Genomic DNA, 41,016 nt, shown 5'->3' with positions numbered 1-41,016 from the left:
CGCCACGGCGGCCCATAGCCCCTTGCGGGAACGGTTGGAGGCCGCGCCCGACCTGCTCAAGCGCGGCAGCGACTACGTGGCGTCCGAGGTGCTGGACTGGCTGGTCGACCGCTATGTGGCCGCTGCGGGAAAGATCGAAAGCGTGGTCGAAGGGGCCGAGCAGAAACTGCTGATCCGAGGCGCCAAAGATTCCGATATCCGCAGGCTGTATCGCCAGCGGCGTGACCTGCTGCGCATCCACACCGTGGTGTCGCCGTTGGCCGAGATCTGCCGCCGTCTGGCCCGGGTCGAGATGTCGGCCGTGGACGAACATGCGCGTCCTTATTTTGGCGAAGTCGCCGACCGCGTGCTGCGTGTGGACGAACTGTTCAACGCCTTGCGCGAGTCGCTGGCCTTCGCGTTTGAAGCCAGCCTGATGATCGGCCAGGCCGCGCAGAATGACACCACCCGCAAACTGGCCTCCTGGGCCGCCATCCTGGCCGTGCCCACGGCCATCGCCGGCATCTACGGCATGAACTTCGAGTTCATGCCCGAACTGAAGTCGCCCTGGGGTTATCCGGTCACCCTGGGCGTCATCGTGTCGATCTGTTCCGTCTTGTATTGGCGCTTTCGCAGATCGGGTTGGCTGTAAGGCGATAAGGCGATCGCGCCGGGCGGTCGTTTTCCGCACGGCAGGCGGCCGGAGCCGCCCCGGGTATGGCACACTTCCTGCGTTTCCAATCCGGAGCCTGGCCAGTGCGTGGCAAACCTTCCTTTCGCGGCGGCAGCAAGCTGACCGCCCTGATCGTCGCTGTGATCCTCGCGGCGGCTGGCGCCATCGTCAACTGGCTGCAACCGTCCGGGCGTGACGAGGCTCGGCCGCCCGCGTCCGGCGCATCGACCCCGGCGCCGACCCGCACGCCGTCGGGCCCTGCGCTGGCGGGCGGGGTGCCCCAAGGCAGCTACACGCTGACCGGCACCGTCGTCAACGTGGCCGACGGCGATACCGTCACGTTGCGCGCCCCGGACGGCCAGCGGCGCATCCGCATGGATAGCATCGATGCGCCGGAAGAGGGCCATGGCGCCGACCAGCCGGGGCAGCCCTATGCCGAGGCATCGCGCAAGAACCTGGCCAGCCTGGTGGCAGGCAAAACCCTGACGGCCCAGTGCTACGAGAGCGACCAGTACGGCCGCGACGTGTGCGCCCTGATCCTGGAAGACGGCCGTTCGGCCAATCGCGTGCAAGTGGAATCCGGCTATGCCTGGGCCTACACGGCCAGAAAAGGCGACTACCTGCGCGACAAGGCCATGCCCGACCTGCAACGCCAGGCCAAGGCCGCCGGGCGCGGCCTGTGGGTGCAGCAAGGCGCCATGCAACCCTGGAAATGGCGCTACGACTGCTGGCGCCAGCGCCAGTGCGGCTGAGTCGGGCGGCGTTCCGTCGGGCGGCGAACCGTCGGGCGGCGATCCGTCGGGCGCCGCTAGGGGGATGCCTGGGTATTGGCTCCGTCCCGCGTTTGCTATCCTCTGTCGCAACGATTTGAAGGGAAGGTTTCCATGCGTGCATTCAAGCGGCTCTGGGCGACGGCCACGCTGCTGTTGCTGGCAGTGGCGGGCTGCTCGCAAGAAAGCCCCATCAACAGCCCGTATCCATCCGGCGCGGAAGGCCAGAATACGTTCTACTCCGCATTCACGCAGCGTTCGCCGAAGTATCTGGACCCGGCCAGCTCTTATTCCGTCGACGAAACGCCTTATACCTACAACATCTATGAGACGTTGTACGGCTATCACTACTTGAAGCGTCCCTACGAGCTGGTGCCGCGCTCGGCCGAATCCATCGCGCCGCCGGTCTACCTCGACGCCCAGGGCAATACGCTGCCCGCCGATGCGCCCGGCGCACAGATCGCTGAAAGCATCTACGACATCAAGATCCGTCCTGGCGTGCGCTTTCAGCCGCACCCGGCCTTTGCCCGCAAGACCGACGGCAGCTACGACTATTTCCCGCTGGCCGACGGCGAGCTCGACGACAAGTTCTATATTCCCGATTTTCCGCGCACCGGCACGCGCGAACTTACCGCCGACGATTACGTTTACGCGTTCCGCCGGCTGGCCAGCCCGCGGGTGGTGTCGCCGGTCTATTCGGTGATGGCGGACCACATCCAGGGCATGAAGGACTACGGCGACCGCCTGCGCCAGCGCGACCGCGACATGCGGCGCGACCTGCCCGGCGGCAGCACGCCACCCTGGCTGGACTTGCGCGAAGCGGACGGCTTCACTGGCGTCCAGGCGCTTGACCCGCACACGCTGCGCATCCGCGTCAACGGCAAGTATCCCCAGTTCAAGTATTGGCTGGCCATGACGTTCACGGCGCCCATCCCCTGGGAGGCCGACCGTTTCTACAATCAGCCGGGCATGGCCTCGCACGACCTGTCGCTAAACACCTGGCCGGTAGGCACCGGCCCCTACATGCTGGCCGAATCGCTGCCAAACCGCCGCCACGTGCTGGTGCGTAATCCCAATTTCCATGGCGAACCCTATCCTTGCGACGGCGAGGCGGGGGACAAGGCGGCCGGCTTGCTGGCCGACTGCGGCAAGCCCACGCCCTTCATCGACCGGGTCGTGTTCAGCCTGGAAAAGGAAGCCATCCCGCTGATTGGCAAATTCATGCAAGGCTATTACGACGCCCCGCAGATCGAGCGCGGCGAGTACGGCGTGGCGATGCTGGTCGCGGCCGGAGACAGCCAGGACAAGGCCAGGCAGTACCGCGAGCGCGGCATCCGGCTGCCCACCACTGTCGAAACCGCCAACTGGTACATGGGTTTCAACTGGATGGACCCGGTGGTGGGCAAGGGCGATACGCCCGAGCAGGCGGAGAAGAACCGCAAATTGCGCCAAGCCATCAGCATCGTGTTCGATTGGGAAGAATACGTGGCGGTGTTCGAGAACAGCCAGGCATCCGTGGCGCAAGGGCCGGTGCCGCCGGGCGTGCTGGGTTACCGCGAACTGCCCGAAGGCGTGAACCCCGTCGTGTATGACCTGGTCGACGGCAAGCCCGTGCGCAAGTCCGTCGACGTTGCCCGCCGCCTGCTGGCCGAAGCCGGCTACCCCGATGGCCGAAACGCCAAGACCGGGGCGCCGCTGGTGCTGTACTACGACGCGATGCAGGGCGGCGGGTCGAATCCGCAGTTCGACTGGATGCGCCGCCAGATGAGCAAGATCGGCGTGCAACTGGACCTGCGCTCGACCGATTACAACCGCTTCCAGGACAAGATGACGCGCGGCGCGGCGCAGATTTTCTATTGGGGGTGGAACGCCGACTATCCCGACGCCGAGAATTTCCTGTTCCTGCTGTACGGCCCCAATGCCAAGGCCAAAGGCGGCGGCGAAAACGCGGCCAACTACGACAGCCCCGAATTCAACAAGCTGTTCGAGCAAATGAAATTCCTGGACGACGGCCCGGAAAAAGAAAAGCTGATCGCCAGGATGGTCGACATCGTGCAGCGCGACGCGCCCTGGATGTTCGGCTTCTTCCCGATGTCGGGCGGTGCCTACCAGCAATGGGTCGGTAACGCCAAGCCCACGCAGATGGTGCGCAACACGCTTCAATACCTGAAGCTCGATCCCGCCTTGCGGCAGCAGAAGATCGACGAATGGAACTTCCCCCGCTGGTGGCCCATCGGCTTGTTGGTGCTGCTGCTGGCGTTGGCGATCTGGCCGTCCTACGTCGCGCTCAAGCGCCGCGAGCGCCAGACGGCCTTCGGACCGGGCGTACGCAAGGAGCATCAATCATGATCGGCTATGTAATCCGCCGGCTGCTGTATGGCGTGCTGATTCTGATCGGCGTGAACCTCTTTACCTTCATCCTGTTCTTCGCGGTCAACACGCCCGACGACATGGCGCGCCTGGCCATCGGCGGGCAGCGCGCCAGCCAGGACGCGGTGGAAAAATGGAAGGTCGAGCGCGGCTACGACAAGCCGCTGTTCTTCAACGCCCGGGCGCAAGGGGCGGCCCAACTGACCGATACCGTCTTCTACCAGCGTTCCGTGCCCTTGCTGGTGATGGAGTTTGGCGCGTCCGACAGCGGCCGCGATATCGGCCGCGAGATCAAGACCCGGATGGGGCCCAGCCTGGCGCTGGCGGTGCCCACCTTCATTCTGGGACTTTTCGTCAGCATCGTCTTCTCGTTGACGCTGGTGTATTTCCGGGCGACACGGCTGGATTTCTGGGGCGTGGTGGCGTGCGTGCTGCTGCTGTCGATTTCCAGCCTGTTCTACATCATCGCGGGCCAATGGGTCTTCGCCAAGCTCATGCGCCTTGTGCCGTTCTCGGGCTTTGCGGGGGGGCTCGACGTCGTCAAGTTCCTGGCGCTGCCGGTGCTGGTCGCGATCGTCTCCCGCCTGGGGCCCGAAGCGCGCTTCTACCGCACCTTGTTCCTGGAAGAAATCGGCAAGGACTACGTGCGCACCGCACGCGCCAAGGGGCTGGCGGAACGCGTGGTGCTGTTCCGGCACGTGCTGCGCAACGCCATGCTGCCCATCCTGACCAGCACGGTCGCCGCCTTGCCGCTGCTGTTCATGGGCAGCCTGATCGCGGAATCGTTCTTCGGCATTCCGGGCCTGGGCAGCTACACCATCGACGCCATCAACGCACAGGACTTTTCCGTCGTGCGCGCCATGGTGTTCCTGGGCGCCGCCCTCTACATCGTGGGGCTGATCCTGGCCGATATTTCCTACACGCTGGCTGATCCCCGCGTCCGTTTCGAGTAGCCGCCATGCCAAAGATCGTCTTCTTGTGGACCGATGTCGCGCTGTGGCTGATGGCGCTTAGCGCGCTGGCCTACGTATGGCGCGTGCGCCGCAGTCCCAACTTGCGCGCGACCTGGGGGCGCGTGGCCCGCGATACGCCGGCCATGTGTTCGGCCGTGGTACTGGTCGCGTTCACCCTGGTGGGCCTGCTGGACTCCGTGCATTACCGTCCGCTGCTTCCGCCCGTGCCGGGCGCTGCCGCCGGGGCGCCGCCGGTCTACGCGCCCGTCGTCAAATCGGCATTGGACGGCCTGCTGTCGGACACGGTACTGACCCGCCCCGAGAAGAATTATTCGCAGCCGCTGGCGGCGAACCTGTTCCTCAAGGAAACCATGGTGGTGGACGGCAAGCCGGTGCGCGACTACCCGCGCTTGCGCGGCGCCGCCACGCATCTGGCCGACGTCGAAAAAGAACACACGGGCGATGTCCTCAGGCGTCTGGCGATCGGCCTGGCCGCCGGACTCGGCGTGGCGCTGCTGGCGGCGGCCATTTTGTACGCGTGCCTGGCGCGGCACGCCGGATCGGCATCCGAGGCGGCCAGCCAATTGCTGGGCGGCCAATCGGATATCCCCTGGCGCGCGATGACGGTCACGTTCACGTTGCTGTGTCTGGCGGCCGGCGCGCTGGCCGGGCTGTCCAGCGGTTATCACGCGCTGGGTACCGACCGCATCGGTAACGACGTGCTGTGGCAAGCGCTTAAAAGCATCCGCACCGCGTTGGTGATCGGTAGCCTGACCACCATTGCCATGCTGCCGCCCGCCATCATTTTCGGCATCGCGGCGGGTTACTTCAAGGGCAAGGTCGACGATGCGATCCAATACCTGTACACCACCATCACCTCGATTCCCGGCGTGTTGCTGGTGGCGGCCTGCGCGCTGATGATGCAGGTCTACATCGATAACCATTCCGATCTGTTCGACACGTCGGTGGCTCGCGCGGATCTACGACTGTTCCTGCTTTGCATGATCCTCGGCCTGACCGGCTGGGCCGGTTTGTGCCGCCTGTTGCGCGCGGAAACGCTCAAGCTGCGCGAACTGGAATACGTGCAGGCGGCGCGCGCGTTCGGCGTATCGCACTGGCGCATCATGACGCGCCACCTGCTGCCCAACGTGGCGCACCTGGTGCTGATCACCGTGGTGCTGGAATTTTCGGGTCTGGTGCTCTATGAGGCCGTGCTGTCCTACCTGGGCATCGGTGTGGATCCCAGCATGAATTCCTTTGGCTCCATGATCAATGGCGCCCGGCTGGAAATGTCGCGCGATCCCATGATCTGGTGGAGCCTGATGACCGCTTTCATTTTCATGCTGGCGCTGGTGCTGGCGGCCAACCTGTTCGCCGATGCCGTGCGCGACGCGTTCGATCCGCGCACGCGCCGCTACAAGCCTAGCCGCCTGGCGCGCCTGGGCGGTTTTCTGGGCCGCCGTCCGGCGCTGGCCGCCGGCCCGCGTCCGTCCAAATCCGGAGAAGCGCCATGAGCCGCGACACGCCTTTGCTCGAGGTGCACGGTCTTGACGTGGACATCGCCGGCGAAAGCGGCATGACGCACGCGGTCAAGCGTCTGCAGCTGGCCATCTCCCAACGGCAGACCTTTGCGCTGGTCGGTGAATCCGGATGCGGCAAGAGCATGACGGCGCTGGCGTTGCTGCGCCTGTTGCCCGACGCCGGCCGTATCGTCGGCGGGCAGATTGCGCTGGACGGCGAAGACCTCAACCGCCTGCCGGAAAGCGCCATGCGCGGCGTGCGTGGCGGGCGGATCGGCATCATTTTCCAGGAACCGTCCACCAGCCTGAATCCGGTCATGCGGGTGGGCGACCAGATCATCGAAACGTTGACGGCGCACACGCCCTTGCGCGGTGCTGCCGCCCGCGCCCGCGCGGTGGATTGGCTGCGGCGGGTGGGCATTCCCGAACCCGAGCGGCGGGTGGACGACTACCCGTTCCAATTCTCGGGCGGGCAGAAGCAGCGCGTCATGATCGCCATCGCGTTGGCGGCCGAGCCGCTGCTGCTGATCGCGGACGAACCCACCACCGCGCTTGACGTCACGGTGCAGGCGCAAGTCCTGGATCTGCTGGCGGACATCCAGCGCGAGATGGGCATGGCCGTGCTGCTCATCACGCACGATCTTGCGGTGGTGAAGAACGTGGCGCATCACGTGGCGCTCATGCGCGGCGGAGAAATCGTTGAAAGCGCCAGCGCCGACGCGTTCTTTCACGCGCCCAAGCATCCCTATGCCCGTCAATTGTTCGAGGCCATTCCTACATTCGAAAAGCGCGGCATTCCGCTGACCGCACAGCGCCGGCAAGCGATCGCGCGCGAAGCCGGCATCCCGGCAGGCCCGCGCGCGGCGCGCCAGGCCGGCGAGGTCGTGCTGGACGTTCAAGACCTGAAAGTGCATTACCCCGTCCGCAAAGGCCCGTTGCGCCGGATCGTGTCCTGGGTCAAGGCCGTCGACGGCGTGACGTTCTCTCTGCGTGCGGGCGAAACGCTGGCGCTGCTGGGCGAATCCGGTTGCGGCAAAACGACGACAGGCAAGGCGCTGCTGCGCCTGATCGAGGGCGCGCGAATTTCCGGCCGGGCGATGTTGCAGGGCAAGGATGCGCTGTCGGCCGACCGCCGCACGTTACGCAACTTGCGTCAGGACCTCCAGATCGTGTTCCAGGATCCCTATGCGTCGCTGGATCCGCGCATGCGCGTGGGCGACATCCTGGACGAGGGCTTGGCCTCTCTGCGCCGAGGCATGGGCAGAGAAGCGCGCGCGGCGCACGCGGCGCAACTGATCGAGCGGGTGGGCCTGCCTGTCGATACGCTGACGCGCTATCCGCACGAATTTTCCGGCGGCCAACGCCAGCGCATTGCGATTGCCCGGGCGTTGGCGGTTGAACCCAAAGTGCTGATCTGCGACGAACCCACGTCGGCGCTCGACGTTTCCGTCCAGGCCCAGATTCTGGACCTGCTGCGCGAACTTCAGGACGAACTCGGTATCGCCTACCTGTTCATTACGCACAATTTCGGCGTGGTCGAATACCTGGCAGACCGGATCGCCGTCATGGATGGCGGACGCATCATCGAACTGGGGCAGGCCGACGCCGTGCTGCATGCGCCGCGCCAGGACCTCACGCGCCGGTTGCTGGCAGCAGTTCCGCGCTTGCAGTTCGGCACGTTGCCTGACCAGGAGCCATGAAAAACACGCCCTGATCCGGGTGGATCAGGGCGTGCGGGGCAGTCTGCGTACCGCGCGAGGTTCGGGGTCAGTGATCCTCGTGATGCGCGCTGCGCGTTTCCAGCCAAACCAGCGTGTCGTGTCTCAAGGTGCGGACGCATTGGGCCAGGAAGGCATGTACCGTTTCCAGTTCGGTGGTGTCGTAGCGGCGCGCCATCAGCATCACCGCGTCGGCGATCCACTGCCGTTCCTGGGATAGATGCTGGCATTGTTCCTCGACCGGCCGGATCACGATCATCCGGCGATCCAGCGGGTGGCGGCCGCGCTGCACATAGCCTGCCGCCTCCAGCCGGTTGATCAAGGCGGTCGCGCCGCCGGAGCTGATGCCCATCAACTGGGCGAGCTGCCCGGTGGGCAGGGCATCGAACTCCATCACCAGTTCCAGCGCCTTCAGATCCGCCAGGGGAATACCCAGCTTTTCCGCCAACGCCGACTGGCACGCGGCGTTGTACACCGAAAACTGCCGACCCAGCATCAGGGCGATATCGTCAAGCATTCCCGGGCGCAGGTCACTCGTGCGAGATTCAGGCATCACGGTCACATGCTCATGGTGAACGATGGTTTCTTGTTGCAGCATGATGTCGCTCCCTTGCGAATGTGGTGGTTTACTTCTTGGCCGACAGGCCGCCCAGCAGGCCACCCAACAGGCCGCCGTTCGTCGTGCCGCCGGTGGTCGTCGACGATCCCGTCACGCCGCTCGTCACGCCGCCCAGCAACCCGCCCAGCAAGCCGCCGTTGGTCGTGCCCGCACCGGCTGCGCCGCCCGCGCTGGCGCCCGCGCTAGCGCCCGTGCCCGTGGTCGCGCCGACCGAGACACCGCCAACCACGCCGCCCAGCAAGCCACCCAGCAAGCCGCCGTTGGTCGCGCCGCCCGACGTTCCGCCGGTTGCGCCACCGGTCGCCCCTCCCGTCGTTGCGCCCGTCACGCCAGCCAGCAGGCCACCCAGCAGGCCCCCGTTGGCAGTGCCGCCGGTGGTGCCGCCGGTGGCGCCACCGACTGCGCCGGTCACCCCGCCCAGCAAGCCCGTCACCGGCGCCAGCAGACCGCCCACGCCGCCCGCGGCCGGGGTGCCGCCCACGCCGCCCACACCACCGAGAATGCCGGTGATCGGGCTCAGCAAACCGCCCGTGCCGCCGGCGCCACCCGTCAGGCCGCCGGTCACGCCGCCCAGACCCAGGCCTGCGGTCAATGAAGCGACTGCGCCCGTGGCGTTCGCCAGCGTCGCGCCCAGCGGGTTCGGATTGGCCGGCGAGGCGTTCAGCAAGCCGCCCGCGCTGGCGACGGCGCCACCCAGGCCTTGCAGCACGCCGTTCAGCCCGGCCGTATTGCCCGGCAGCGAAGTGCCGGCCGAAGCCAGCGTGCCACCCAGATTCGACAACAGGCCGGCGACGGGTGCGCCCAGCTTGGTGGTCGCGCCCAGTTGTTGCGTCAGGCCGGTGACCGTGCCAGCCAGCGGGCTGGCCGTGGGGTCAAGCGCGGCGCCAATGCCGGCCAGCGTCGGCTGCAATCCCAGGGGTAAAACGTTATCCACGGTCTTGCCTACGTTGCCCAACGCCGGCTCCAGGAGCGGCGTGGAGGGGCCACCCAGCACGCCGCCCGTGATGCCGCCAACGGCTTGGGTGACGGGATTCAACAGACCGCCCTGGCCGGAAAGGCCGGCGGTCAAGGCGCCCACGGCACCCGTGGCGTTACCGAGGATTGTCGTGAGTGGTTGCGGATTCGCGGGGTCGGCGTTCAGCAGGCCGCCGGTGCTGGCGACCGTCTTGCCCAAACCATCGACCAGGCCACCCAGGCCGGTACTCAGCCCGCCTGGCAGGCCGGTGCCCTTGACGGTGGTGCCCAAGTCGCTGACCAGGCCGCCCACTTGCTTGGTGACGCCGTCCACGGGTTGGCCCAAGCCGGTCGTGGCGCCCACTTCCTGGGTCAGTCCCACCACGGTATTGACGACGGGCGCCAAGGTGGGGTCCAGCGCTTTGCCCACGCCGCCCAGCGTCGTGTCCAGATTCAGGGGCAAGGTGTTGTCCACGGCACCGCCGGTATTGCCCAACGTGGTTTGCAACAGGCCGGCCGTCACGGGATTGACGGGTGTGTTGGGATCGGTGCCGCCAGGATTCGTCGGATCCGTACCGCCCGGGTTGGTACCGCCGGGATTGGTGCCGCCAGGATTAGTGCCGCCAGGATTGGTCGGAATATCGGTGCCCGGCAGGCCGGCGGACTTCTTGCCGCCTCCGCCGCCTCCGCAAGCCGCCAACGCGCTCATCAGCGCTGCGGCCATGACGGTGGAGGTCAAAATACGTTGAATGCGCTTTGCGTCGACTTTGGTATACATGGCGAGCTCCAGGGTTGGAAGGTCAGGCAATGAAACTGCCCGATACGTCTCTACATGCATAAACCGTGCCAATATTTTGCAATGGCGCTGTCGCGTCGCTTGCGTTCGCGATTTATCGCCAGGAAAAGCCTTGAATATCAGCGAGATAGCAGGGCGTTAAAGGGTTTGTACCAATATTGGGAAACCCTCATTTTTGCGACGGCGAAAACCCTGCGAATGTTACGAATGACGGGTTATTGCCCGTTACGTTACGGGCAACGTTACGTAACGTCAGGGGTGGAATAGGCGAAAAAAAGCGCCTGTGAAAACAGGCGCGGGTCAGTCCGGCAGGGCGGCCGTCAGGTCAGAACGCGTCGTAGAACAAGGAATAGTTGGCGTTGAAGCGCACGTTCCGATCATCGCTGACGGGGGCCGAGCCGATGGGCTTGGCCACGTTGAAATCGAATAGATAGTATTTATCGTCCGTGAACCGCAGGCCCAGGGCGACTGAAGACAAATGCCGCTGGTTCAGTTCCTGCAAGCCCTTGTTGTTGTACCAGGTGCGCGCGTAGTCCACCAAGGCATACGGCTGTACGCTCGACAGGTATTCCCAGCCCGTGCCAAAACGGCGGTTCACTTCGGCCGATACGCCGACGCCTTTGTCGCCGCTTTGCTCGCCTTGCGCGTAGCCCATGGCATATCTCCAGCTGCCGAAAGAAACCTGCTCTGACGAAGGCAGGATATTGCTGGAGTATTGGGCGGCTCCTGAAAACGTCAATCCGAACTGCGCCGGCAACGCAAACGTCTGTTTCGCGTTGAGGTTGTATCGGGTGAAATCCAGGTCAAGGATCGGCGTGGCCGAATACCCGTAATTGGTCGAGATGTCTTTTTTGGCGCCGGCTGCGTCAAACCCCTTGGAAACGCTTGCGGTAACGTCCGTGGTCTTGCTTTCCGACACCTGGATATATCGCAGCTCCATGTTCGCGGCACGGACCCTTGCGTCCTGCTGCAGCCACAGGTCCGAGGTCCGGGAATCGTACCGGTCCTTGGAATTGGCCGCGTAGACGCCCAGCGTGCCGGTCAAGGACCGCGTGTTGTTCAGCAGAAACGGATAACTGACGCCGACGCCGATGCGGTCGTTTTTCACCCGCCGCTCGAATCCCAGATATTCGATGGCATCGTCCTGGGGTTTGGCGTCGTAGTGATAACCGTCGACCTTGATCGCCAGGCCGTCCGGGCCGATCGGCACGCGGACCTCGCCCATGACGTATTTAACGTCGTCGGTGTTGAACGGCACGGACGCGGTCAGTTTCACCTGTTCGCCCAGCGGTGTCAGGCTATTGGTGCCCATATTGACCAGCGGTTGCATGCCGGTGCCAAGATCGGCAATACCGGCCGTGACGCTAACCGGCTGGCGAGTGGCGCTCAGCACCAGTTCCGTCGCACCATCCGCGCGGCGTGGCAGGTCCAGGTTCGGCGTGAACTTCACGCCGGGCACGGTACGCATCAGATTCAACTGGCGTTCCAGCGTGGCCTGCTGCAAAGGCCGGTCTTCTGTCAACGGGCCGGCCAGTGTTTCCAGACGGTCCAGCGCGTTGCCGATATCGCCTTCGATCCGCACGTTTGCGATATAGCCTTCAACGACCGTCACCACCACCAGCCCATTGGCGAACGTCTGGTTTTGCACCAGCGCGAACGACAGCGGGTATCCCTTGTCGCGGTATAGCTGGGTGATTTTGTCGACCTGTTGCACCAGTTCGCCCAGGCTGATTTCTTTCCCTGACAACGGTGCAAGGATGCCGGACACCTCGTCAAACGGAATGGCGTGTACGCCGCTTACGTCGAAGTTCAGGGGCACGATGCGTTGCGCCAGCCTGGCTTGCAGCGCCAACTGCTCGGGAGTGGCCGTTTCCACCACGGGGGGCGGTTGCTTGGCGCCGGGCGGTGTTTCCAGCCGCGGAAGCGAGTCTACGGGGTTGCCTCGTAGCGGCCCGTCCGCGCGCACATTCGCACTGAAGGCAAGGGCGCAGATTAGGGTGAGGGTAAGCGGACTTGCCGGGTACGTACGTCTCATGCCTTTTATATCTCTCGTTTCTGCGGGCGCCGTTCTGTCGTGCTCCGATATTAGTTAAATATCGAAAATATTCAGGGACATAACATTAGTAAAAGTGCTTCCGTGCGCCGTAGGCGGTATGGTGCCAGCCGCTCCAGATAATGACAATTTATTTCATTGTGACCAATCGGACACGACCAGATAACAACATTGCGAAATGCTTAGCAACCGATGCGTAATCGAAATATCAGGGTTAACTAGCGGTTTTTAATACGATCGATATGAATTTGGGGATATCCGTTACATGTCTGTTGCCTGAGTATCGCGAATATCGGTGTAAACCCTGATGTGTATTAAATGTTAATAGATAAGACTATATAAACGTATCAAAACACATCGATTTTTCAGGCTATCGGGAGTCCACAAGATGGGCGCGTGTGACTGCAGTACTTCTCGGAAAAGCCTGCCGGCGCAACGCCACGATTGCGGACTATTTCACTGGGGCCATGCATGAGCCCGGGTGATGTCGTTCCCCTGTCGTTCCATGCCGGTCTGGTCGCGCTGTCGTTCCTGACCGCGGTATTGGGCTCGTACGTGGCACTGCTCGCCGCGGCGGGCATTCGCACCGAAACGCAGGACGGTGAAATACGGATCGGTTACATCCTCATTGGCGCTGTCGCCATGGGCGGGGTGGGTATCTGGAGCATGCATTTCATTGGCATGCAGGCGCAGAACCTGCCTTTCGAAGTGGGCTACCAGGTTGGCCTGACCATACTCAGTTTCATCGTGGCCGCCGGTTTTTCCGGCTGGGCATTCTGGTATGTCGGCCGCGACCGTTTCACTTTTGGGCGCTGCCTGGTGGGCGGTCTTGCCGCCGGCTTGGGCGTCGCGGCGATGCATTATCTGGGCATGGGCGCCATGCGCATGCCGGCGGTATTGCTTTGGAATTTGCCGATGGTTGTTTTATCGGTGCTTATCGCGGTAATCGCGGCGTCAGCCGCGCTGTGGCTGGCTTTCAATACGCAGAATGAGTTTCAGCGCGGCGGAGCCGCCATTTTGATGGCGATAGCCGTGTGCGGCATGCATTACACCGGCGCTGCCGCCGGTACGGTCATTTGCACAACGCCTCGTGACTATTCCAGTCTGCAAATCGGCGGGCTCATGTTGCCGTATATCGCTTTCGTGCTGTCCGCCGTCACGCTGCTGATCATGCGTTGGCAGTTGCAGCGGGCATCGACTCGCTTTCGCGCCCGCATGGCGCAACGGATCGACTCGTTTATTGAATCGGCGCCGGTGTCGGAGCCTGGCAAGGTGCCAGGGTCCACGCTAGGGCCGGGTTAGCAGGGCCCCGGTTTGCACGCGGGCAAGGAATGCTCCCGCAACGCAGGCAGTTCCGGGCATAGGGGGCTGGTGTCGCATAACGGCGCAGCTCAATTATCAATCGAGTGTCAGGAGCTCGACATGAAAGCGAAACTTGCGCAGTTCTGGAATGACGAAGATGGCATCACTGCCCTGGAATATGGGCTGATTGCTGGGCTGATGGCGGTAGCGATCATCGCTGCAATAGGCTTCTTTACCGGAGGCCTGACCAGTCTGTTCACCGACTTGGGCGCCAAGCTTACCTCCCAAGGCGGGGCCGTTTAACGCCCGGCAAGCCGGTCCATGTCGCGATGGCCCTTTGGGCCATCCGACAGGCAGGCTGCTTGACCCGTTCATGGGTTTTCAGCTGAAACGCTGAAGCCCGGTTTTTGAATTATCGGAAGGTCCCGCCTTGTATCCAGGGGAAGTGTTGTGGTGGCTGCTATTCGCAAGCTGGAGTCTGGTGCTGATCTACAACGATCTGCGCTATCGCCGTGTTCCCAACGCGTTAATCGTTGCCGGGTTCGTGGCACAGCTGCTTTGGTTGGCGGCCGCGTGGGTCATCCCTGGCTGGCTCTACCCGCCCAGATGGACTGGCGGACTCATGGCGCTTGCCGGATTCCTGGCGGCGATTCCATTCCTGTTCTTGTGGAGCCGGCGCCTGATGGGCGCGGGCGACGTCAAAGCCATCGCCATCATCGGGCTGCTTCTGGGGATCGCGCCGCTGATCCTGGTGCTGGTACTGGCGAGCCTGCTGGCCGGCTTGCACAGCTTGCTGGCGCTGATCGCTTCGCGGTACCGGGCGCTGCCTCTCCGCATTCGCCAAGTTCCCTATGCCGCCTACCTGGGAGCCGCCGCGCTCAGCGTGGCGTGTATGCCGTTGAATTCGGCTTGGTATTCGTGGTGTTCTTCCTGGTGTTCTACGCCATTCTGACGTACTCGCTGGTGGCGGCCGCACAACAATCCGTGACGCTTGCCGCGCAAGAAGGCGCGCGCAAGATCTTGCAGTGGCAAGAGGGCGTGCCTTCCTCATTGACCACGCGTGCCAATGCCGGGCGCGATGCCGCCCTGTATCAGGCGCAATGGATTAGTTCCATGTCGGCTGCCGGCGTCCAGGTGGCGGTCTGCGGCAGTACGGGCGCGCTGAGCAGCTCGGCAGGCGGAGCCTGTAGCGGCCGCGCGCTTGCAGAAGGGCAGGTGGAAGTCACGGTGTCTTACGCCTACGGCGCCCATCCGCTGATTCCGGCGCTGCCGCTGCTGCAGGCGGTGCTGATGCCGGCCTCCGGCGTATTGAGCGCCCGCGCCACGGTGCATCTGAATGGGGAACGCTGATATGGACGCCCACGCCCGGCACCGCGAAGGCGGCCCTCGACGCTCCCGTCAGCGCGGTATCGCGGCGCTGGAATTTTCGTTGACCTTGATCATGCTGCTGATGTTCATCTGCGGCGTGCTCAGCTTCGCGGTGCTGTTCTGGATGCAACAGCAATTGGCGTCGGCCGCCACTGATGGCGCCCGCGCGGCGGTGTTCGCCCGCTTCAACGGTCAGCCGAATGTGTCGGCGGCAGCGTGCTCGGCCGCGATGAGCGCATTTTCTTCGGGTTCGGCCGTCGTCTGCGCGACGACCAGTGCGCCATGCGCCTGGAGCGGCTCCGGGGGGCAGCAAGCCAATTGCGCCACCGTCGGGCTGACCTACAACACCCAATCCTGGCCGCTGCTGGCCACCCTGCAGCGCCTGATCACCACGTTGCCCGGAATGGGGCCGAACTGGATTCCTACCCGATTGCATTCGCAAGCCGTTGTTCAGATATCGCAAGGGACACCATGAGCAGTTTGAGCAAGATCGTCGCAGGGTTTTTGTTGGTGGCGGGCCTGGTGCTGGCCTTCGTCGCTTGGCGGCTCGCGTCCGCACCCACCCGTCCGCCGGCAAGCGTCGCGCCCACGGCGTCCGCGCCGGCAGCTGCAGCACCGGTCAAGCTCTATCCGGTCGTCGTGGCCAAAGCGGCGATCCCGGCAGGCTCCAGCATCAACAGCGAGAGCATGCTGAGGGTGGACGAATGGCAGGCGCCGCTATCCGGCGGATACAACGCCGTCGCCGCATTGGAAGGCGCGGTGACGAAGGTCGATATCGCCGCGGGCGATCCGATCCTGCCCAGCTTGCTGGCGCAGGGGCTGGCGCGCCAGTTGAAGGCGGGCGAGCGCGCCGTGGCGATCGCGGTGGATGAAGTGATCGGTGGCGGCAACCGCGTCGCGCCCGGCGACTGGGTGGACGTGTTCTTCATGATCGAAAAGGGTCAGGAAGTGCCTGGCGGCCAGTCGCGGCTGCTGCAATCCCAGGTGCGCGTGTTGGCGTATGGCAAGGATTCCGTGGATGGGCCCGAGAAGGGCTCGGTGGCGCAGCCGGGCGTGCCCGCCCAGTCGGCGCAGCCCGCCAAGACCGCCGTGCTGGCCGTGCCGGTGGAGCGCGTGAATGAACTGATACTGGCCAGCCGTTCCGGCCGCCTGCAATTGGCGCTGCGCCCGTTGAACGACGACAGCGTGCCCGATACGCAATTGTTCGCTCAGCGCGGCACGGTGTTGCCGACGCGCGCGGATTTGACGCCGGAGCAGCGCGAAGCGCTCAAGCAGGGACCGAACCGCGCGTTCGCCGGTGAAAGCCTGGTGCAGCTTGACGGGACGACGACTGCCGCGCGAGTTCCCGCGGCGCCGGTGCGTGGCGCGAATTCCGGCGGGGGCGGCGGCAGGACGGTAGAGATCTTGCGCGGAGACAAATCCGAACGTGTCCGTTATTGAACGTGGCTCCGCGCGGCTTGGCGCCGCGTGTGGCCGGACTCTCTCTTATGACTAGATTCAGCACCATGAAGAACACTCAGCGCACCACCTTGATCTGCGTCCTGTCGGCGGCAGCGGCGATGTCCTGCGGGGGCCTCGCCACCGCGCAGACCGCGGCGTCATCGCCGGGCTCGAATGCGCCGGCGCCGGCCCGCGATCTTGCGTTGTCGGTGAAGGGGCAGCAGACGCTGTTGCTGGACGGCGCGGCTCCGTCCCGCATCGCCATCGGCGACCCTGACGTCGCTGACGTGAAAGTCCTGCCCGCTTCGGGCAAGCGCGCAGGCTCGATACTGGTCTATGGCAAGAAGGCGGGTACGACACAGGTGCAGATATGGAGCGGCAACAATGCGGCGCCGCAGGTGTGGAACGTGCGGGTGGGCGGCAGCGTCCAGGGCGCGCTGGCCACGCGCGGCATCGCCGGCGGCGCCAATGTGGACATCGCCGGAGACCGGGCCGTCGTGTCCGGCCATGCCGAGACCCCGATGGGGCAGGTGGCCTCGGCGGCCATCGCGGCCTCCGCGGTGGGCGGGGAAAAGAACGTCGTCGACGTGTCTTCCGCCGGCACCAGCGGCATTGTGCAGGTCGAGGTCAAGGTCGTCGAGGTGTCGCGCTCGGTGATGAAAGAGGCGGGCATCAACTGGAGCGCCGGCGGCAGCGGCCCGTGGAGCGCATCAGCCAGCCTGGTTCCGACCAACTTCGCGGCGGCGGCATCCGGATTCTCGTTGTTCTACGACACCAATAATTTCAGCGCCAGACTGCGTCTGCTGCAGACCAATGGCATGGCGCGCGTGCTGGCCGAGCCCACGCTGGTGGCCATGACCGGGCAGAGCGCCAGCTTTCTGGCAGGCGGTGAATTGCCTATTCCTGAAGCCGGCGGGCTGGGGACGGTGTCGGTCACGTTCAAGCCGTTCGGTATCGGCTTGACGGTCACGCCCACGGTGCTGTCGCGCGACCGCATTTCGCTGAAAGTGGCGCCCGAGGCCAGCGAGCTGGACTACAACAACGGCGTTACGCTGCACAGCGGCACCGATGGCACCACCTCGACCATACCGGCGTTGCGCACCCGCCGCGCCGACACGACCGTTGAATTGGGCGATGGCGAAAGCTTCGTGATCAGCGGCCTGGTTTCGCGCCAGACCAAAGCCATGGTCAGCAAGGTGCCCTTGCTGGGCGACTTGCCGATCATCGGCTCGTTCTTCCGCAGTCTCGACTACTCGCAAGAGGAAACGGAATTGGTCATCGTCGTGACGCCGCGCCTGGTTCGCCCCATTGCACGCGGGGTGAATCTGCCCTTGCCGGGCGACAAGCAAGAGCGTGCCGATAACGGCTTCAACGCCTGGGGCTACTACCTGACGGGGCCCATGGGCGGCCAGCAAATGCCGGGCTTTTCGCGGTGAACAATATGAAGACACATGCAAGCGAGTGGGTGGGCCTGCAAAACAGCAAGCGATTTTTATTCTGCTCCAAGGGGGCGGATGTCGCGGTGCAATTGGGGCAGGCGCTGGGCGAAATGGGGATGCTGACCCAGGAGTCGCCCAGTACGGAAGAACTGGCGCGGCGTCTGGCGGAAATTTCGCCGCAGGTGGTGTTCCTGGATTTCACGCTAAGCGAAGACGAACCCGGCAAGCTGTTCAAGTCCGCTGAATTGGCGCGTCTGCTGGCGCGCATCGCACCTACACTGCCGCGCGTCGCGGTCGGCCTTTTGAGTCAGCCCGAGGGCGCCATTGCCGCGCTTCGCGCTGGGGTCAGCGATTTTGTCGACCCCACGATCGCACCCCAGGAAATCAAGGACATCGTGCTGCGGCTGCTGGACGCCCAGGCAGACGGCGGACGTGCGGACGGGTCGCGGCGCAGTGTCTTGCTGCTGGGCGCGCGCCCCGGGGTGGGCGCCAGCACCTTGGCCGTGCACCTGGCCCACATGGCCCAAGACCGTCTCAAGCAGGCACACGGGGCACGCGCCATGGCCAGTGGCGGCAAAGGCGCCAAGGCGGCAGCGGCCGAGCCGGGCGCTTCGCTGCCCCTGTCCAGCCGCGTCGCGCTGATGGACCTGGGCTGGCCGGTGGGCGATTGCCAGCTTTATCTGAACATCGGCGGTGAGTTCGATTTCTCGGAGGCGGCGCGCAACCTGCGCCGTCTGGATCCCACGTTGCTGGCTTCGGCCATGCCGCATACGGCCAACGGCCTCAGCGTGTTGTCGCTGCCGCGTGATCTGGGCCTGATGCGCGATGTTTCGCAATCTGATTCGCTGCTGGTGTTCGAACGCATGCGCCAGCATTTCGGTGTGGTGGTCGCCGATTCGGGCGGCTTCACGAATCCGGAGTTCGTGGCCGGCCTGGCGCGCGCGTCGGAACAGAACTGGATCGTGACCGACCAAAGCGTCGGCGCCCTGGTTTCGCTGGCCGGGTTGCTGCAAGAGCTTGAGCACATGCATGTGGACCGCCGCAGCCTGGGCCTGATCGTCAACCGGTATGACGAACGCTACGGCATGACCGCGCAGCAGATCGCCGAGCGCTTCCAGCTGGAACTGGTGGGCACGTTGCCGGACCGCACGCTGGCCTTGATGGTCTGCACCAACCAGGGCCATCTGCTGCATGAGGACGCCGAGCGCGATATCTACGTGCGCGCGGTGCAGACGCTGGTGGAAAAGCTGGGGGCGGAAGAAAGCACGCCCGGTGGGCGGGCAAGCTGGCTGGCCACCTGGCTGCCCGGCGTGCATCGCCGTATGGTCGTCGGTTAACGGAACGACGCAAGGACTGCAACGGAAGCCGACATGATCATGACAGCGACGATAGAGTTTGGCGGTGATGGCGATAAGGGGTTCTCGGCGTCGAACCGCTTCCAGGAAGTGAAGACGGCGGCGTACGAGCACCTGCTCTCGCGTATCGAGGAATTGGGCGCGGAGTTCGGCCGGTGGGCACGGTCCGCGATCCAGGAATTCGTCGACATCGAGGTCGCGAGTTTCGTGCGCCTGCGCCGGGTGCCGATCAACGAAAGCGAAATGCGGCAGATCGCGGAGGCCCTGACCAAGGAATTGGCAGGCCTGGGGCCGCTGGAAGACTTGCTGGCCGATCCGGCGGTCGAAGACATCCTGATCAACGGCTACGACAACGTGTTCGTGTCGCGCCGTGGCGTGCTGGCCCGCGAAACGTTACGGTTCACCGATAACCAGCATGTGCTGCGCATCGTGCGGCGCATCCTGGCGCCGATCGGCCGCCGCCTGGACGAATCCAGTCCCATGGTGGATGCGCGGCTGCCCGACGGTGGCCGCCTGAACGTGGTGATCGAGCCGCTGGCCGTCGATGGGCCGATGGTGTCGATCCGCAAGTTCCGCCAAGACCCGCTCAAGCCCGCGGACTTGCTGACCTTGGGCTCGTTCGACGAAGAGATCTACCGGCTGCTGCATGAAGCGGTCAAGAACCGCTGCAATGTGCTGGTGTCTGGCGGCACCAGCTCCGGCAAGACGTCGCTACTCAATGCGCTGGCGTTTTTCATCCCGGAAACGGAACGCGTCGTCACCGTGGAAGACACTGCGGAACTTTCGCTGAACCACCCGCACGTGGTGCGGCTGGAATCGCGCCAGGGCGGTTTCGACGGCAGCGGTGCAGTCAGTATTCGCGAGCTGATCCGCAACAGCCTTCGGATGCGCCCGGACCGCGTCGTGGTAGGCGAAGTGCGCGGCGCCGAAGTCATGGACATGCTGCAGGCGATGAACACGGGCCACGAAGGGTCGATGGCGACGATTCACGCGAACTCTCCGCGCGAATGCCTGTACCGGATCGAGATGCTGGCCGGCTTTGCCGGGTTCCAGGGAAGCGAGGACAGCTTGCGCAGGCAGATCGCCAGTGCGCTGGATTTCATCGTGCAGATCGGGCGCCTGTCCAACGGCAAGCGCCGCGTGCTGTCGGTGACCGAGGTCACCGGCATGGGCGACAACGTGATTTCCACGCAGGAACTCTATCGCCACGAGACCTTCACGACACCCGAGGGTGAAGAGAAGGACCGCTGGAATTGGCTGGGCATCCACCCCCACACGCCCAAGCTTGCCAAGATGCGCACCGAAGCGCGCGCCAACGATTCCGCGCCGGGCGATACCGACGGCGGCGGATTCTGGAGCCGGAGGCGCTGATGATGCAAGCCCTGGTGCTGGGATGCCTGGCCTTGGTGCTGGCGATTGGCGCGGTGCTGCTGTGGCGCCATGCCGACAGCGGCGCCCGCCGGGCGGCGAGCTCGTCCTTCCTGGAAAACCAATTGAACCGGGGGCGCGACGCGGCTTCCAAGCCGGTTCCGATCTTCGAAAGCGCGCGGGCCGTGCGCAGCGGCCTGCCGGGATGGGACCGCTTGCTGTTGCTGGCGGGCGTGCGCCAAAGCGCCGGGCTTTACGTGCGGCTTGCGGTGCCCCTGGTGGGCCTGGCAATGCTGGCGTGGCTGACCTTGGGCGTCGTGTCGGGCATCGTGACGCTGCTGCTCGTGGCTATCCTGGAGTACTTCCTGCTGTGGCTGCGCGCCGACAAGCGCCAGCGCCGGATGATCTCGCAATTACCGGCGTTCCTGGACAACATCGTCCGCCTGATCACGATCGGCAACAGTATGGGCGCCGCGTTCCAGACGGCGTCGGCCACCACCGATGAACCGTTGCGCGAGGTCGTGGAAATGGCCGCCAGCCTTAGCCGGTCCGCCAAGGAGCTGGATGCTGCCCTGGTGCACGTGTCCCGCCTGTATGGGCTGAAAGAGCTTTACATGGTGGCCGCCGTGGTGTCGCTGGCAATGCGATTCGGCGGCCGCAGCGACCAGGTGCTCGAGCGCATGGCTGCCTTCATGCGCGACGTGGCGCAGGCACGCAATGAACTGTCGGCAAGCTCGGCCGAGATCCGTCTGTCCGCCTGGGTGCTGGCGCTGCTGCCGGTCGGGATCGGGGGCTTCATCATGCTGACGAACAACGATCTTTTCATGAATCTGTGGCGTGACCCGGCCGGATTCAAGATGCTGGTGACCGCCGTTGTCCTGCAGATCGTCGGCAGCTATTGGCTGTACCGCATGGCCAAGTCCATTTGATGGGAGCGGCGAGATGAATATTCTGAACTCGTGGAGCGTCTCCTCCGTGCTGGCGATGGGGCTGATGCTGATCGCAGCGGCCATGTTGGTGTTGGGCGTCGGCATCGTTCGCCGGCTGCGCGGCCAAAGCAGGACCCGGCGGATCGTGGACCATGCGCTGGCGTCGCGGCAGATGGGCGGCGCGGCGGTGTCGGCGTTGTCGGCGCAGGACGGGCAGGGCAGGTTCGCGGCCGCCACGCGCGCGGCCGACTCGTTCGGCAAGCGCCTGAGCGAGGGCCGGTTGGCCGAAGCCCTGTTGGCCGCCGAGGACCGCAAGCTGGTGGATCTTGCTGGTTACGCCGATGCGGCAACCGCAAGATCGCGGTTCGTCGTGTTCCGGTTCGGCCTGGCGATCCTGCTACCCATCGCCGCGGTGACGCTGGGCATCCGCTATCACTACGTCGATTCCCTGTCGGGAATGCTGCTCGCGGCGTTCCTGGGCTTTGCCGTCGGCTACATGCTGCCCAAGTGGTTCGTGCGACGGCGCGTGGCGAAGCGCCGCCGCATGGCCGCGGACGAACTGCCGTTGCTGATTGACCTGTTGCGTTTGCTGCAGGGCGTGGGCCTGTCGATCGATCAGAGCATGCAGGTGCTGGTGACGGAGTTCGGGCAGGTGCTGCCGGTGCTGTCGCAGGAATTGCGCCTGGCCTCCGAACTCTACGTGCGGGGCCGCACCCGCGAGCAATCGCTGGCGCGGCTGGCTGCCGGATTCGACAACGACGACCTCTCCGCCATCTGTCGCCTGATCGCTCAGGTGGATCAGCACGGCGGGGCGGTGCAAGAGCCGCTGAACCGCTTCGGTGAAAGGCTGCGGGATTCGCGGCGCCTTGAATTGAAAGAAAAAGTGGGCAAGACCACGGTCAAGATGACGGGAGTCATGATCGTGACCTTGCTGCCCGCGCTGCTGATCGTTACCGGCGGATCGGGGTTCGTGGCAGTGATACGCGCGATGTCGCGCATGGGGGGGACGTGATGGCGGGCGCTATGGAAAGTCGGCAGGGCGCATTGCGCTGGACCCTTTTAGCCGCGGCGTTATCCGTGGCCGCGGGATTGAGCGGATGCAAGACCAACAGTGCGGAAACTGCGTGGCAGTTGATGCAGCAACAGCAGCAGGATCAAGCGCTTGCCCGTCAGAAAGAGGAAGAGGCAGAGGGCCGGCGGCGGCCCAAGGAACCGGAGATGATGCTCTCGCTGATTGCCGAGGCGCAGCGCCAGGAACGCTATTTCGCGTCACTGGCGTATATCGAGGCGTTTCAGCAGAAATTCGGCAACGACAGCCGGGTGGCCGTGATGCGGGCGGATGCCCTGCGCCAGACCGGCCAGACCGCGCTAAGCGAGCAAGCCTACCGCGCGTTGACCCGCGGCGAGCAGGCGGCTGACGGGTGGCATGGCCTGGGTCTTATCGCAGGCGGCCGCGGCCAGTTCGATCAGGCAGTCGATGATTTTTCCCGCGCGGCCAGGCTGGCCCCCATGAACGCGAGATTCCTCGGCGATCTTGGCTATGCGCGGTTGCGTGCCGGTGACGTGGATGGCGCCCGGGTGCCGCTTGGCCAGGCGGCCGAGCTGGCGCCGGAGAACGGCAAGGTGCTGGCCAACATGGCGGTGCTGCTGCTGGTCGAGGGCGATTCGGTCAAGGCCCAGCAATTGATGGATCGGGCGCAGCTTGGCGAAGACGCTCGCGGCCAGGTTCTGCGTCTGGCCTCCGAGATCCGGGGCCATCGCGCGCCGGCCGCCATGCCGTCGGCCGCGGTGCCCGGTGGCACGCCTACGCGCGTATCCAGCGGCGAGGGCGCCGTGATGCCCATGATGAGTCCGTTGATGGATGGCCTGGGCAATGGGCCCATCGTGCGTTAACTCCGTGTTCAGGAAACTCTTATGTCTCAACCTCGATTGACTCGTTCGTTCACCCTGGCGCTGGCGTTTGCGGCGCTGGCTCCGCTGGCCGCCCAGGCCCAGTCGAACGCGCCGCTGACCGGAAATCCGCCGGCTGGCGGAGCAGCGGCGGTAGCGCCGCAATCCGCGCCACCGCCCGCGGCGGCCTTGCCGACCCGGCCCGTGGTGCAACAAGTACAGACGTCGATGCCGCAGGCGGATGCCGCGCCCGCGGCCGCGCAAACCGCAGCGCCGGCGGCGGCGCAACCCGCTGCGCAACCGGCTGCCGCCGAGGTCAGGGAAGGCTTTGGCGATGTGACGCGGGGCTTGTTGGCGGCCCAGGCCGACGGCCGTCGCGGCGGTGGCGCGCTGCCGATACTGGGGCCGGTCTCGTCCGCGGCCTGGACCCGTTACGTGGACAGCTTCCGGCAGCCGATCCCGGAATGGTTCCAGAAGCGGGTGGAAACCAGGAACACGAATTAAGGCTCTGTCTCGAGCCGGAGCCGCCAAACCATGCCAGCCGTCCCGTCGCATTCCCGTTCCTTGTCGCGCCAGCGCGGCAGCATCACCGTGGCTGTCGTGTTCGCGGTGCTGGTGGGGCTGGTATTGCTGGGCGTCGCGCACCTTTCTTACAGCTTCTACATGAAGCGCGAAATGCAGAAGGGGGCGGACCTGGCGGCGTTGTCGGCGGTGCAGGTGCTGGGCATGGGCGCCGCGGCGGACTGCGCGCGGGCGGGCACTGCCGGCCGGACGTCGGCATTGGCGAACCTGCCCGGCTTTTTCCAGAGCTTCACGGCGGCCGACGTCACGGTCGAATGCAAGGTATGGGATTCAAGCCGGGCCGACGCCTCCGGGATGCATGTCTTCGATGCCGCCAGCGGACAGCCGTTCAACGCCGTGCGCGTGATCGTGCGCAAACGGCTGACCAGCATCGTTCCCAGTTTTTCGGGCGGCGCGGACAGCGGCACGCTGGTCACGACCACCGCCGTGGCGACCAACACCCGGCCGGTCGCGGCGTTCATGGTGGGGTCGCGCCTGCTGCGCCTCGAGCGGGGCGGGCTGCTGTCGCAACTGCTGGCCTCCGTTGGGGCGACGCCCGCGCAATTGGACGTGCTGGATGCGGCAGGCCTGGCCACCGTCAACATCACGCCGTCCGGTTTGTTGAAAGCGCTGGGACTGCCCCTGTCGGTGGCGACGGGCGTGGGCACCCCCGCGGAACTGGCTGCGGTCAATAACCTGACGCTGGGCCAACTGTTGAACGCCACCCTGACGGTGGTCAATCAAAGCGGCACTGCCGAGGCCGGCGTCGGCCTGCTTAACAACGCCATCAATACCGTGCTGGCCGTGATGCCGCTCAATCTGCCCGTCAAACTGTTCGGAGATGGCGGCGTGCTGAACCTGTCGGTCGTGGGCGGAGACGCCACGGGCGCCTTGGCGGCGAACGTCAACGCATTGAACCTGCTTGAAACGGCCCTGGTCATCGCCAACGGGCAGAATCTTATCAACCTGGGCCTGAGCGTGCCGTTGCTGGGCGTGGATGCCCGGGTGCGCGTGGTGGAACCCCCCACGCTGGCTGTCGGCGGCATCGGAACCCAGGCCACCAGCGCCGGCATTCGCGTGTATCTGCGCGTCAACACCAGCAACATTCCGCTGGTGGGCCCGTTGCTGGCGACGACGCTGGGCACGAAGGTGGACCTGCCCATCATCATCGATGTGGCGCAGTCCACCGGCACGTTGACGAACCTGTGCCAAGCTCCCTTGACGGAGTCGCAGGCCACGATCGCCGTGACGTCCTCCGTTGCCAACGTCTGCCTGGGGCGTTTCCCGGGCATGACGTCCAGCACCGATCAGAACGCCGCAAACTTCGTGTCGTTGACCAATAGCTGCCAACCCAGCTCTTTTTCAGCCATCCAGCGTCACCAGGTGTTGAATGTGCTGGGCATCCTGCCGTTGACCGCAAAGGTCACGCTGCCGATTTTCAATTCCGCCGCGCCGGTTTCCGTCACGCTGACAGAACCGCCCGGCACCCCGTCAACGCAGACGGTCAACGCCACGTCCATCAATCTGGGGGCATTGGCTTCCAATCTGTCGGATGCCTTGGTCGGCGGCATCCTGGGCGATCTCCTCAATAGCGGCACGCCCCTGACGGCGGATGAACGCACGGCCCTGGCGACGGACCTGGTGGGCGGCGGTGGCGGCAGCGCTGGCAATTCCATTTCGCAGGTGGTCAACAACCTGCAATGGTCCACGACCGCGCTGAACCAGCTAAGCACGCGCCTGTCGACGGGCGGCTTGACGGGGGTGTTGGGCGGCACGCTGCAACTGGTCGGCAATGTCTTGAACTCACTGCTGGTGGCGCCGTTGAATGACGTGGTGTGCGCCTTGGGTATCACGCCAAGCGCTGTCCGGCAGTGCCGCATCAACTCGGTGGCGACCCTGGCGCTTAGCGGCGGTTCGCAGGTTAGCGGCGTGCTGTCCATTGTCGTGAACCTGTTGCAACCTGTTCTGGCACCGCTGTCAGGTCTGCTGCAGCAATTGCTCAACACGCTTGGCCTGAGTGTCGGCCAGACCGATGTTTCGCTGCTGTCCGTGGATTGCGGCCAGCCCCGTTTGGTGTACTGATGACGAAGCCCGTTATTTCCGCTGTTTTCCCGGCGTACAAGCCATGACCCAGAAATTCGCCCGCGACGAGTTCGACGTGTATGTGTGGGAAGGCACTTCCGATATTGCCTCGCGGGCAGAGCGTTGCCTGGCCGGCATGGATGTGTCGCTGGTGCGCGCGGACGCGGGCACCGCGTTTCCGCCGCCGCGCGACCCGACGCGTCCCGCCGTGGCCCTGGTGTCCGTATCGGTCATGGGAGACAACCGCTTCAGCGGCTACGACTGGCTGGCGGTGCAGGCCATGCCGGTGATCTGGGTGGCGGCAGAGGCCCGCGGGCGCGATTCGCGCTACTACCCTCCTGAATATTCCTACACGTTGCCGCTGGCCTTCACGACGGCGGACCTGCGCAAGCTGCTATTCGAATTGCTGGGCACGCTGGATCAGTTCCGCCGCACTGCGCCCAAACGTGAACAGCCGTTGATCGCCGTGTCAGAGCCGATGCGGGCATTGCTGGCCGAAGCCGAGATGTTCGCCGACTGCCGCAGCAATGCGCTGGTCCATGGCGAAACGGGCGTGGGCAAGGAACGCATTGCCCGGCTGTTGCACGACCGGGCGGAATGGTCGGACGGGCCTTTCGTTGCGGTCAATTGCGGCGCCATCCCGGAAGGCCTGTTCGAAGCGCATTTCTTCGGCCACGCGAAGGGCGCCTTTACCGGCGCGGTCGGTGCGCACAAGGGCTATTTCGAACAGGCGAACGGCGGCACGCTGTTCCTGGACGAAATCGGCGACTTGCCGCTGTATCAGCAGGTCAAGCTGCTGCGGGTGCTGGAGCAAAGCGCCGTCACGCGCTTGGGCTCCAGCGTGGAGATCCCGGTGGATTTCCGGCTGGTGGCGGCAACCAACAAGGATCTGCGGGCGCTGGTGGGCCAGGACGAGTTCCGGGCAGACCTGTACTACCGCCTGGCGGTGATCGAACTGCGCATTCCGAACCTGGAGCAACGCGGGCAGGAAGAGAAGATCGCCATTTTCCGCGCGTTGCTGGAGCGGCTGGGCGTCGAAGGGGAGCCGCCGGACTGGCTGCTGGATCGGGTGGCGCGCACCCGCTATGCCGGCAACGTGCGCGAACTGTCCAATGTGGCGGAACGCGTGGCGATCATGCGGCGGCAGTTCAAGAGTTGGGATCAGGCGCGCATTGAACGCATATTCGATCAGATCGGCGAGCCGCTGCGCGCCGCCGGCACCCTGGGCGGGGCCAGCACGCTGTGCGAACCGCCCGTCTTCACCGATGCCGAGCGCGCCGAGCGCGCCCGTATCCTTGCCGCGCTGGACGTCAACGGCTGGCGCCGCCAGGACACCGCCAACACCTTGGGCATCAGCCGCAAGGTGCTGTGGGAAAAGATGCGAAAACTGCATCTGGGCGGCGGGCAGGGCGAAACGGCGGAAGGCACTGTCGAGGCATCCTGAACGTGCAATAGGGAAAGGCCCGTAGGGGGCCACAGATTCGCTTGCGACGAATGTAAGTGGATCTGCCGCGAGCGAAATAAATTGCTATAGTTCCGCAACGATTTTTTTGGGGAAGGCATGAACGTCCAATTTATCCGTGCCGCCACTCGCATGGCGCTGTTAGGCACGGCACTGTCCGGCCTGGCGGCTTGCGCCAGCGCGCAATCCGAAGCGCCGCGGCCCACGGTTAAGCAGGTCGAGGACAAGCCGGCCGACTCCACGCCCGTGACCCCGCCGCCTGCGGCTGCACCGGCCGCGGCCGCGCGGCCATCGTCCACCGTGGCGGAATTGCAGGGCTTGATCCAGAACCGCCAAGTGTCGGAACTGCGCACGGCCTATAACGGCACGTATGGCGCCAGCCTGCTGTTCAAGCCCGACGATCTGACCTATTACGTCGCCCTGTTCCAGCAGAAGGATTTCTGGCGCGTCCTGAAGACCTTGTCGGAAAAGCAGGCTGAATCCACGTATCGCGCGTTCGCCGCGCAATCGGCCGACCTGGCCGAAGTGGACATCAAGCGCATCAAGCTGCAAGCCGAATATGCGAACGCCGAGAAGCTGCTTGCCAGCCGCAGCGCCCAGCTCAGCACCTTGCAGGCCGACCGCACGCTGCGCATGCAGCAGGAAGAGCAGGTCGCGGCTCGCCAGGAGCAGTCGCGCCAGGAAACCACGGCATTGGCCGACCAGCAAAAGGACGTGCGCCAGCAACTGCGCGACCTGCAACGCCAGATCGATTCGTTGCAGGCGCAGCAGGCGCAAATCGACGGCAGCGCGGCGGCCAAGCGCGGCAAGTGAGCCAGCGCCCATCGCCAGGACGGGCCTTCGGGCCCGTTTTTCTTGGGCGCTACCTGAAACCCGGCTTGACGCGGCGGGATGGCGCCCCTTGCGGGCGGATTCTTGTATTCTGGCTGCTGGACCCCATATAGCAACCATGGCTCTCAAAGTTTTCGACCTCCAGTGCGAGCACAGCCACATTTTTGAAGGCTGGTTCGGATCGCACGACGACTATGACGCGCAGCAGGCGCGTGGCCTGGTCACGTGCCCGGTTTGCGGGTCGGCCAGCATCACCAAGCGCCTGTCGGCGCCACGGCTGAACGTATCCCATCTGCATGCGCCGGCCCAGCCGCCCGCCGTGCCGGCCGGCGCGTCCGACGCCGAGAAAATGGCCGCCTTGCAGGCCGTCGTGATGAAGCAGGTGCGTGCCTTGCTGCGCAACACCGAAAACGTGGGGCCGCGTTTCGCGGAAGAAGCGCGCCGCATTCACGAGGGCGATGCCGACGAACGCCCCATTCGCGGCACGGCTACGCCCGAAGAGCGCGAGGCGCTGGCCGATGACGGCATCGACGTCATGGCCGTGCCCGACTTCCTGGACGACGAGCGCTTGCAGTAAGGGTTGCCATACCGGCGCCGGACATAAAAAAGCCAGACCCGAAGGTCTGGCTTTTTTTATCGCAGGGCGGTCCCAGGACAATGGATTGCCCCCGTGGGGGCAATGCGCGCACGAAGCGCGCCTGGCGTGGGCGCCTTTGCCGGATCAGTTGTTGACGCGGCTGCGGTATTCGTTCGTGCGGGTGTCGATTTCGATCTTGTCGCCGATGGCGCAGAACAGCGGCACGTTCAATTCGTAGCCGGTGTTGATCTTGGCCGGCTTCGTGACCTTGCCCGACGTATCGCCACGGACGGCGGGTTCGGTGTAGGTGATTTCGCGAACGAGCGTGGTGGGCAGTTCAACCGAGATGGCGCGGCCGTCGTAGAAGACCACTTCCACGGGCATCGCTTCTTCCAGGTAGTTCAGGGCGTCGCCCATGCTTTCGGCTTCGATTTCGTACTGGTTGTACTCTTCGTCCATGAAGACGTACATCGGGTCGCCAAAGTAGGAGTAGGTGCACTCCTTGCGATCCAGTTGGACGACTTCGAACTTTTCGTCGGCCTTGTAGACCGATTCGCTGGCCGAGGCGGTCAACAGGTTCTTGAACTTCAGTTTCACAACAGCAGCGTTACGGCCAGACTTGTTGTATTCGGCTTTCTGGACCACGAGGGGATCCTTGCCGACCATGACCACGTTGCCGACTCGCAATTCCTGAGCGGTTTTCATCGATAAAACTCCGGGGGTGATGGGTGCACTCGCCGTGCTTGCAAGAAGCCGCCTTCGCGAAAAATCACGAGCTAAAGGTCCGGGCCAAAAGTCCCTGACAGCGGTTTCATGCACACCCCGGGAGGCGTCATAGTTGAGGCCCGACAAATCCAGGGCGACTCAGAAAACTCTCTATTCTAACGTTTCTTGGCCAAGTCTGCGCAAAAGTCCGCCAGATTTTCGGCCAGATCCGGCCGGGCCGCCTGACTGGCATCCCAATGCCGGGCGGCGGCGGACCACGCCTGCCAGGCGGCGGGCGCCAGGGCTTGGGCAACGGCCGCGGCGGCCTCGCCCGTTTCCGGCTGGTTCCACGCGCGGATCAGCGCTTGCGCTGATTCCGGGGCCGGATAGCGGGCCAGCCACGCTTCCAGTTTTTCAAGATGGATGTTCTCGTCTTGCGGGTAGATCTGCCATACCAGCGGACGCCCCGCCCAGGCCGCGCGGATGAAGGAATCTTCGCCGCGCACGAAGTTCAGGTCCGCGCACCACAGCAGGCGGTCGAAATCCGGCTGCGCCACGAAAGGCAGGCGCGCCACGAGGGGCGCATCCGCCCCGACGCAGGCCGCTTCCAGCCCGGGCGCGACGCCCTCGGGAACCAGCAGCACGCCAGGCCGGCTGTCGGCCGTCAGCGCCTGGACAAGCGCATCCGTGGGCGCCGTGGGATAGCAAAACAGGGACACCGTGCGGGCGCCGTCGCGGCGGCGCAACAACACGGCTTGATCCACGCCGAGCGACTGCAGGAAACCGTTCTGAAGGTCTGTCGACGCCTGGAAGGCGTCGCGTTCGGCGCTCAGGCCGGGTTCGCGCAGCAGGCCGCCCGTGGCCGCCGTGAAGCCGGGAAAGAAAAAGTGCTTTACCAGGCCGTCGGGACGCTGCGAAGGCAGGCCGTGGCAGTTTTCCACCCAGGCTTCGGCGCTTAAGTATTCCAGGTTGATCCAGGCCGGATGCACGTGGCGCATGCTGTTCACGAACGCAGGCGGGGGATCGCAGGCAAAGGCTTCTATGACGACATCGCGCGCGGTCAGGGCGGGGTCGGGCGTTTCGGACCAATGCACGATGTCCACGCTGCCCAGCCGCTGCCGCGACGCCTGGATGTCGATGCCGGGCTGGATGCGCGCAAAGCTGGCAAGGTCATCCACCCACAGGCGGATATCCCAGCCGCGGCCTTGCGCCAGCCGGCGCGCCAGCCGCCAGCAGACGCCGATGTCGCCGTAGTTGTCGACGACCCGGCAAAAGATGTCTGCTTGCATGGCGGCTTAGTGGAACTTGGCGGGGGCCGCTTCGGCGTCTTCGGGCAGTTCGGCGTGGACCAGTTCGCCCAGCGGATTCGGGAAGTAGGGCGCGCCGCAGTCTTCGCAGTATTCGGCAGGCAGCACGCCGGGGATGCGGCGCACTTCGGTGACGCCGTATTCCTTCAGCAACGCCGTGATGTCGTCGACCACGTCGGCTTGGCCTTCGTCGGACGGCAATTCTTCTTCGCGTCCGTACAAGGGCCACACGCAACCGTAATAGACGTCGTTGCTGCTGCGTGCCGTGAAGCCGATGCGGTATTCGTCGATGCGGCTTTCGCCGCAGCCGGCGACGACGGCGCGCAACTGCGAGGCTTCCAGGCTGACCGCGCCTTCCAGCCAGCTGATGGCTGCGCGCAGGGACAAGGGGCGCACCCGCCGGTCGGCTTCGCGGTTGCTGACGTAATAGGCGTCGGGCAGCAGCGCTTCAAAGCCGCAACCCGGCAGCAGCGCGGCCAGGGTGGGCTGCGCCTGCGTGGCCCATTGTTGCTGGCACGCGTCGCGAGAAGCCTCGGCGTCGCTCATTTGTTCCTGCCAGCGGAAGATCGGCGCGTTCTCGGGCACGGCCACGGCGCCGATGATGTAGCGCGTGTCGGCCAGCATGTTGGCGGTTTCGGCCTCGGTGTTCAGGACCGGCTTGGTGGTTTCCGCGCCCAGCGCTTGCGAGCCCAGGCGATGCAGCCATTGCCAGGTTTCACCGAAGGTGCGCGGCATCTGGTCCACGCTGACCAGCATGGGCATCAGCGCGGTGCGTGCCTGGCTGGCCAGCACATGGCCATGCAGTTGCGCCAGCAGCGCCTGCTGGGCCGACGCGGAGACCGGGCCGGTGGGGATCGCGTAGCGGGTCCAGGCGACGATGGGCGCCACGATCAGCAGCACGTCGTACCGGACGCCATTTTTCTCGATCTTCATCGATTCGGACAGGGTTTCGGCCTGTTCGATCAGGACCTCATAGGCGCCTATGTCGCTTTGCGCGAGGTGGTCCAGGGCCGCTTCCAGCGGGGCGTCCTGCCCAGCCTTCAGCAGCTTGGGAATCGCTTCGCCAAGCTGGTTCTCCCAGAACACGTCTTCGACGCGGCTGCCCGAGCGGTTGAGCGCCTGGGCAAGCGCAACCAGGCGGGTCGCGTCACGGGTCATGCGGGGAGCGGATTGGCTGCGGGATCGGGCCATAACTTCGGGGGACGTCCAAGTAAGTGTGTAACGACGTAGTTTAACGCCCGCGGCGCGCGTCGGCATTCGGGGCGGACCCGGGCCTGGCTGGGTCAGCTCCGCCCGGGCGGTCGGGCCGGCTCGTCCGCGAGGGCTGCGCCATTGATGCGTATATGGCAACAGAGCATCCCCGAGAAGGGGGTTTATTGCTGATCCGAAACGTTCGAAAATGCTCTCATCGACATTATTTCTGGAGGCAGCGCCATGCGTTGGCCTACGCTTTTCGTTTCCCACGGCTCGCCGATGCTGGCCGTAGAACCCGGTCTGACCGGCCCCGTGCTCGCGGCGTGGAGTCTTGCGCAAGGCCCGAAGCCGCGCGGCATCCTGGTGGTGTCGCCCCACTGGATGGGTGAAGGCCTGGCACTATCCACGCGCGACCAGCAGGTGGCCTGGCATGATTTCGGGGGCTTCCCGCCCGAGCTCTACACGCTGCAATACGCCGCGCCTGGCTCGCCCGAACTGGCGGCTCGCGTGCAGGCGTTGCTGGCGGAATCCGGCATCACCGCCGACCGCGATCCGCGCCGGCCGCTGGACCATGGCGCGTGGGTGCCGTTGCGCTATCTTTACCCCGAGGTCGATGTGCCGGTGGTGCAGTTGTCGCTCGACATGGGGCGTGATGCCGCCGGGCAGCTGGCACTGGGCCGCGCGTTGGCGCCGCTGCGCGACGAGGGCATCCTGATCATCGGGTCGGGCTCCTTGACGCACAATCTGCGCCACGTCCGGATGCCGCAGAATGCGCCGGCCGTGCCGTACGTGCCGGCGTTCCAGGATTGGTATGCGCGCCGGCTTGCCGAGCACGACGTGCCGGCTTTGCTGGATTGGCAAGCGCAGGCGCCAGGCGCGATGCAGGCGCATCCGCATGACGACCACCTGATGCCGCTTTACGTGGCATTGGGGGCGGGCGGAGCGTCCGCCAAGCGGTTGAACGACGAGATCTCGTACGGCGCGCTGGCGATGGACGCCTATCAGTTCGACGACTGACTCCGCCGTCCAGCGGCAAGAAAAAAAGCCCCAGAACCGCAAGGTTCCGGGGCTTTGTTCAACCTGAAACGCCGCGAGGGGCTCAGGCCGCCAGCAACTGGCGCAGCACGAAGGGCAGAATGCCGCCGTGCTGGTAGTAGTCCACTTCGATCGGCGTATCGATACGCAGCAGTACCGTCACGTCCTGCTTCGAACCATCCTTGCGGGTGATCGTCAGCGTCACGTCCTGCATCGGCTTGATGCCGTTTTCCAGGCCCGAGATGTCGTAGGTCTCTTCGCCGGTGATGCCCAGCGACTGCACGCTGTCCGCGCCCTTGAACTGCAGCGGCAGCACGCCCATGCCCACCAGGTTGCTGCGGTGGATGCGTTCAAAGCTGCGCGTGATCACGGCCTTCACGCCCAGCAGCTGCGTGCCCTTGGCCGCCCAGTCGCGCGACGAGCCCGTGCCGTATTCCTCGCCGCCGAACACGACGGTGGGGGTGCCCTGGGCCACGTACTTCATGGCGGCGTCATAGATGGACATCTGTTCGCCGGTGGGCTGGAACAGGGTTTCGCCACCTTCGAAGCGGCTGCCATCGGGCAACGACGGGATCATCAGGTTCTTGATGCGCACGTTGGCGAAGGTGCCGCGCATCATGATTTCATGGTTGCCGCGGCGCGAGCCGTAGCTGTTGAAATCGGCCTTCATCACGCCGTTTTCCTTCAGCCACTTGCCGGCCGGCGACGTTTCCTTGATGGAGCCGGCGGGCGAGATGTGGTCGGTCGTCACCGAGTCGCCAAACACGCCCAGCGCGCGGGCGCCCTTGACGGCGGGCATCGCGGCCGGCGTCATGCCGAAGCCGTCGAAGAAAGGCGGTTCGGCGATGTAGGTCGAATCGGGCCAGTTGTAGGTGTCGCCGGCAACGCCCTTGATGTTCTCCCAGAGCTTGCCCGGGTTGCTCTTGACCTGGCCGTAGTTGGCCTCGAAGACCTTCGGGTCCAGCGCATGCTTCATCAGCGCTTCGACCTCTGCCGAGGTCGGCCAGATGTCGCCCAGCCAGACGTCGCCGTTCTTGCCGCGGCCCACCGGTTCCGTCATCAGGTCGCGCGTGACGGTGCCGGCCAGCGCATACGCCACGACCAGCGGGGGCGATGCCAGGAAGTTGGCCTTGATGTTCGGGTGGATGCGCGCTTCAAAGTTGCGGTTGCCGGACAGCACGGCCGAGCAGACCAGGTCGTTGCCGATGATGGCTTCGTTCAGGTCCGGGGTCAGGTCGCCCGCATTGCCGATGCAGGTGGTGCAGCCGTAGGCGGCCACGTCGAAACCCAGCTTTTCCAGGTAGGGCAGCAGGCCGGTCTTGGTCAGGTAGTCGGTGACGACGCGCGATCCGGGAGCCAGCGAGGTCTTGATGTGCTTGGGCACTTTCAGCCCGGCTTCCACGGCCTTCTTGGCAAGCAGGCCGGCGGCCAGCAGCACATTGGGGTTGGATGTGTTGGTGCAGGACGTGATCGCGGCGATCAGGATGTCGCCGTTCTTGACCTGGGTGCCGGTGCTGGTGGTGAAGGTCTGGTTCAGCTTTTCGGCCGGCTGGTTGAAGCCGTTTTCGGCAACCGGCTTGGAGAACAGGTCAATGAACGTGTTCTTGACGTTGCCGATTTCGATGCGGTCTTGCGGGCGCTTCGGGCCGGCCAGCGACGGGGCCACGGTGGACAGGTCCAGCGTCAGCAGCTTGGTGAAGTTGATGTCCTGCGCGGCCGGGATGCCGAACATCTTCTGCGCCTTGAAATAGGCTTCGAAGGCGGCGATCTCGTCTTCCGTGCGGCCGGTGCCGCGGAAGTAATCGATGGTGCGTTCGTCGACCGGGAAGAAGCCCATCGTGGCGCCGTATTCGGGCGCCATGTTGCCGATGGTGGCGCGTTCGGCCACGGTCAGGCTGGCGGTGCCTTCGCCGCAGAATTCAACGAACTTGCCCACCACTTTTTCACGGCGCAGCATTTCGGTGATGGTCAGCACCAGGTCGGTGGCGGTAACGCCGCCGCGCAACTGGCCCTTGAGTTCCACGCCGACCACGTCGGGGGTCAGGAAGTACACGGGCTGGCCCAGCATGCCGGCTTCGGCTTCGATGCCGCCCACGCCCCAGCCCACCACGCCGATGCCGTTGATCATCGTGGTGTGGCTGTCGGTGCCCACCAGCGAATCGGGGTAGTAGACATTGTTCTTCTTGTCCTGGTGCACGCCGCGCGCCAGGTATTCCAGGTTGACCTGGTGGACGATGCCGAAGCCCGGGGGCACGACGCCGAAGGTGTCGAATGCCTGCATGCCCCACTTCATGAACTGGTAGCGCTCTTGGTTGCGCTTGAACTCCAGCTTCATGTTCAGGTCCAGCGCATCCTTGGTGCCGAAGTAGTCGATCATGACCGAGTGGTCCACCACCAGGTCCACCGGCACCAGCGGCTCGATGCTCTTGGGGCTCTTGCCCATCTTGTCGGCCACCGAACGCATTGCGGCGATGTCGGCCAGCAGCGGCACGCCGGTGAAGTCCTGCAGCACCACGCGGGCGACGACGAAGGGGATTTCGTCTTCGCGGCGGGCGTTGGCTTGCCAGTTGGCAAGCTGCTTGACGTGTTCTTCGGTGACCTTCTTGCCGTCACAGTTGCGCAGCACGGATTCCAGCACGATGCGGACCGAAACCGGCAGCCGCTGCACATCGATGCCGAGGGACTTGCCCAGCGCCGGCAGCGAATAGTACTGACAGGATTTATTGCCGATCTTGAAATTCTTGAGAGTATCTAGGGTGTTGTGCGGCATGATGGACTCCGTGGTTTTGCCTGGCTCAATCTGCCCGAGCGCAGGCGGCATTTTTTTGGCGTTTTGGCGCGTTCGTCATTGTAGGGGAGACAACCCCGTGTGCGGCGGTATGTCTTATATCTTATATAAGACTTGGCTCGCACGTCAAAGTTCCGCCCCTGTTCCGGTAACCGGCATCCGGCACTGCAAAACCCCTACTTTGGCGGACATGGGCCAAGCCCGCAAGACCCCGCGGTTTTACCAAGGAAGTCCTACAGTTGGATGGCGGGTCGTGCGCGCGGCGGCCGCCAGCTGGTGTGGCCGGTTCAGGCCGGGGAGTCAGGCCAGGAAATCGCGCAGGAGCGGCTCGAGTTCGGTCTTCAGATAGTCCACCAGCGCGCGTTGGGCGGTGGAGGGGTAGGGGGTCGGCGAGGTCAGGATGAACAGCTTGTCGCCCGGCCCCTCGGCCTTGTAGGCCGGCAGGACTTCGCGCAGGCGCCCGCTTTCCAGGTCGGGCCGCACGATGTAGGCCGGCAGCAGCGCTACGCCGGCGCCGTCGCGGGCGGCATCGGCCAGGAACGGGAAATACTCGGATTGCAGCCGGGGCGCCAGCTTGATCTCGTAGACCTGCCCCTTGCGGTGCAGGCGCAGCGCTGCCTGAGGCTTGGGCCCGGGCGGGCAAAGAAAGTCCAGCCGCCCCAGATCGCGCGGGTGCGTGGGCGTGCCGGCGCGGTGTAGATACGCCGGGGCGGCGCACAAATGCCATTTCACTTCGCCCAATTCGCGCGCCACGTAGTCCTGCGGTGGCGACGAGACCACGCGCAAGGCCACGTCGATCTCTGACGAAATCAGGTCGCTGACCCGGTTCGAGAACAGCACGCGCAGGCTCAGGCTGGGGTGCTCCAGCGCAAAGCGCACCAGCAGCGGGCGCAGGGCATCCAGTTCGCCCAGGCCGGTGGGCAGCGATAGGCGCACGTGGCCGGTCGGTTCGGCGCCCAGTTTCTGCAGGGCATGGCGGGCGGATTCCACTTCGCGGGCCATGCGGGCGCCGTGCTCATACAGCACGCTGCCTTGATGCGTCAGTTCCAGGCGGCGGGTCGTGCGTCGGATCAGTTGCGCCCCAAACACCCGCTCCAGTTTCTGCAGGTTGCGGCTGACGTGCGACCGGGTCACGCCCTGGCGCAAGGCCGCTTCGCTAAGCGTGCCCGCTTCCACGATGGTGACGAACAGCTGGATCAGGTTCAGGTCTAGCGCGGGCAAGGCGGACATGGGCGTCGTCAATTGTTGCCTGTGAGGAAACAGAGTTTACTCACGGCGAAGGATTGTCGCGATATCCGTCGATTGATATTCTGACCTTGAACCGTATCGGACCCATCCGTCCGCTACCGGCATGCCACATCACAACAGGAGACAAACCATGCGGCAAAGCATGTTCCGGGCCGACTTGTTCCGCGGCCAGCGCATCCTCGTCACGGGCGGGGGCACCGGCCTGGGCTACGCCATGGCGGCACAACTGGCGTCGTTGGGCGCCACCGTCCATCTGTGCGGACGCCGTTTGTCGGTGGTGGAAGAGGCCGCCGCCGCCCTGCGCGCCGAGCATGGGGGGCAGGCGTATGCCCACGCGGTCGACATCCGTGATGCGGATGCGGTCGATGCGATGGTGGCGGGCATCTGGACCCGGCATGGAGGCCTGGACGGCCTGATCAACAACGCCGCCGGCAATTTCATCAGTCCGACCGAAAAACTCTCGGCGCGCGGATTCAATGCCATTGCCGACACCGTCTTTCGCGGCACGTTCTATATGACGCAGGCCGTGGGCAAGCGCTGGATCGCCACCGGCGCGCAGGGCGCGGTGGTGTCCATCGTGGTGACGTGGGTGTGGACCGGATCGCCGTTCGTGGTGCCGTCGGCCATGTCCAAGGCCGGCATCGACGCGATGACGAAATCGCTGGCCGTCGAATGGGGCCGGCACGGGATCCGCATGAATGCCATTGCGCCCGGCGTGATTCCCACCGAAGGCGCGACCGCGCGGTTGCGCCCGAACGGCGACGGCCAGGACGCCCTGATCCAGCAGAACCCCATGCAGCGCCTGGGCACCGGGCACGACATTGGCGAACTGGCGGCTTTCCTGCTGGGGCCGGGCAATGACTGGATCAACGGTCAGACGATTGCGCTGGATGGCGGCGATTATCTGGCCAATGGCGCCTACTTCAAGCACTACTTCGAGTGGACCGAGGAAGATTGGGCCGCCGCCCGCGCGGCGATCGAGGCGCGCACTGCGCAGGACAAAGCGCTGCGCGCCGGAAAGCCGGCATGAACGCACGGATCATTGCCGGCAACGTCAACCTGGACCGCGACGCGTTGACGGCCCGTGGCGAGCAAGTCGCGGCGGGTCTTGCGGCCATGGGCGTGCGCGAAGGCGACGTCATCGCGGTGCTGCTGCGCAACGGCATGCCCTATCTGGAAATCATTCAGGCCTGCAAACGGCTGGGCTGCTATTACTGCCCGATCAATTGGCACTACACGGGCGACGAGGTGGCGTTCCTGGTGACCGACAGTGGCGCGAAACTGCTGATCGCCGAAGCAGACCTGTGGCAGGCGGTGCGGACGGCGCTGCCGGCCGGACTGCCGGTGCTGCAAATTGGGGGCGCGGCGGACGCTGCCCTTGAAGCCACCGACTACGACGCCTGGCGCAACATGCAACGGCGTCATGACGGCCCGCTGGTCGCCCCGCGCGGCCACATGGCCTATACCTCAGGCACGACGGGCCGCCCCAAGGGCGTGGTCCGCCAGCCCTTCCCGGTGGAGCGGTTGGCCGAGCACCTGGCGGCGGTGGAGGACGTGGTCGAACAGGCCTACGGCCTGCGTCAAGGCAGCCGCGCCTTGTTGCCCGCGCCGATCTACCACAGTGCGCCCAGCGTCTTCGCGCAGGTGGCGCTGCGCGTATGCGACACGCTGGTGCTGATGCCGCGTTTCGACCCGGTCGAGGTGCTGCGCCTGATCGAACGGTACCGTATCGACACGATCTATCTGGTGCCCATCATGTATGTGCGCCTGCTGAAGCTGGATGCACGCACGCGGGCCTCGTTCGACTTGTCGTCGCTGCGATTCGTGGCCTCGACCGGCGCGCCCTGCGCCCCGGAACTCAAACGCGCCATGATCGACTGGCTGGGGCCGGTGGTGCATGAGACCTATGCGTCCAGCGAAGCGGGCATGGTGACGGTGATCGATTCGCACGAGGCGCTGGCGAAGCCGGGCAGTGCAGGGCGGCCCATCGGTCCGGCGCAGGTTCGGATCTACGCCGAGGACGGTTCCCTCTGCGCGCCGGGCCAGGTCGGGCGCATCTACGTGCGCCAGCCCGCGTATGCCGACTTCACCTATCGCAACCATCCCGAGGCCCGTCAAGCCGTCGAGCGCGATGGCCTGATCGGGCTGGGCGATCTGGGCTATGTCGACGAGGACGGCTACCTGTTCGTGTGCGACCGCGAATCGGACATGGTGATTTCGGGTGGCGTGAACATCTATCCCGCGGAAATCGAACACCAGCTGATGCAGTACCCGGGCGTGGCCGATTGCGCGGTCTTCGGCGTGCCGGACCCCGAGTTCGGAGAACGCCTGCTGGGGCTCGTGCAGCCCGCGCCGGAGGTGGTGCTGGACGTGGAAGACTCCATGCGCTGGTTGTCTGCCCGAATCGCCCGCTACAAGGTTCCGCGCGAACTTCAACTGCGGCAAGCCCTGCCGCGTGACGACAACGGAAAGATCGCCAAGCGCCGGCTCCGGGCGGAATTCTGGGAGGGCCAGGCGCGCAAGGTGTAGCGGGCGCGCGGCCATTGCGCGCCGCCGCCGGTTCCGTCGTCCAATTCCTTCAGGCAGTACCCATTACAAGAGTCCGCGAAGACTCGGGAGACAAGCATGTCACAGATGAATCGTTGGTTCGGCCGCGCCGCGGCCGCGATGTTGGTGTGTGCCGCCAGCATCCCGCAAGCCTGGGCGGCGTTCCCGGACAGGCCGGTCAAGCTGGTGGTGCCCTACACGCCGGGGGGCGCCGCCGACCAGTTGTCGCGCGTGCTGGCCGAACGCCTGTCGCGCGAGCTTTCGCAACCCGTGGTGGTTGAAAACAAGCCGGGCGCCAACACGATGATTGCGGCCACGCAAGTCGCCCGCGCGCAGCCCGACGGGTACACCGTGTTCCTGGCCAGCAACGCCAGCATGGTGCTCAACCCCATGCTTTATCGGAAGATAGCCTACGACGCGGCGCGCGATTTCCGCGTGCTGTCGGTGGTGGCCGAGTTGCCCCTGGTGGTCGTTGCGAACAACGAGGTGCCCGCGGCGACGCTGGCGCAGTTCGTCACCGTCGCGAAGGCGCGCCCGGGCAAGTTGAATTACGCGTCGGTGGGTATCGGCAACCCCTTGCAGCTGGCGACTGAACTGCTCAAGGCCCGGACCGGCATCGACATGGCGCACATCCCGTATAACGGCAGCGCGCCGGCGCTCAGTTCCCTGATGGCGAACGACACGCAGTTGATGGTGGACGTCATCAGCACGTCGTTGCCCTTGGTGAAGGAAAACAAGATCAAGGCGCTGGCGGTAACCACGGCCGAGCGGCTGCCCGTGCTGCCGGACGTGCCCACCGTGGCCGAAAGCGGGTTCCCGGGTTTTCGCGCGGCCACCTGGTTTGGCATCGCCGTGCCGATGGCCACGCCCGCCGCCGAGGCGCGCGTCTTGCAGGATGCCATTGCGCGGGTAGTGGTTCAGCCGGATTTCCGAGAGCGCTTCCAGACGCTGGGGCTGGCGATCCAGGCGCCGCGCGACCAGGCGGCGGTCGACCGGTACATCGCCGAAGACCGCGAACAGTGGGGGGCGGTGATCCGGGCGAACGCCATCACGCTGGACTGAACCGACGCCACCACAGTCGGGGCGAGGGTGCGAAATTTTTGGATTGCGCGGGTTGCGCGGAACCCATAAGCTTCGCGTCAGCTAGGGGCTGCCACACACAGAAAGGAACGCCTTTCCGTGT

General features: G+C 65.1%; 35 protein-coding genes. 27 read left to right on the top strand and 8 right to left on the bottom strand.

Annotated features, from left to right (window positions below; translation table 11 throughout):
• The 6 genes from ACE039_RS16160 to ACE039_RS16135 form a co-directional block, all read left to right on the top strand.
• A partial coding sequence (locus ACE039_RS16160) for a magnesium and cobalt transport protein CorA (RefSeq protein ID WP_485822813.1) occupies positions 1-631 on the top strand: 631 nt, incomplete at its 5' end.
• Positions 632-735: 104 nt separating this feature from the next.
• Positions 736-1,404 (top strand): thermonuclease family protein, encoded by a 669-nt coding sequence (locus ACE039_RS16155; protein WP_448710723.1) that lies wholly within the window; start codon positions 736-738, stop codon positions 1,402-1,404.
• Between the two features lie 132 nt (positions 1,405-1,536).
• Positions 1,537-3,771, top strand: a complete 2,235-nt coding sequence (locus tag ACE039_RS16150; protein WP_485822812.1) for an ABC transporter substrate-binding protein — start codon at positions 1,537-1,539, stop codon at positions 3,769-3,771.
• Positions 3,768-4,745: an ABC transporter permease gene (locus ACE039_RS16145; protein ID WP_105556592.1), complete on the top strand. Its 978-nt coding sequence runs from the start codon at positions 3,768-3,770 to the stop codon at positions 4,743-4,745. The genes ACE039_RS16150 and ACE039_RS16145 overlap by 4 nt, the downstream gene beginning before the upstream one ends.
• A 5-nt stretch (positions 4,746-4,750) precedes the next feature.
• Positions 4,751-6,259, top strand: coding sequence for an ABC transporter permease (locus ACE039_RS16140; RefSeq protein WP_105556591.1), 1,509 nt, complete (start codon positions 4,751-4,753; stop codon positions 6,257-6,259).
• Positions 6,256-7,965, top strand: a complete 1,710-nt coding sequence (locus ACE039_RS16135) for an ABC transporter ATP-binding protein (RefSeq protein ID WP_485822811.1) — start codon at positions 6,256-6,258, stop codon at positions 7,963-7,965. Before ACE039_RS16140 ends, ACE039_RS16135 begins: the two co-directional genes overlap by 4 nt.
• Before the next feature lie 67 nt (positions 7,966-8,032).
• Here ACE039_RS16135 and ACE039_RS16130 read toward each other — a convergent pair whose 3' ends face one another.
• From ACE039_RS16130 to ACE039_RS16120, 3 genes are all read right to left on the bottom strand, one after another.
• The gene (locus ACE039_RS16130) at positions 8,033-8,581 is read right to left on the bottom strand and encodes a MarR family winged helix-turn-helix transcriptional regulator (RefSeq protein ID WP_105556589.1); all 549 of its coding nucleotides are present in this window, start codon (positions 8,579-8,581) and stop codon (positions 8,033-8,035) included.
• Positions 8,582-8,609: 28 nt separating this feature from the next.
• Positions 8,610-10,334, bottom strand: a complete 1,725-nt coding sequence (locus tag ACE039_RS16125; RefSeq protein WP_485822810.1) for a collagen-like triple helix repeat-containing protein — start codon at positions 10,332-10,334, stop codon at positions 8,610-8,612.
• 343 nt (positions 10,335-10,677) lie between these two features.
• Entirely contained in the window at positions 10,678-12,387 is a 1,710-nt protein-coding gene (locus ACE039_RS16120) for a ShlB/FhaC/HecB family hemolysin secretion/activation protein (protein WP_485822809.1), read from the bottom strand.
• A 489-nt stretch (positions 12,388-12,876) separates the two neighbouring features.
• Here ACE039_RS16120 and ACE039_RS16115 point away from each other — a divergent pair, with 489 nt between their 5' ends.
• The 17 genes from ACE039_RS16115 (at position 12,877) to ACE039_RS16035 (ending at position 29,009) form a co-directional block, all read left to right on the top strand.
• Entirely contained in the window at positions 12,877-13,707 is an 831-nt protein-coding gene (locus ACE039_RS16115; RefSeq protein WP_105556586.1) for an MHYT domain-containing protein, read from the top strand.
• A gap of 120 nt (positions 13,708-13,827) precedes the next feature.
• Positions 13,828-14,010, top strand: a complete 183-nt coding sequence (locus tag ACE039_RS16110; RefSeq protein ID WP_105556585.1) for a Flp family type IVb pilin — start codon at positions 13,828-13,830, stop codon at positions 14,008-14,010.
• A 127-nt stretch (positions 14,011-14,137) separates the two neighbouring features.
• Complete coding sequence (locus tag ACE039_RS16105) at positions 14,138-14,659, top strand: prepilin peptidase (RefSeq protein ID WP_485822808.1); 522 nt, start codon at positions 14,138-14,140, stop codon at positions 14,657-14,659.
• On the top strand, positions 14,596-15,057 hold the full coding sequence (locus ACE039_RS16100) for a TadE/TadG family type IV pilus assembly protein (RefSeq protein WP_105556583.1): 462 nt from the start codon (positions 14,596-14,598) through the stop codon (positions 15,055-15,057). The genes ACE039_RS16105 and ACE039_RS16100 overlap by 64 nt, the downstream gene beginning before the upstream one ends.
• Before the next feature lies 1 nt (position 15,058).
• Positions 15,059-15,550: a TadE/TadG family type IV pilus assembly protein gene (locus tag ACE039_RS16095; protein WP_448712552.1), complete on the top strand. Its 492-nt coding sequence runs from the start codon at positions 15,059-15,061 to the stop codon at positions 15,548-15,550.
• Complete coding sequence (gene cpaB / locus ACE039_RS16090) at positions 15,547-16,515, top strand: Flp pilus assembly protein CpaB (RefSeq protein ID WP_485822807.1); 969 nt, start codon at positions 15,547-15,549, stop codon at positions 16,513-16,515. Before ACE039_RS16095 ends, cpaB begins: the two co-directional genes overlap by 4 nt.
• Positions 16,516-16,580: 65 nt before the next feature.
• On the top strand, positions 16,581-17,951 hold the full coding sequence (locus tag ACE039_RS16085; protein WP_485822806.1) for a type II and III secretion system protein family protein: 1,371 nt from the start codon (positions 16,581-16,583) through the stop codon (positions 17,949-17,951).
• Positions 17,948-19,291 (top strand): pilus assembly protein CpaE, encoded by a 1,344-nt coding sequence (locus ACE039_RS16080; RefSeq protein ID WP_448712555.1) that lies wholly within the window; start codon positions 17,948-17,950, stop codon positions 19,289-19,291. Before ACE039_RS16085 ends, ACE039_RS16080 begins: the two co-directional genes overlap by 4 nt.
• 33 nt (positions 19,292-19,324) lie before the next feature.
• Positions 19,325-20,680 (top strand): TadA family conjugal transfer-associated ATPase, encoded by a 1,356-nt coding sequence (locus tag ACE039_RS16075; protein ID WP_105556578.1) that lies wholly within the window; start codon positions 19,325-19,327, stop codon positions 20,678-20,680.
• Positions 20,680-21,606: a type II secretion system F family protein gene (locus ACE039_RS16070; protein WP_448712556.1), complete on the top strand. Its 927-nt coding sequence runs from the start codon at positions 20,680-20,682 to the stop codon at positions 21,604-21,606. The genes ACE039_RS16075 and ACE039_RS16070 overlap by 1 nt, the downstream gene beginning before the upstream one ends.
• 13 nt (positions 21,607-21,619) lie before the next feature.
• Positions 21,620-22,618, top strand: coding sequence for a type II secretion system F family protein (locus tag ACE039_RS16065; RefSeq protein ID WP_485822805.1), 999 nt, complete (start codon positions 21,620-21,622; stop codon positions 22,616-22,618).
• Between the two features lie 11 nt (positions 22,619-22,629).
• Positions 22,630-23,499: a tetratricopeptide repeat protein gene (locus tag ACE039_RS16060; RefSeq protein ID WP_448712560.1), complete on the top strand. Its 870-nt coding sequence runs from the start codon at positions 22,630-22,632 to the stop codon at positions 23,497-23,499.
• Positions 23,500-23,520: 21 nt separating this feature from the next.
• Positions 23,521-24,000, top strand: a complete 480-nt coding sequence (locus tag ACE039_RS16055; RefSeq protein ID WP_485822804.1) for a DUF3613 domain-containing protein — start codon at positions 23,521-23,523, stop codon at positions 23,998-24,000.
• Between the two features lie 30 nt (positions 24,001-24,030).
• Entirely contained in the window at positions 24,031-26,139 is a 2,109-nt protein-coding gene (locus ACE039_RS16050; RefSeq protein ID WP_448712562.1) for a pilus assembly protein TadG-related protein, read from the top strand.
• A 43-nt stretch (positions 26,140-26,182) separates the two neighbouring features.
• Positions 26,183-27,583, top strand: a complete 1,401-nt coding sequence (locus tag ACE039_RS16045) for a sigma 54-interacting transcriptional regulator (protein WP_485822803.1) — start codon at positions 26,183-26,185, stop codon at positions 27,581-27,583.
• Between the two features lie 117 nt (positions 27,584-27,700).
• The gene (locus ACE039_RS16040) at positions 27,701-28,414 is read left to right on the top strand and encodes a DUF2968 domain-containing protein (protein WP_313463487.1); all 714 of its coding nucleotides are present in this window, start codon (positions 27,701-27,703) and stop codon (positions 28,412-28,414) included.
• A gap of 136 nt (positions 28,415-28,550) precedes the next feature.
• Complete coding sequence (locus ACE039_RS16035; RefSeq protein WP_313463485.1) at positions 28,551-29,009, top strand: DUF1178 family protein; 459 nt, start codon at positions 28,551-28,553, stop codon at positions 29,007-29,009.
• Positions 29,010-29,153: 144 nt separating this feature from the next.
• Here ACE039_RS16035 and efp read toward each other — a convergent pair whose 3' ends face one another.
• The 3 genes from efp to ACE039_RS16020 all read right to left on the bottom strand — a co-directional run bounded on the left by efp (position 29,154) and on the right by ACE039_RS16020 (position 32,212).
• Positions 29,154-29,714 carry an elongation factor P gene (efp, locus tag ACE039_RS16030; RefSeq protein WP_006225610.1) on the bottom strand — a complete coding sequence of 187 codons (561 nt, stop codon included), beginning with the start codon at positions 29,712-29,714 and terminating at the stop codon, positions 29,154-29,156.
• 176 nt (positions 29,715-29,890) lie between these two features.
• Positions 29,891-31,003, bottom strand: a complete 1,113-nt coding sequence (gene earP / locus ACE039_RS16025; RefSeq protein ID WP_485822802.1) for an elongation factor P maturation arginine rhamnosyltransferase EarP — start codon at positions 31,001-31,003, stop codon at positions 29,891-29,893.
• Positions 31,004-31,009: 6 nt separating this feature from the next.
• Positions 31,010-32,212, bottom strand: coding sequence for a DUF2863 family protein (locus tag ACE039_RS16020; RefSeq protein WP_105556569.1), 1,203 nt, complete (start codon positions 32,210-32,212; stop codon positions 31,010-31,012).
• A gap of 243 nt (positions 32,213-32,455) precedes the next feature.
• On the opposite strand from ACE039_RS16020, the gene ACE039_RS16015 reads away from it, so the two are divergent.
• Positions 32,456-33,232 (top strand): DODA-type extradiol aromatic ring-opening family dioxygenase, encoded by a 777-nt coding sequence (locus ACE039_RS16015; RefSeq protein WP_485822801.1) that lies wholly within the window; start codon positions 32,456-32,458, stop codon positions 33,230-33,232.
• An 82-nt stretch (positions 33,233-33,314) separates the two neighbouring features.
• On the opposite strand, the gene acnA is transcribed toward ACE039_RS16015, so the two are convergent.
• Together acnA and ACE039_RS16005 are read right to left on the bottom strand one after the other, a co-directional pair.
• The gene (acnA, locus tag ACE039_RS16010; protein WP_485822800.1) at positions 33,315-36,020 is read right to left on the bottom strand and encodes an aconitate hydratase AcnA; all 2,706 of its coding nucleotides are present in this window, start codon (positions 36,018-36,020) and stop codon (positions 33,315-33,317) included.
• A 318-nt stretch (positions 36,021-36,338) separates the two neighbouring features.
• The gene (locus tag ACE039_RS16005) at positions 36,339-37,268 is read right to left on the bottom strand and encodes a LysR family transcriptional regulator (RefSeq protein WP_448712572.1); all 930 of its coding nucleotides are present in this window, start codon (positions 37,266-37,268) and stop codon (positions 36,339-36,341) included.
• 160 nt (positions 37,269-37,428) lie between these two features.
• On the opposite strand from ACE039_RS16005, the gene ACE039_RS16000 reads away from it, so the two are divergent.
• The 3 genes from ACE039_RS16000 (at position 37,429) to ACE039_RS15990 (ending at position 40,895) form a co-directional block, all read left to right on the top strand.
• On the top strand, positions 37,429-38,316 hold the full coding sequence (locus ACE039_RS16000; RefSeq protein ID WP_485822862.1) for an SDR family oxidoreductase: 888 nt from the start codon (positions 37,429-37,431) through the stop codon (positions 38,314-38,316).
• The gene (locus ACE039_RS15995; RefSeq protein ID WP_485822799.1) at positions 38,313-39,815 is read left to right on the top strand and encodes an AMP-binding protein; all 1,503 of its coding nucleotides are present in this window, start codon (positions 38,313-38,315) and stop codon (positions 39,813-39,815) included. Before ACE039_RS16000 ends, ACE039_RS15995 begins: the two co-directional genes overlap by 4 nt.
• Positions 39,816-39,911: 96 nt before the next feature.
• On the top strand, positions 39,912-40,895 hold the full coding sequence (locus tag ACE039_RS15990) for a Bug family tripartite tricarboxylate transporter substrate binding protein (RefSeq protein WP_448711348.1): 984 nt from the start codon (positions 39,912-39,914) through the stop codon (positions 40,893-40,895).
• Positions 40,896-41,016 lie beyond the last annotated feature (121 nt).

This window comes from Achromobacter maghribensis, assembly GCF_057334215.1.
Note: the sequence above shows the minus strand (reverse complement) of the source record. Positions and strands in the feature narration are given on the sequence as shown.

What these genes read in the sequence shown, in the direction of transcription:
- ACE039_RS15990 (WP_448711348.1), top strand. Translation starts at nt 39,912, where the DNA reads ATGTCACAGATGAATCGTTGGTTCGGCCGCGCCGCGGCCGCGATGTTG.
- ACE039_RS16060 (WP_448712560.1), top strand. Translation starts at nt 22,630, where the DNA reads ATGGAAAGTCGGCAGGGCGCATTGCGCTGGACCCTTTTAGCCGCGGCG.
- ACE039_RS16145 (WP_105556592.1), top strand. Translation starts at nt 3,768, where the DNA reads ATGATCGGCTATGTAATCCGCCGGCTGCTGTATGGCGTGCTGATTCTG.
- ACE039_RS16055 (WP_485822804.1), top strand. Translation starts at nt 23,521, where the DNA reads ATGTCTCAACCTCGATTGACTCGTTCGTTCACCCTGGCGCTGGCGTTT.
- ACE039_RS16035 (WP_313463485.1), top strand. Translation starts at nt 28,551, where the DNA reads ATGGCTCTCAAAGTTTTCGACCTCCAGTGCGAGCACAGCCACATTTTT.
- ACE039_RS16015 (WP_485822801.1), top strand. Translation starts at nt 32,456, where the DNA reads ATGCGTTGGCCTACGCTTTTCGTTTCCCACGGCTCGCCGATGCTGGCC.
- ACE039_RS16115 (WP_105556586.1), top strand. Translation starts at nt 12,877, where the DNA reads ATGAGCCCGGGTGATGTCGTTCCCCTGTCGTTCCATGCCGGTCTGGTC.
- ACE039_RS16130 (WP_105556589.1), bottom strand. Translation starts at nt 8,581, where the DNA reads ATGCTGCAACAAGAAACCATCGTTCACCATGAGCATGTGACCGTGATG.
- ACE039_RS16085 (WP_485822806.1), top strand. Translation starts at nt 16,581, where the DNA reads ATGAAGAACACTCAGCGCACCACCTTGATCTGCGTCCTGTCGGCGGCA.
- ACE039_RS16150 (WP_485822812.1), top strand. Translation starts at nt 1,537, where the DNA reads ATGCGTGCATTCAAGCGGCTCTGGGCGACGGCCACGCTGCTGTTGCTG.
- ACE039_RS15995 (WP_485822799.1), top strand. Translation starts at nt 38,313, where the DNA reads ATGAACGCACGGATCATTGCCGGCAACGTCAACCTGGACCGCGACGCG.
- ACE039_RS16000 (WP_485822862.1), top strand. Translation starts at nt 37,429, where the DNA reads ATGTTCCGGGCCGACTTGTTCCGCGGCCAGCGCATCCTCGTCACGGGC.
- ACE039_RS16005 (WP_448712572.1), bottom strand. Translation starts at nt 37,268, where the DNA reads ATGTCCGCCTTGCCCGCGCTAGACCTGAACCTGATCCAGCTGTTCGTC.
- ACE039_RS16095 (WP_448712552.1), top strand. Translation starts at nt 15,059, where the DNA reads ATGGACGCCCACGCCCGGCACCGCGAAGGCGGCCCTCGACGCTCCCGT.
- ACE039_RS16075 (WP_105556578.1), top strand. Translation starts at nt 19,325, where the DNA reads ATGATCATGACAGCGACGATAGAGTTTGGCGGTGATGGCGATAAGGGG.
- efp (WP_006225610.1), bottom strand. Translation starts at nt 29,714, where the DNA reads ATGAAAACCGCTCAGGAATTGCGAGTCGGCAACGTGGTCATGGTCGGC.
- ACE039_RS16140 (WP_105556591.1), top strand. Translation starts at nt 4,751, where the DNA reads ATGCCAAAGATCGTCTTCTTGTGGACCGATGTCGCGCTGTGGCTGATG.
- ACE039_RS16065 (WP_485822805.1), top strand. Translation starts at nt 21,620, where the DNA reads ATGAATATTCTGAACTCGTGGAGCGTCTCCTCCGTGCTGGCGATGGGG.
- acnA (WP_485822800.1), bottom strand. Translation starts at nt 36,020, where the DNA reads ATGCCGCACAACACCCTAGATACTCTCAAGAATTTCAAGATCGGCAAT.
- ACE039_RS16050 (WP_448712562.1), top strand. Translation starts at nt 24,031, where the DNA reads ATGCCAGCCGTCCCGTCGCATTCCCGTTCCTTGTCGCGCCAGCGCGGC.
- ACE039_RS16110 (WP_105556585.1), top strand. Translation starts at nt 13,828, where the DNA reads ATGAAAGCGAAACTTGCGCAGTTCTGGAATGACGAAGATGGCATCACT.
- ACE039_RS16135 (WP_485822811.1), top strand. Translation starts at nt 6,256, where the DNA reads ATGAGCCGCGACACGCCTTTGCTCGAGGTGCACGGTCTTGACGTGGAC.
- ACE039_RS16125 (WP_485822810.1), bottom strand. Translation starts at nt 10,334, where the DNA reads ATGTATACCAAAGTCGACGCAAAGCGCATTCAACGTATTTTGACCTCC.
- ACE039_RS16045 (WP_485822803.1), top strand. Translation starts at nt 26,183, where the DNA reads ATGACCCAGAAATTCGCCCGCGACGAGTTCGACGTGTATGTGTGGGAA.
- ACE039_RS16020 (WP_105556569.1), bottom strand. Translation starts at nt 32,212, where the DNA reads ATGGCCCGATCCCGCAGCCAATCCGCTCCCCGCATGACCCGTGACGCG.
- ACE039_RS16120 (WP_485822809.1), bottom strand. Translation starts at nt 12,387, where the DNA reads ATGAGACGTACGTACCCGGCAAGTCCGCTTACCCTCACCCTAATCTGC.
- ACE039_RS16040 (WP_313463487.1), top strand. Translation starts at nt 27,701, where the DNA reads ATGAACGTCCAATTTATCCGTGCCGCCACTCGCATGGCGCTGTTAGGC.
- ACE039_RS16070 (WP_448712556.1), top strand. Translation starts at nt 20,680, where the DNA reads ATGATGCAAGCCCTGGTGCTGGGATGCCTGGCCTTGGTGCTGGCGATT.
- cpaB (WP_485822807.1), top strand. Translation starts at nt 15,547, where the DNA reads ATGAGCAGTTTGAGCAAGATCGTCGCAGGGTTTTTGTTGGTGGCGGGC.
- earP (WP_485822802.1), bottom strand. Translation starts at nt 31,003, where the DNA reads ATGCAAGCAGACATCTTTTGCCGGGTCGTCGACAACTACGGCGACATC.